The organism is Amphritea sp., assembly GCF_050300915.1.
In the GTDB taxonomy this organism is placed as follows: domain Bacteria; phylum Pseudomonadota; class Gammaproteobacteria; order Pseudomonadales; family Balneatricaceae; genus Amphritea.
Genome location: NZ_JBNKYN010000004.1, coordinates 57,672 through 111,286 on the forward strand (window position 1 = coordinate 57,672; position 53,615 = coordinate 111,286).

A 53,615-nucleotide genomic window follows, 5' to 3' on the forward strand; every position below is an offset into this window, starting at 1 on the left:
AGATCAATACGCTAAACATCGATGCTGGCAGTTCAGTCGAGTGGCTACCGATGGAAACCATTCTCTATCCCGATGCCTGTACCCGACTGGACACCCATGTCAATCTGGCGGATGATGCCCGGTTCATCGGTTGGGAGATCACCAGTCTCGGGATGCCTAACCAGAATCTGCCGTTTGCTATCGGCACCCTTTCCCAGGCGCTGCAGATCAACCGTAATGACCGGGTTTTGCTGCGCGAGCGTCTACAGATTGATGATCAGAATCGAGCGTTACTGCAGGGGCGTGCCGGGTTGCGGGGTAATCCGGTGACCGGGTTGATGGTGGCAGGTCCGTTTACCCTGGCCGATACACAGACATCGGAACCGATGATTGATGCACTGATCAAGCAACTGCGTCAGCTCGCCGACGAGTGCGATGCACTGGCGGCGGTGAGCCTGACCGGTGAGTTTATGACCATCCGTTATCTGGGCAACCGGACCGATCAGGCGATGAAACTGTTTATCCGTTGCTGGCATGAGATCCGGCCGCAACTGCTGGGGCGCGAAGCCTGCGAACCCCGTATCTGGGCGACCTGAAGAGAAAGAATCCTAACAGCGTTCATCCTGTGAACGCTATGAGCGAGATAAGTGAAAGGGATAGATTATGGAACTGCTGCCAAGAGAGAAAGACAAGTTACTGGTGTTTACTGCGGCGCTGCTGGCCGAACGTCGCCTTAATCGGGGGCTGAAACTGAATTATCCCGAAGCGATGGCCTATCTGACCATGGAGATCATGGAGGGGGCCAGGGATGGTAAAACAGTCGCCGAACTGATGGGCTATGGCAAAACCCTGTTGAGTGCTGATCAGGTGATGCCCGGTGTAGTGGAGCTGATCCACGAAGTACAGGTGGAAGCGACCTTCCCCGATGGCACTAAGCTTGTCACTGTACATAACCCGATCTGCTGAGAGGAGAATAGTATGATTCCTGGAGAGATACAGGCCGTCAAAGGCACGATTGAACTGAACGAGGGACGTAAAACGATCTCTCTTCGGGTGGAAAATCGTGGCGATCGTCCGGTGCAGATCGGTTCCCATTACCATTTTTATGAGGTGAATCCGGCCCTCGAGTTCGACCGTGAACTGGCCCGGGGTTTCCGCCTGAATATTATTTCTGGCACGGCGGTGCGTTTTGAGCCGGGCCAGGGACGTGAAGTTGAACTGGTGGAATATGCTGGTAGCCGCACCGTCTATGGTTTTCGTGGTGATGTAATGGGGCAGCTGGATGCCGGGGAGGATGGCGTATGAGTAAGATGGATCGCGCAGCCTATGCACAGATGTTTGGCCCAACGACCGGTGACCGGGTGCGACTCGGTGATACCGAATTGTGGATTGAGGTTGAGAAAGATTTCACCACCTACGGCGATGAAGTGAAGTTTGGCGGTGGCAAGGTTATCCGTGATGGTCAGGGGCAGAGTCAGTGCTGCAATGATATTGCCGTTGATCTGGTGATCACCAACGCGCTGGTGCTGGATCACTGGGGCATCGTTAAGGGGGATGTCGGTATCCGTGAAGGCCGTATTTATAAAGTCGGTAAAGCGGGTAACCCGGACACCCAGGATAACGTCGATATCATTATTGGGCCGGGTACCGAAGTGATCGCCGGGGAGGGCAGTATTCTCACCGCCGGTGGTATTGACGCCCATATCCATTTTATCTGCCCACAGCAGATAGAGGAGGCCTTGATGTCTGGGGTGACTACCATGATCGGTGGTGGAACGGGGCCTGCAACCGGCACCAATGCTACCACCTGTACACCGGGACCCTGGTATATCGGTAAGATGTTACAGTCAACCGACGCTATGGCGATGAACTTTGGCTTTCTGGGTAAGGGTAACGGCAGCCTGCCGAAACCACTGGAAGAGCAGCTGGAAGCTGGAGCCTGTGGCCTGAAACTGCATGAGGACTGGGGTACAACCCCCGCCTCAATTGATAACTGTCTCTCCGTAGCCGATAAATATGATGTGCAGGTGGCGATCCATACCGACACTCTGAACGAATCGGGCTTCGTCGATGACACCCTGGCAGCGTTTAAAGACCGGGTGATTCATACCTATCACACGGAAGGGGCAGGCGGCGGCCATGCGCCGGATATTATCCGTGCCTGTGCTTATCCGAATGTGCTGCCATCATCGACCAACCCGACCCGCCCCTATACCCGTAATACGGTGGATGAGCATCTGGATATGTTGATGGTGTGTCATCACCTGGACAGTAATATTCCCGAAGATGTCGCTTTTGCCGATTCGCGGATTCGTAAAGAGACCANTGCGGCGGAGGATATCTTCCACGACCGTGGTGCCTTCAGCATGATCTCGTCGGACTCGCAGGCAATGGGGCGTGTTGGCGAAGTGGTCACCCGTACCTGGCAGACCGCCCATAAGATGAAAACCCAGTTTGGTTTGCTGCCGGAAGATGAAACCCTGGGTTGTGATAACTTCCGGGCCCGTCGTTATATTGCCAAGTACACCATTAACCCGGCGATTGCCCACGGAATCTCCCATGAAGTCGGTTCGATTGAGCCGGGTAAACTGGCGGATCTGGTGTTGTGGAAACCGGCATTCTTTGGCGTTAAACCCTCGCTGATTATTAAGGGCGGCATGATCGCCGCGGCGCCAATGGGTGACCCGAACGCCTCGATTCCAACCCCGCAACCGGTACACTACCGGCCGATGTTTGGTTCCTTTGGTCAGGCCCCGGCTAAGACCTCGGTGACCTTCGTCTCTGGCGCGGCATTGGAAAAGGATATTGGTGGGCAACTGGGGTTGAACCGTCGCCTGGTGGCCTGTTCCAATACCCGGAATATCGGTAAGAAAGATATGGTGCACAATGACTGGATGCCGGTTATTACGGTTGATCCGCAAACCTATGAGGTGAGAGCGGATGGCGAGCTGCTAACCTGTGAACCGGCAGACGTTTTGCCACTGGCGCAACTGTATAATTTGTTTTGAGCGAAGCCGTTTTTTAACGCCTGTTTTTTTAAGGAAAAGAGATGCTGGAAGTTTATGAGCGCTTAGGCGATCACTGCCACGAAACGGTCTATACCACCGTCGTGTTGAGTCAGGAACAGAGAGACCGTGGCCGGTTAAAACTGACCGGCGAGAATGGTGAAGAGATCCGTCTGTTTCTGGAGCGGGGCAAACCGCTGCTGGTGGGCGAATATCTGAAAACCAGTTGTGGCAAATTTATTAAGGTCGAAGGTGCGGTCGAGCCGGTAACCCACGCCGAATGTGATGACTGGCATACCTTTGCCCGGGCCTGTTATCACCTGGGCAACCGGCACGTAAAACTCCAGGTGGGGGAGCGCTGGTTGCGGATGCAACCGGATCATGTACTGGAGGAGATGCTGGAACTGTTAGGTCTGACCCTCACCCATCTGGATGATGTATTTGTACCGGAATCGGGAGCCTACAGTCATGGCGGCCATCACCACCACTGATAGCGCGCTGTTAAGGCTGATGCAGCTAAGCAGTGTCAGTCTGCCGGTGGGGGGTTATGCCTTCTCTCAGGGGCTGGAGTTTGCTATTGAGCGTGGCTGGGTCAGCAACGCCCAGCAGGTATCTGAGTGGCTGGAACAACAACTGCTGTATTCGGTGGCGCAGACCGATCTGCCGCTACTGAAACTCGCGATGATCGCCGCAGAAGCAGATGATCAGAAAGGGTTACTGCAGTGCAACGATCTGGCGCTGGCCTGCCGTGAAACCCGCGAACTGCGACTGACCGACAGTGCGATGGGGGAGGCGATGAACCGTTTGCTGGTGAGTCTGGGAATTTCTCAGCCGTTACCAACATCGGGTGAACTGAGCTTTGTTGTTTTGTTCGGTATTGCCGCGCAGAACTGGCAGATCGATTATCCGACCAGCGCTCTGGGATTTCTCTGGTCATGGCTGGAAAATCAGGTTGCGGCTGCGACTAAACTGGTACCGCTGGGGCAGACCCAGGCGCAGCAACTGCTGGGTGAGCTGCAACCACTGTTACCCCAGGCGATCAGTCGGGCAGACGCGGTTACAGACGATGAGATTGGCAGTGGTCTGCAGGGGCTGGCTATCGCCAGTGCGGGCCATGAAACACAGTATTCAAGATTATTCCGTTCCTGACAGGATCAGGCGGAACAGTAACATTCAGGAGCGTTATTTTGAGCACACAACAGCCAGGTAAACCAAAACAAACACTGCGTGTCGGCGTAGGTGGTCCGGTCGGATCGGGTAAAACAGCGCTGCTACGCTCACTCTGTTCAGCGATGCGCGAACATTACGATATCGCCGTTGTCACCAACGATATCTATACCCAGGAAGATGCGAAATTCCTCACTCAGCATGAGGCGCTGGATGCCGACCGTATTATCGGCGTAGAGACCGGAGGATGTCCGCATACGGCGATCCGTGAAGATGCCTCGATGAATCTGGCGGCGATAGATCAGCTGCTTGCCCGTCATGGTGCGCTGGATGTGGTGTTTGTCGAAAGCGGTGGCGATAATCTCAGTGCTACTTTCAGCCCGGAACTGTCAGATCTGACTATCTATGTGATCGATGTCTCCGCCGGCGATAAGATTCCCCGTAAGGGTGGGCCGGGCATTACCCGCTCCGATCTGCTGATTATCAATAAGACCGATCTGGCACCATTGGTAGGGGCATCCCTGGAGGTGATGGATGTGGATGCCAAGCGGATGCGTGGCGAGCGCCCCTTTGTCTTTTCAAATCTGAAAAAGGCGGAAGGGCTGCAACAGATTATCGACTTTATCGTATCCGAAGGGATGCTGGAATCGAAGCAACTGCCGCCGGTTAAGGCAGTTGTCTGAAATTTAATAGGATAGTAAGGAGCACAACAATGAATAAACGCAATCAGTTACGTCTGCTGGCCCTGGCCGGTGCAATGGCACCTCTGTCAGCTATGGCACATACCGGTCATGAAGTGGCCGGTTTTGTTCAGGGTATTCTGCATCCACTATCGGGCGCAGATCATCTGCTGGTGATGCTGGCCGTGGGTCTGATGGCGGTTGGTAAGACGCGTGACATCTCCAGCCGCACCCGTATCGCCGTTCCTGCCGCATTCTTGCTGGCGATGGTCGCGGGTACTCTGCTGGCAATGACCGGACTGAGCGTGCCGTTCGTCGAACAGGGGATTGTGGTTTCCGTGATTGCGGCAGGTGTGCTGCTGGCACTGGCGGTGCGTTTCTCTCTGGTGGCGGGGATAGCTGTCGCGTCAGGTTTTGCCCTGTTCCACGGCCTGGCCCATGGCGCTGAACTGCCACTGGCGGTTCATCCACTTGCCTACATCGCCGGATTCCTGATCACTACATCGGTACTGTTGGTGGCAGGCACTCGTCTGGGCCAGCTGGCTGATAGCTACAGTATGGGTATGGTTTCCCGTATTGCCGGTGTTGCGGTGGCGGCGTTTGGTGTGCTGGCGGCGGTTTGATTAGCAGCAGGTATGTACTCTCCCTGTACCTGATGTTACAGGGAGAGCTTTAGGGGGAAAGCAATGATGATGCGCGGGATGCTGATTTCCACGGAGTATATCTTGAGGAACTGATCTGGCTAAGCAGCTAGCTAAATCTGAACTACTAAAACTGTAGAGAAATGTTAAAAAATACCTGATAAAATTCAATAAATTGCGTTGGTTTTTAAGTGGTGTGTACAGCGTTACGTTAATTTGTTGATGTCTAGGTAAAAAATGGCAATTGAAATTATCTCGGGTGAAAGTGCATGGTCAAAGGATAACCAGAGAAACAAAACCAGACGGTGGCCTTCCAGACGAAACCCTGAACGCTTATACCCCATCGCAACCCCCGAAGCAAAAGTAAGCTTTAAGATTAATCCCGATGAGAAGATTTTTTGTATCGGGTCCTGTTTTGCCAATGAGATAAGCCAGGCGCTATATCGACAGAATTATGATGTGCTATCCATTTTTCATGATTTACCAAAATCAGAGGATAGTCCCTTTAATAACGATTCTGTTTTTCATAAATATAATGTTGCTTCTATCTACAATGAATTGGCATGGGCGTTAGATCCCGAGCAACCCTACTGTCATGATCAAGTGCTGATCAATATCGGTGAGGACATTGTTCAGGACTATCAATTGACCGGGAAGCAGCGAAGTTACAGCCGTGAATTTGGTAAAACATTTCGTGATGCGTTTAACCGCGCATTTTCTGCAATCAGAGAAGCCGATGTCGTTATATTGACTCTGGGCGTCAGTGAAGTCTGGTTTGATAAAGACACACAGCGATATTTGAATGTTGCTGTGCCACATAGTTTGATAAAAACGTACCCGGAACGGTTTGAACTGCATGTATTTGACTATGAAACTACCTCGTTTTATCTGAATGCAATCTATCAGTTGCTGTCAACGCATCTTAAGCCTGATTTCAGGTTGTTAGTTACCGTTTCTCCAATACCGCTTACCTATACATTCAGAGAACAGGATGTCTTTATATCTAACAGTTACTCTAAAGCGGTACTTAGGGTTACGGTAGAGGAGCTTGTCGCGAGTAAAGCCAATGTTAACTATTTTCCCAGCTATGAATTTGTCACACTGAGTAATCCGTCAGCAATCTGGCGTCATGATGATTACCGGCATGTTGATTCAAGTTTTGTTGATTACATCATGGGTAATGTCATGGCTCAATTCACTGATGCAACTGACGCGGACCATGAAAAGAACTTGCTACTTAAAGTTAAGTCTTTGTATTACGGTGGTTTCATTAAGGATGCTAAAAAATTATTGTCGCTAATAAGAAAGGATCAGAAAACCTGCTCTACAGAGGTTTTTCTGCTCTGGACCGCGATGAATACAGGTTTGAGTGGGAAGGTTAAACTACTATTTTTTAAATGTTCTTCCTATCTTAAAACCTATCGTCATCTGAGCTTTGTTCAGCATATCGATTCGGTCTTGAGTATATTCAGGAAGCTATCCAAGGACGCCTTAGTTGGCCATGTAGATCATTGGGACGGTCAGTGTCTTAATGGTTGGGCCTGTAATCAGAACAGCGGTAAGTCGGTTCAGATTAAAGTGCTGCTGGGTAAGGCAGTTATAAAAACAGAGATCCCTGCTTTAGCCCGTCCGGATGTTGCCAGGCATCTGGGGCTCAAAAATGAAAACGTTGGCTTCAAAGTGCCTTTAGATTTGAGTCAGGTGGAGGGACAACTGATCAGGGTTGTGTTCGCCGAGAGTGGTGATGATCTGAACTTTAGTCCCATCTATATCGAAGCTAAAAAGTAGAGAGTATCGTTTTAGTATATTCCTTAACTATGATTCTGCTTGTTATTTTATCTTAAACAGATTCTCTGAACTTTCAGAAAGCTCTTTCAGGCGTTTTTTTAACAGTTTACAAAAATCCAGTGCCAATTGTGATACCGGTCGGGTTGCGGGGTAGATCAGGTTGTAATTAAAGCGTATTGAGGGGGCGAAGGGTTTCACTATCAGGCCCTGTTTTATGAAGCCTATAGCGGTAACCGGATCAACCAGGGATACGCCTGAACCTGAAAGCACATAGCTACAGGCAACATGAGATACCTGAGTATCAAATAGCATTTTTCTGTTTACCTCGGCGTGTTCGAAGACATCATCCACTTTGTAGCGAATACTTTGCTCTGTACCCAGTGATATAAACACCTCATTTTCCAGATCTTCTGGTGTGATAGTCGCTTTACTTTGGAGGCAGTGACCGGGCGGCAAAATACAAACCAGTTCACTGTGCGCCAGTGATTCGGTTTTGATTGCTGGATCAGACACCGCGATTGCAGAGAGACCGATGTCGAAATGCTGAGTGGAGATCCAGTCAGCCACCTGCTGAGAGCTGCGTACCTGCAGTGTCATCGAAATACCCTGATTCTGCTCCATAAATTCACTGGAAACTTTAGGGAGTAACGTATGCGCAAGCGCGGGCATACAAGCTATTCGAAGTGTTCCCCGATGAAATGCTCTTAACTCTTCAGCCGTTCTTGCCAGTTTTTCGATGCCGACAAATGAGCGCTCTATCTCTTCAAACAGAATCTGCGCTTCAGGCGTAGGGATCAGTCTTTTCTTCTGTCGCTCAAAAAGGGGGACTTTAACGGAGTCTTCAAAGTCACTGAGCAACCGACTCACAGCAGGTTGTGATATGTAGAGTATTTCAGCTGCGCCAGTGGTGGTGCCCGCGATCATTACCGCTCGAAATGCCTCGACCTGTCTGAAACTTAGTTTAGCCATTTATGCCCCTCCTGATCCGTTATAAATATAACATTATATTATCAACTACGTAATAATTGGTATTTGATATTATTTGTTTGATTTATGATCATGTAACAACACCAACTAGGGTGCTTCTCCGGAAGCGCTGATTTATGGGCTCCAGCATAGAGACAATAATTATGGAGACGCTGTTCAGATACACTCTGGCGATATTGATCAGTACGGTTGCAGGTATGCAATTCGTACAGGTGATAACCCGCTATGTTTTCGAAACGCCTATTATGGGGCTTGAGGAGATAGCGGTTATCCCGACTTTATGGCTCTACATTCTCGGTGCAGTTAATGCATCCCGTGAAGACACTCAGATCCGGGCAAATGTGCTCGAAGTCTTCCTCAGCACAGAACGGGCACGCCATATTCTTTTGGTAGTGTCTGAGTCGATCAGTCTGGTCATCTCCGTCTGGTTAACATACTGGGCCTGGGATTATTTCAAATATGCGGTGCGGGTAGCAAAAGAGACCCCAACCCTTTATCTGCCAACACTTATCTATGAGTCTGCTCTGTTTATTGGTTTGTTACTAATGACGCTTTATGTGCTGCTGCATCTGTCCAGACATATTCGGGTGTTGCTGGCAGGTAGCGTTGCAGCTGATAAGTTGATTGATCATGAGCATCCTCATACGAGTGAGCTTGATGAGTTTGAGCTGCTGTCACCGAAAGAGGATAGTAACAATGGTTGAAGTAGCACTGTTGGCGTTTGCTGTACTGGTTATTCTGTTGAGTCTTGGCGTACCACTGCCGTACTGTTTTGGTGCGGGTCTGATGGTCATGGTGTTGATTGGCGAAGCGACCTTCAAAGGGATGATGTTGTGGGGCTTTAGTCAGTTGACTAACCCCGTACTGCTTGCAATTCCATTGTTTGTGTTTGCCGGCACGATTATGAGTGTCAGTGGTATTGCCGCAAGTTTATTGAAGTTTGTTAATGTCTTTGTCGGGCGTATCCGTGGTGGATTAGGGGTTGTAGCTTCAATTAGCTGCGCCATCATCGGCGCTATTTCTGGTAGTGGTCTTACTGGTATTGCTGCGATCGGTCCTCTGCTGATCCCAGAGATGGAACGTAAGGGCTATCCCCGCGCTTATGCGACTGCACTGATTGCTAACTCTTCAATACTGGGTCTGTTGATTCCGCCTAGCGTCACCATGATCGTTTATGGCTGGGTAACCGAAACATCTATTCTGGCCAGCTTTCTGGCGACATTGGGGCCTGGCCTGCTGATCATGCTCAATTTTGCCATCGTCAACCTGGTTATGGCGCGTAAGTTTCCACTGGTGATGGACGATAAAGTCTCTTTCAGTGAGACCGTTAAGCTGGCGGGAAATAACACGGTTCATGCGATTCCTGCGTTGCTGATGCCGGTGATTATTCTGGGTGGTATCTATGGCGGCATTATGACGCCCACAGAAGCGGCAGCAGTCGCTGTCATCTATGCCCTGCCTGTAGGATTTATGATCTACAAAGGACTGACCTGGAAAGCATTTCTGGAAGCGGGAAAAGAATCTGCTACGGCAGTGGGTGCGATTCTGATCATGATTCTTTTCAGCCTGATGTTGAGCCAGATCTTTGTGATGGAGGATATCCCCCAGGCGCTGGTTGAATCGATCTTTGAAATTACGCAGGACAAAACAACACTGTTGATTCTGATAACGCTGTTTCTGTTTGCCATCGGCATGGTCGTGAACGATATCACCGCGATCATTCTGACCGCACCGTTACTGATGCCGCTGATGAATGCGCTAGGCGTTAGTCCAATTCAGTTTGCTGCGATTATGGGGGTGACTACAGCGATGGGTGGCGTAACTCCTCCGTATGCCAGCATCCTGTATCTGGGTGCCCGCATAGGCAATGTGAAATTTACCGAAGTGATTAAGCCCGCCATGATCCTGTTGCTATTCGGCTATCTGCCGGTGGTGGTATTGGTGTTGGTCTGGCCTGAGCTGTCTGAATATATTCCGGCCATGCTCGGCTACTAAAAATGATGAGTTACTGAAAAAGCTGAAAATTAAGTTGAAAACATCGTCCGCTGGGACAACAACAAAAACGAGGAAAGTTATGTTTACTTCACTGTCTAAAAAGCTGGTTCTGGCGGCTTCTTTATCACTGGCTACACTTGGTGTAGCTGAAGCAGCTACGTTGAAACTATCCCATGTTCGCCCACAGGGTACCGCAATTGATAAAGATGCGGCTCAGTTTGCTGAAGCTGTTAAAGCGGCAACAGATGGAAAATTAAAAATTAAGTTGTATCCGGCAAATGCTCTGGGTGATTACACGGTGGTTCAGGAGCGAGTTGGTCTCGGGGCTGTGGATATGGCAGTTCAACCAATTGCTTCCAGTGTGGATAAGCGCTTCCAGATCGTGTCTCTGCCCTATATGGCCCAGGACTGGGCGGACGCACAAAAGAAATTCGGCCCCGGTTCTGTGATGCGAAATACGGTCTCTGATCTGTATAAACAGCAGGGCATCAAAGTGTTGGCGGCGTGGCCAGTCTATTTTGGCGGTGTTGCGTTAAATAAAGATGTTGAAGGTGCAGCAGACTCCAGTGTGATTAAATCGACGAAAGTTCGTGTACCTCCGATCAAGGTCTTTCAGCTTTTAGCGGATAATTTGGGATATATCGCTTCGCCACTGCCATTTTCTGAAGCTTTTACGGCGGTGCAGACTGGTGTTGTTGATGGAGTGATTGGGTCTGGTGCGGAAGGTTACTATGCCTCTTTCCGTGATGTGACTAAGTACTATGTGCCAATTAATACTCATTTTGAAGTCTGGTATTTGCTGATCAACGAAGAGCGCTTCAATGATCTTAAAGCTGATCAGCAGCAGGCTGTTGCTCAGGCTGCTCTGGAGTTTGAAAACCGTCGTTGGGAAACCGCAGAAAAAGATCAGGCTGCCAACGAACAGCGTCTGGTTGATGCTGGCGCAACGATCGTTAAGGTAACACCGGAACAGTTGGCTGCGACTGCTGCAAAGGTCAAGCAGAACGTATGGCCGGAAATTGTGAACGATATCGGTAAAGAGTGGGCAGACAAGATTCTGAAAGCCGCAATGGCTGAATAAAATAGCACCTTCGGCCAGGTGATCGCCTGGCCGTTTCTACTGATAAATCCCCTTTGTATTGGAGAAGGCATATGACGGAGAGTGTGCGGCTAAACCGTGGCAGCTCTGACGTAGCTGTCATTGGTGGTGGCCTGGTTGGGCTTTGTATTGCATTGGGTATTCAACGCCAGGGGCAGCAAGTCACTGTTTATGATGAAGGCGATATCGCTTTGCGTGCATCACGGGGCAATTTTGGATTGGTTTGGGTGCAGGGGAAAGGAGATAACCTTCCTGCCTATGCCCGGATTACCCGCCTTTCGGCTAAGCTCTGGGGTGGTTTGGCAGAAGATCTGACTCAACATACCGGCATTGATATTCAGCTGCAGCAACGGGGAGGCCTGTTTGTCTGTCTGAGTGAATCTGAATTGAACAGCAGGCAACAGATGTTGGAAAAGATGGCAGCGGAACATCCACAGGGCTACCCCTTCGATGTACTTGATCTGCAGCAGTTGCGGGAACTGATCCCGGAGATCGGACCGGAAGTGGCAGGCGCTACCTGGGGGCCTGAAGATGGTCATGTGAATCCGCTCTATCTATTGCGGGCTCTGGTTGCCCGGTTTGAATCACTGGGTGGCAAGCTGGTTAATGCAGGACAGGTCAGCAATATTATTCCAAAACAAAGTCAGTTTGTACTGCAGTCAGAACAGGGTGAGTTTAGTTGCAATAAAGTCGTGCTAACAGCGGGTTTAGGCAATAAGAGTCTGGGCCCGATGGTGGGTATCGACGCGCCGGTTTTTCCTAATCGTGGGCAGGTGCTGATCGCTGAAAGAGTTAAGCCTTTTTTAAATTATCCTACCGGCCATGTTCGCCAGACGGTTGAAGGGACGGTTCAGTGTGGTGATTCAAAAGAAGATGTTGGCTTCGATACCGGTACCACAACAGATGTACTGGCACAGATCGCTCACCGTGCAACAACGATGTTTCCCCTGTTGAAAGATGTGAACCTTATCCGCTCCTGGGGTGCTTTGCGCATCATGACGCCGGATGGCAATCCTGTCTATCAGCAGTCCGAACAATACCCCGGTGCATATCTTGTTACCTGTCATAGTGGTGTCACTCTGGCGGCTGCGCATGCGGGGCCTATTGCTGACTGGATTGCAACGGGGATTGCCGATCCCGCTATCGATTTGGAGAAGTTTCATGGCAGCAGATTTCAGCTTTAACCGTTTACCCTGCCATGAAAGAGCAGAGGTAGAGATCACGGTAGAGGGACAAAAAATATTCGCTCTGGAAGGTGAGACCGTCGCCGCTGCAGTGATGCATGCCGGCCTCAGGCCAACCCGCACAACGCCGGTTAGCGGTTCGGGTCGGGCGCCTTACTGCATGATGGGAGTCTGCTTTGAATGTCTGATGAATATTGACGGAAAACCTAACACACAAGCCTGTATGACCGAGGTGCGTGAAGGGATGGTCATCACTGTTCAGACAGGGGCTCGAGAAGTTAGCGGAGGCGATGTATGACGGGTTTACAGCAATTTGATCTGGTGATTATTGGGGCCGGACCTGCGGGTATGGCAGCTGCCAGGGAGGCTGGTGAAGCAGGTCTCAATACTCTTATTCTGGATGAACAGCCGCGTGCAGGCGGGCAAATTTACAGAAATATTGGTCGACCTGTGCTGCAGGATCGCTCGATCCTGGGGGCTGACTATTATGCGGGTGAAACGTTATTAGCGGGATTGACTCACGCTTTGGTAACGCATATCACGAATGCAACGGTATGGGATGTGACCACTGATAATACTCTGTGCTTCTCAGTCAAGGGGGCTAGTCGTCAGGTTGGATTTAAAAAGCTTCTGCTGGCAACCGGCGCGCAGGAGCGTCCGGTGCCATTTCCCGGCTGGACACTACCTGGTGTGATGACCTGTGGCGCTGCTCAGATCTTGTTGAAATCATCGGGGCTCACGCCTACAGGGCCGTTAGTGATAGCAGGCAGCGGTCCGTTGCTGCTGTTGATTGCTTGCCAGCTAATCAGAGCCGGTGTCTGCATCGAAGCAATCGTCGATACAACCCCGACCAGTAACTATCGACGGGCATTGAAGGAGATCTACGGTGCAATTAAAGGCTGGCGCTATCTGCTTAAAGGGGCACGGATGCTCAACGAGATCCGCCGCAGTGGAGTCAGATATTATAAAAGCGCAACAGCGCTAACAGCTGAATCGGGCAGTGACGGTAACCTGGCTTCGGTCAGCTTTCACAAGGGGAGTATTCAGCATCAATTTGAGTGCCATAGTTTGCTGGTACATCAGGGCGTTATTCCCAATACTCAGCTGGGCAGAGCGCTTGGATTAGAACATCAGTGGGATGAGGTACAGCAATGCTGGAAACCGACATTATCTGAAAACGGTTGCAGCAGTCATCCGGATATCTTTATTGCCGGGGACTCTGGTGGTATTGGCGGGGCCATCGTTGCAGAGATTCAGGGGCGGATTGTCGCTAAGGAGATCGCGTATCAGTTAAATCAAGAAGGGGCAGATGTTATCGGCATCGATCAGTTACGCAAGACGCTGGACGACCAGCTTGCGATTCGTCCTTTTCTGGATCACCTATACCGACCTCTGGATATGTTCCTCAGACCGCAGGGAGAAACTATCGTTTGCCGCTGTGAGGAGGTGACGGCTGCAGAAATTAGAGGGCTTACTCAACACGGCTGTGTCGGCCCGAACCAGACCAAAGCATTTTGTCGTTCCGGTATGGGTCCATGTCAGGGTCGCCAGTGTGGAGCAACCGTTACAGCTTTGCTGGCAGATGAACTGGGTAAGAGCCCGGCAGAAGTTGGTTATTACCACATCCGTTTTCCCATAAAACCGGTGACATTAGGTGAGTTAGCTGGACTTAGTCAGAGTGACGCCTAATACGCATAAAATTTAATAATTGAGACATAAATCATGACAATTGAACGCCACGAGACAGCGGCTCGGATGAGTAAGATAGTGATTCATAATCACACCGCGTATCTCTGCGGACAGGTCGCTGAAGACCGTAGTGCAAATATTTCGCAACAGACCCGGACCATGCTGGATAAGGTATCTGATCTATTGTTTTCGGTGGGCAGTAGTCCGGAAAAGATTCTTTCAGCGACGATCTATCTTAAGGATATGGCACTGTTCGCAGAGATGAATGCGGTTTGGGATAGCTGGGTTCCTGAGGGTCATGCACCCGCCAGGGCCTGTGTTGAGGCGGCTATGGCAAGCCCTGAGTTGCTGGTGGAGATCTCAGTAATAGCGGCTACAGATTGATGAGTCAGACTATCTGTACCGGTATTAATATGACTGTTTGATCCAGGATGGAGGATCTGCAGAGCGTTACCCTTTGCAGTTTTCCTCTCTACTTTTTTAACGATTATGGAAAATCATTAAACTTCAATAGGCTAGTAGTCGATATGTGAAAGACATGCGAATAACCGGCCTGATATTGACTCAGGTTTAATTAAATTCTGAATCCCACATTCAGCTCCTCGAGCGTTTTGGTCAGCTCTTCAAATACCAGTTGCCGCAACCAGATATGGCCAGGATCCTTCATATGCCGTTCATGCCAGATGATGGAATAGGTGAAGCCTTTCTGTTCCATGGGAAAGGGCAACATTTTCAATTTGTACTGTTCAGCAAAACTGACCGCTAAGCCGTAGGGGACTGTCAGAATCAGATCGGTTTGTGAAATCATCGCCAGCGCGGCGACAAAATGCGGTACCCTTAATGCGATACGCCGGCTCAGCCCCCGTTCTTCTAACAGGTAGTCGATAGCGCCTTTGCGGGCACCGCCCATGGTGATCAGCGCGTGGGGGTAGGTGGCATAGCTTTCCAGACTCAATCCCCGTTCTATCAGCGGGTGATCCTCTCTGACGACACAGATAAACCGGTCAAAGCCCACTCCGCGACCATGGATAGCTGCCGGAGCATCCTCGACGGCACAGATCGACAGATCGATATCCTCATGATCCAGTTGTTGCACCAAATTTTCATGCCAGGGGACAATCTCCAGATTGACACCTGGTGCTTCAGCACGTATCCGCTTCAGAACCGGAGGCAGTAATACCTGGGTACCGTAATCAGTTGTCGCCAGCCTGAAGTTTTGTGTTGCCGTTGCCGGATTGAAGGTGGCAGGGGAGATTAGCTGACTCAGATCCTGTAGCGATTGATGCAACTGCAGTGCCAGCGCTTCAGCGCGGGGAGTGGGTGCTAATCCTTTAGGGGTGCGGGTAAACAGGGGGTCATTAAAGAGCTCTCTGAGACGTGTCAGGTTGCGACTGATGGCCGGTTGCGTCAGGTTCAGTCTGCCTGCCGCCCGGGTGACGCTACGCTCTTCAAGTAACACCTGAAAAACCGGTAGCAGATTGAGGTCGGCCGAGGAGAGATGGCTGATATTCATAATATAATTTTTAATTATGTTGATTATGTATGGTATGCATTGGATGCATGTTATTTGGGAGAATAGACTACTCATCATTCTCAGACAACGAAAATTTAAGGTGTTGAATGTATATTGAATCAAGTCGCGAAATTCATCTGGCAAATCGCCCGCAGGGCATGCCGGTTAAGGCAGATTTTAATCTGGTGAGCAAGCCTGTTCCGGTGTTGGAAGAGGGGCAGGTGTTGATTAAAAATCTGTGGCTCTCGGTTGACCCTTATATGCGTGGCCGGATGATAGAGCGTGCCAGTTATGTTGAGCCATTTGCCCTGAATACGGTGCTCAGTGGCGGGGCGGTGGGTGAAGTAGTTGAATCTCGTCATCCTCAATTCCCGGTGGGGAGTAAAGTTTCCAGCATGAATGGCTGGCGCGAATACTTTACCTCAGAGGGTAACGATCTGCAGTTACTACCGAAAACAGAGATTGCTGATCAGGCCTTTCTCAGTGTCCTGGGCATGACCGGTATGACCGCTTATACCGGCCTGCTTAAAATTGCTGAACTTAAAGAGGGTGACCGGGTGTTCGTGTCTGCCGCATCCGGCGCCGTTGGGGCGATAGTCTGTCAGATCGCAAAACTCAAAGGCTGCTATGTGGCGGGCAGTGTTGGGTCAGATGAGAAAGCCCGTTATCTGCTGGATGAGCTGGGGGTTGATGCGGTGGTTAATTACAAAACCTCAAAGGATCTGCAAACCAGTATTGCGGAGGCATGCCCTGAAGGGATTGATGTGTATTTTGAAAACGTGGGTGGTGATCACCTCGAAGCTGTACTAAACCTGATGAACGATCATGGCCGCATCGCTGTGTGCGGCATGATCGGGCAATACAATGCCACATCGCCGCAGCCGGGGCCGGCTAATCTGGCGCAGATTGTTATTAAAAAGCTGAAAATACAGGGTTTTATCGTCTTTGAACACTGGGATGGCTATGCCGAATTTACTGCACAGATGATGCAGTGGATTGCCGCAGGAAAAATTAGCTGGAAAGAGACCGTTCACAACGGCATTGAACAGACCCCTGATGCCTTTATCGGGCTGTTTAACGGACAAAATCTGGGCAAGATGCTGGTTAAACTTGCCTGATGAGTCACCCATTTTCAGAGCTGGAGGAGGGCGATCAGTTTTTTGAGAAACTGTTCAGGTGATCTCCCTTCGCCAGATCCATTAAGAAAATTATTAGGAAATTAAAATGAATATTTTGTTTGTACTGACCTCCCACGATGCACTGGGTGATACCGGCGAGAAAACCGGATTCTGGATTGAGGAGTTTGCCGCACCTTACTATGTGTTTGCCGATGCCGGAGCGAATATCACTTTAGCATCGCCCGCCGGTGGACAGCCGCCGATCGATCCGAAAAGCGCTCTGGAGGATTTTCAAACCGATGACACCCGTCGTTTCGATCAGGATGCAGCGTTGCAACAAAAACTGGCCAGCACATTAAAACTGGATGAGGTATCTGCAGATCAGTTTGATGCGATTTTCTATCCGGGTGGACACGGGCCGATGTGGGATCTGACCAATGATCCGAAATCCATTGAGCTGATTGAAGCCTTTTCTCACCAGGATAAAGTGGTATCGGCGGTATGTCATGCGCCGAGTGTATTAATCAATGCGAAAAATGCTCAGGGAGAGCCACTGGTTAAAAACCGCAATGTGACTGGTTTTACTAATACAGAAGAGGCGGCAGTGGGCCTGACTGACGTCGTTCCCTTCCTGTTGGAAGATGAGCTGAAAAAGCGGGGTGGTTTATACAGTCAGGGGTCCGACTGGGCGCCCTATCTGGTTGAGGATGGCCTGTTGATTACCGGCCAAAACCCGGCATCGTCATCGTTGGTAGCCCAGGCTGTGCTGGCTCGGTTGAGTCAGTAGATAACTTTAGTGTCGTTGTAAATTAAAACCGGGAGCGTTTGCTCCCGGTTTTGTTTAATGCTGTTGGGTTTCAGTGTGGGCTAATACCCCGGATGGTTTCAGATCTGCGGCGCAGATATTCCACCGTACTCAGTAACAGTATCGACATACATACCAGCAGGGTTGCTACCGCGAGAATCGTTGGACTGATCTGCTCACGAATACCCGCCCACATCTGCATTGGCACAGTACGTTGCTCGGCACCAGCAATAAAGATAGCAACGACCACCTCATCGACCGATGTCATCAGGGCGAACAGACCGCCGGAAATAACGCCGGTTAAAATCAAGGGCACAGTGATTTTGAAAAAAGCATAGGTCGGAGTGGCACCAAGGCTGGCGGCTGCCCTGACTAAGTTGTAGTCAAAACCACTGAGGGTCGCGGTTACAGTGATAACCACGAACGGAGTGCCCAGCGCAGTGTGTGCCAGAATCAACCCCAGATAGCTCTGCGATATTCCCATTGAGGAATAGAAGAAGAACATGCCCGCTGCAGAGATGATCAGCGGAACAATCATTGGGGAGATCAGAAATCCCATAATCATGCCTTTGAACGGCAGCTCTGAGCGGCTCAGGCCGAGTGCAGCAAGGGTGCCGAGTATCATCGACAGAATGGTTGAACAAACCGCCACAATAAAGGTGTTCTGGATCGCGTTCATCCAGCGCTCACTTTCAAAAAACGCCTGATACCAGCGCAGTGAATAAGCATCCGGGTCAAATTCCAGCATGCCCTGAGTAAAACTGAAATAGGGTTCAACATTGAAAGACAATGGAATAATAATGAGCAGGGGTGATATCAGGAAGATAAATACCATGCCGCAAAAAGCACGAAACGCATAGTACCAGAATGTTTCCAAAGGGCCTGCATAAGATGGAAGCGCCATAGTTTTACCTCAAACTCATCTGATTGTTACTGCCCAGCAGGCGGCTGTAAAGGGCGTAGATACCCAACACAAGTGCCAGAAGGATAACGCCTAATGCAGCAGCAAGGCCCCAGTTAAGCGAGCTCTGCATATGATAGGCAATCATATTGCCGATGAACTGACCGGTCTGACCACCCACCAGCGCGGGGGTAATGTAATAACCGATGGCCAGAATAAAGACCAGAATGGCACCGGCAGAGATTCCCGGTACGGACTGTGGCAGATAAACCTTAACGAAGGCGGTGAATGGTGTAGCGCCCAAAGAGCGTGCTGCACGCATGTAGCTAGGGGGTATGGTTTTCATGACCGAGTAGAGCGGTAGAATCATAAACGGTAACAGTATGTGGGTCATGGTGATGACCGTACCTGTGGCGTTATAGATCATGCTCAGGCGGTTATCATCGCTGACCAGGCCGAACCACACCAGGATGTCATTGATCACCCCCTGACCCTGTAGCAGCGCTATCCAGGATGAGGTGCGAACCAGCAGAGATGTCCAGAAAGGCAGTAGCACCAGAATCATCAGCGTGTTGGCGATACCCATTGGCAGAGAGGCCAGCAGATAGGAAACCGGATATCCGAGTAACAGAGTTAATCCGGTGATCAACAGAGACATCCATACGGTGCGCCAGAGCATCTGCAGATAGACCCGTTGTTGTTCCGGGAGCATTCTTATTTCACCGGCAGGGGTCGTTTCCATGTCAAATGCAGCGATGTAATAGGATGCGGTATAGGGTTTTGATTCGCGTTTGATGACGCGCCAGTTATCGATATCGCCCCAGCCTTTATTAATTTTAATCAGTTGTTCTTTGAAAGGAGGCTTAAGTCTGCCAGCTTTACGTGCGGTACCGGTTAACAGGCTGCGCATCTGGCTTTTTTCATAATTAAGTCGGGTGGCTGCTTTACCAATGGTATGGTTTTCACGGCCTATTTTCAGATCGGTTACCAGCGCCGCATAGGTTGCTTCGTCTGGCAGTTCGTTACTATCCGCATCCCAGTTAGATAAGGCTGCAGTAGTATTCGGCATATACTCAGATACTTGCGGGTTATCAATAGAGCGGAACAACATCGTTGCGATTGGCGAAACAAAGGTGACCAGAATAAAGATAAGCAGTGGCGCTACCAGAAGCACTGCCCGGATTTTTTTGCGGCGCAGTGAGCGGTGCATATCGGCGGTTAAGCGTTTCTGCTCGTCCGGGGTTAATTGGCCTTTGGCCTCGACAGTATTTGCCATCATGAGGAATACAAACCCTTTTCTGAAGATGAATAAAATGGCGTTAGCCCACGATGGTGACGCCAGAGGAATGAGCCATCATTCAAACTCAAACCCTAATCCGGTTCTGTCGCGGATAACCCGGAACAGAACCAGTCATATTTCTTATAAAATGGGGGGCTAGTGAGCCCCCCTTTATATTTTATTGTACCAGCCAGGCGTTAAAGCGCTGACGCAGCTCATCACCGTTATCAGCCCAGAACTCCGCATTCTTCTTAATTGGAGTTTTGAAGTTTTCCGGATTAGTTGGCATGTGAGGTGCCATCTCTACACCAGTTTCCAGGTGAGTGGATACCAATGGTGCGGAAGACTTACGTGCAGGACCATAGGAGATATACTTGGTCTGATCTGCCAGACGCTGGGTGTCAGTGGCGAAGCGCAGGTAATCCATCGCCTCTTTCTTATGTGGTGCACCTTTAGGGATGATATAACCATCCAGTTCGTAAACCTGACCGTCCCAGATAATGGTAAACGGCTGGTTTTCTACAACCTGTGCGTTAAAGATACGGCCGTTGTAAGCAGAGGCAATGGCAACTTCACCATCAGCCAGCAGTTGAGGTGGCTGAGCACCGGCATCCCACCAGATGATAGAATCTTTAATTGTATCCAGTTTCGCAAATGCACGATCTACACCCTCAGGGGTTCCCAGTACTTCATACACTTTGTCATAGGGTACGCCGTCAGCGGCCAGAGCCCACTCAAGGTTAGCGTCGGGTTTCTTCTCCAGCGCACGTTTGCCTGGGAATTTCTTAAGATCAAAGACATCAGCAATGGTGCTGGGTTTTTCGCCTGGGAAGGCGTTGTTGTTATAAGAGAACAGGGTGGCATAAACGATGGTTGGAACGTAGCAGCCGGACAGTGAACCCTCAACAAAATCTTCCATTACTGGCGTACCGTCAGCACCTGGGTTCAGATCTTTCTCATAGTCAAGTTGCTGAGCAATACCTTCGTCACACGCCAGAATAGCGTCACCTTCCAGAATATCGAGAACATCCCAGGTTACGTTGCCCGCTTCAACCTGTGCCCGCAGACCTGCCAGACCATTACCTGACTTATCTTCGTCAACAATTTCGATACCGGTTTTAGCGGTGAACGGATTGCTGTAGGCCTCACGCTGAGATTTAGTATAGGCTCCACCCCAGGATACAACGGTCAGTGGTTCCGCTGCTATAGCAGAGCCCATGCAGACCGCAGCACCCAGTGCCAGGACAGATGATAGTTTGGAAAATTTCTTCATTTGATCTTTCCTCTCGGGCTTGATGTCATGACGCCTTCCTCTTGAAGGCGCTGTTTATAAGTCCATCACGCAGTGATTAGACGTTATTATTTTTTTTCTAACTTATAATAGTCTGGGCCAGATCACATCAGATCGGATCAAGAGCCCGGCAATCCTTAGAGGACCAGCCTATTGCAGCGGTTCCTCCCACCTGTAGTCCCTTGTTATCGGTTGAGTTAGGCACCTTGACAATAAACTCATTATGGCCACAGACATTCATGCGTACCCGTTTGTGATCGCCAAGGTAGATAACTTCTTCAACTTTACCCGTGAAAACGTTGTCGCACTGTCCCTCTACCGGATCGAGAAAAACCCGTTCAGGCCGCAGCGACAGCGTACTTTCTTTACCAATATCATCGGTATTGATATCCAGTGCGGTAACCAGCTCACCTGTAGGCAGACGTACTGTGCAGATACCGTCCTGGGTCGACTGTAATGTGCCGGATAGTTTATTGTTTTCGCCAATAAACTGAGCGACAAACGAATTGGTGGGTTTTTCGTAGAGTTCAGTAGGCGGGGCCAGCTGTTGAATAATACCGTCATTGAACACCGCAATACGGTTAGACATTGTCAGTGCTTCTGACTGGTCATGGGTAACATACACCACGGTAACGCCCAGCCGTTCATGAATATGTTTAATCTCATATTGCATCTGTTCACGCAGGTTTTTATCCAGCGCGCCCAGCGGCTCATCCATCAGAATCAGATCGGGTTCGAACACCAGTGCCCGGGCTACGGCAACCCGCTGTTGCTGTCCGCCGGACAGCTGTGCCGGGCGACGGTCACCGAAACTGCCGAGTTCGACCATATCGAGAGCACGTTTAACCCGGGTTTCTATCTCTGATTTACCCATGTTTCTGACTTTGAGAGGGAATGCCAGGTTCTCGGCAACGGTCATATGGGGAAACAGGGCGTAGTTTTGGAATACCATACCTATGCCGCGCTTATGGGGGGCGACATTGTTGATTGATCGGCCATCGAGATAAATCTCGCCGTGGGTTGCGGTTTCAAACCCCGCCAGCATCATCAGAGAGGTAGTTTTACCTGAGCCGGATGGCCCAAGCATCGTAAGAAATTCACCACGAGGAACGTCAATATTCAGATCTTTTACGACGAGAACTTTGCCATCATAACTTTTCTGAACACCCTCGAATCGTACAAAAGCCTCACTGGAAGCTGAATTTTCCATTTGTTCTTATGCCTCGCTACAATTTATTTTTTTGTTGTCTGCAAATTTTAAAATTTGTAGTCGGATACCGTCTCAGTTCTGTTTATACACTACGATATTACGAAGTGTCTGTGCAAACATAACCTTTAAAAACCTATAATTAAGTCTAAATGTTCTGCTTTGGTGTTCAAAAAATACAAAATAAACTACAAATTTTGACCGTTTGCGACATTCGACTATTCGAATTCTGTTGGTGTACGGCAAATAAACATCGAACAGTCGGTGCCTTAGTTTGGTGCGTGGATCGATAAGATCAGCCCTTTTTTCGTCTTCATAATATGTTTTTTTTTAAGGCTGCCCCATTCTGGATGCTAACGCTTAACTATCCGTCTCCGTTGCTGCCCAAGCAGTGAGTCTGGTTGTCTGTCGTATCATCCTACTGCTATTTCTTCAGCATAACAGTGCCATAGCGTTAGCGCGACCTGGCGGATTTATCCGGTTGCTGCTTAAGCGTCAGTGCTGCCAGTGAATTGCAGAAAAAAGGACTTTCGCCTCTACCTGTAACTCATAAAGCATAGATTATGCTTGGCTAATTGCACCTTAATTTTGTGGTTTTTCCGGATTCGGTATGTTTCCTGCTTTACCTTGTATATGGCGGGAGGTATTTGGCGATATCGAGGTTCAGTGCTTCTATTTGGTGCATTTTTATATATTTGCCGATGGAGCGCACAATTATAAGAGAGGGGACGATGACGCAACAGGTTCTGATTTTTACCGACCTTGATGGTTCGCTGTTGGATCACTTCAGTTATAGCTTTCACGAGGCCGAACCTTTATTGGCGCTATTGAGTGAACTGGCGGTTCCAGTGATCCCTGTGACAAGTAAAACCAGAGCTGAGTTAGCGGCTTTGCGCATAGCCTTAAATAACCCTCATCCCTTTATCGTTGAAAACGGAGCGGCTGTTTTTATCCCGGATAATTACTTTATTAACCCTCCTGCTGGCAGCTTCCGGGTTGATGATTACTACTGCTATCAATTTTCTAAACCGCGTGAGCATTGGGTAGCACAGCTGGCTGACTTGCAGCCAGAGTTTGGCGAAGAGTTTGAAACCTTTACCTCCATGGGAGTGACGGGAATTAAAGCGTCAACAGGGCTTTCTGAGCTTGCCGCGCAAATGGCTAATCAGCGTGAATTCAGTGAACCTGTGAGATGGCTCGGTACGGATGAGCGTAAACAGCAGTTCGTTGCGGTGTTGAGACAGCAGGGTGCAACGGTACTTCAGGGCGGGCGTTTTCTCCATATAACCGGGGCTTGCAATAAGGGGAAGGCGTTGCAATGGCTAAACCAGCAATATGCTGATTCGGCCCCGGGCAGTACATTTTTAACCATCGCCGCCGGGGATAGTTTTAACGATGTGGATATGCTTCAGGTTGCGGATTGTGCCGTGGTGATCCGTTCGCCGGTGCATGAACCGCCGCAACTTGTTCATTCTAACCTCTATCTCTCAAGTCAGACAGGCCCTGCAGGTTGGGTCGAGGGCATCAGCCAGTGTCTGGGTGCAACTGACAAGCCTGCAGAGATGAGTTTAACCGAGTTTCTTCGCAACAAGTTAAGGAGTTGAAGTTATGGGTGATTTTCACCAGAACGGCATTATCACTACCCTGCACAACCTGTCGCAAAGACCGATTGATGAGGTAGAAGCGGAGCTGACCCGTTTTGGCAAAAAGCGTCCATTGGCGCTGATTCTGCCTTCACTTTTTTCTGAGCTGGAAGGTCCTGCGCTTGGTCATATTATCGATGAGATCAGTAAAGTCCCTTATCTGTCGGAGATCGTTATCGGGCTGGATCGGGCGAATGAAGAACAGTTTCGCTTCGCACGAACATTTTTCAGCAGGCTACCCCAGCATCACCGGATTCTGTGGAATGATGGCCCGCGGCTGAGGGCTCTTGATGCTGAGCTACAAGCGTTGAAACTGGCTCCTAAAGAGGCGGGAAAAGGGCGTAATGTCTGGTACTGCATGGGCTATATTCTGGCATCCGGCCGCGCTGAATCAGTCGCGCTGCATGACTGTGATGTAGTCACCTACAGTCGAAATATGTTAGCTAAACTAATTTACCCCGTGGCGAATCCACAGTTCAATTATGAGTTTTGCAAAGGATTTTATGCCCGGGTTGCCGATGGCAAGATCAATGGACGTGTGAGTCGTTTACTGGTGACCCCGCTACTGCGAGCGTTGAAAAAGGTATTTGGTGAGATCGAATACCTGCAGTTTCTGGACAGTTTTCGTTATCCATTAGCGGGCGAGTTCTCTTTCCGTCGAGACGTGCTCAGTGATATTCGTATACCCAGCGACTGGGGCCTGGAGATCGGGGTGCTGTCTGAAATGCACCGCAATTATGCCAACAACCGCTTGTGTCAGGTTGATATTGCTGACCAGTATGATCATAAGCATCAGGATCTGTCGCTGGACGATAAAAATGCCGGTTTATCGAAGATGTCGATCGATATCACTAAATCCCTGTTCCGCAAGTTGGCCACACAGGGGCATACCTTTAATACTGAAACCTTTCGCTCCGTTAAGGCTACCTATTTTCGTATCGCCCTGGATTTTGTTGAAACCTATCATAACGATGCGGTGATGAACGGGTTGCAATTGGATATTCATGAAGAGGAGATGGCGGTTGAGATGTTCTCGCGAAATATTATTACCGCTGGCGAGCAGTTTCTCAGTAACCCGATGGAGACCCCCTTTATTCCCAGCTGGAGCCGTGTTTCCAGTGCGATGCCCGATGTCTTTGATCGTTTGATCGAAGCGGTTGAGTTAGACCATCAGGAGTTTATGGCGGAATAGTATGGATAGTGTATTAAGTAGTGCAAGTATGCAGCTTGCCGGACAGATTGAAAATCACCTGCAGACCATTTATCAGATGGCTGATTCTGAGGTTATTACACAGCTGGTATCAGACCTGATTTCGATTATGCGGCTGGGCAGTGTAGAACAGCTTCCCAAACCCTACCAAAATCACTGGAGTCAGCAGGATGTCATTATGATCACCTACGGTGATAGCCTGTATCGTGATGGCGAACGGGCGATGACTACGCTGCACACCTTTCTCAATGAACAGTGTGATGGTGTTATCAGCGGTGTTCATCTGTTGCCTTTCTTTCCTTACAGTTCGGATGATGGTTTTGCGGTGAGTGACTATTACCAGGTGCGGGAGTCGGTTGGGGAGTGGCAGGATATTCAGCGGCTCTCGGCAGAATACCGGTTGATGTCTGATCTGGTGATTAACCATGGCTCCAGCGAAAGTGAATGGTTTCAGAACTTCATTAAAGGAGAGGGGTATGGGCATGACTTCTTTTTTACCGCCAGCTTGGATGATGATCTGTCAGGGGTGGTGCGGCCTCGCACCAGCTCCCTGCTGCGTGAAGTTGAAACATCAGCTGGGTTAAAGCATGTGTGGTGTACATTCAGTCATGATCAGGTTGATTTTGATTTTCGTAATACTGAAGTCCTGAAAGAATTTGTCAGGATTGTGCGCTTCTATCTCGATCAGGGGGTGAATATTTTCCGTCTGGATGCGATTGCGTTTTTGTGGAAAGAGGCGGGCTCCAGCTGTCTCAATCTGGAGCAGACCCATGAAGTGGTCAGACTTTTGCGAACTCTGATTGAGTATGCCTGCCCAACGGCGATGATTATCACTGAAACCAATATTCCCAGCAGAGAAAATCTCTCCTATTTTGGTAACGCCAATGAAGCCCACTGTGTCTATAACTTCTCGTTACCGCCGTTGCTGCTGCATGCGCTGATTACCGGGCAGAATTTTTATCTTAAGCAGTGGATGATGAGTATGCCTCCGGCGCAGGATGGTACGGCTTTCTTTAACTTTATCGCCTCACACGATGGCATCGGTTTACGCCCGGTCGAGGGAATACTACCGGATAGCGAAGTTGACCTGATGATCGCAACGATGCAGGAATTTGGTGGGCATGTTTCGTGGCGGGCGCTGGATAATGGTGAGAAAAAGCCCTATGAGATCAACATTGCTCTGTTTGAAGCCCTGCAGGGAACGGTTGAAGGTAAAGATGCGCTGGGTGAGGCGCGGTTTCTTTGTGCCCATAATATTATGCTGGCTCTGGAGGGGATACCGGGGATCTACCTGCATAGTTTACTCGGTACTCTGAATGATCATGAACGGGTGGAAACCACCGGGCATTTCCGCTCGATCAATCGTCATCAGTGGGATTATAGCGAACTTGAACGGTTGTTAGCTGATGACACGAGCCACTATCACCGGGTGTTCAGTGGCATGAAACGCTTAATCTATATACGTTCCTTACAGAAAGCTTTCCATCCCAATGCGACGCAGTTTACCCTGCACCTGGGTGAACAGATTTTTGGTTTCTGGCGTCAGAGTATTGATAGAACCCAGAATATTTTCTGTCTTAACAATATCAGTGCGCAACCGGCAACCCTGTCGTTATCTGATCTCAATCTGATCAGCACCCAGGACTGGTCCGATCTGCTGAGTGGGGAGCGTTATGATGATCTGCTGGGCAGTATCGAGCTGGCGCCTTATCAGAGTATCTGGTTATCAAACCGATGAGCCGCCAGACGGTATTTGTACACATGCATATTGTCCAACCCTTAAGCGGTTAAGGGCTGGTTATGTTGCCGCTGCAGTCGGCTAATCAGCGGGGGTATTTACCTGCACCTTTGGCACTTTTTCCCCGGCCACCTTTGCGCTTGCGCGGTTTTGGCGCGCTTTGGACTTCATCTTTAACCGCCAGTTCAAACTCAATCTTGCGCTGATCCATATCAACTCTGACAACCCGGATATTGATCTTATCGCCAATGCCGAAGCTGGCGTGGGTGCGTTCCCCAACCAGACGTTGCTGGGCTGCATCGAACTGATAGTAATCGTTGTTCAGTGCGGTTACATGGACCAGACCTTCAACCTGAGTATCATCCAGCTCAATAAACAGACCAAAGTTAGTAACGGTGCTGATCACGCCGCTGAAAACATCACCTACATGATCCTGCATATATTCACATTTGAGCCAGGCTTCAACATCCCAGCCCGCTTTATCTGCCCGACGGGAAACGGTTGAGCAGTGCTCAGCCAGACTTTTCATCGCCGCGAGGTCATAAGGATAGCTTTTCCCCTGTGCCAGCGGTGCGGCACTTTTAATCCGCTGAACCGGATCAGCGCCTACCCCGGTTACTTTTTTCAGTACCCGGCGAATGACACTGCCGCTTTCGCTACGTCGAATCACTGAGCGAATGGCGCGGTGGACGAGAAGGTCAGGGTAACGGCGAATCGGTGAGGTAAAGTGAGCATAGGCTGGATAGGCCAGGCCGAAGTGCCCCTGATTGTCTGAGCGGTACTCAGCCTGACTCAGAGAGCGCAACATCATCATACGGATAATCTGGGCGTCGGGACGCTCGCCAAGCCCTTTTAGCAGACGGTCATAATGTGCCGGTGTAGGCTTTTCTCCACCAGCAAGGTTCAGGCCGCGCTCACTAAGAAATGCGCGCAGATTGGTTAGCTTCTTCTCTACCGGACCCTCATGGACGCGATACAATGCCGGGATCTCCAGTTTTTCCAGAAACTGTGCGGTGGCAACGTTGGCACAGAGCATAAACTCTTCAATCATCTTGTGCGCATCATTACGCACAACCGGGACGATACTTTCAATCTTCCGGTCCGCGGTAAACTTAAACTGGACTTCCTGCTTTTCAAAGTCGATAGAGCCACGTTTGGTACGCGCTTTTCTCAGCACCGCATACAGGTGGTGCAGGGAGTGGATGTGCGGCACAACGTCGGCATGGTTATGGGCAACGGTTTTGCCTAACTCTGATTCAGGGGAGGACAGCAGCGTACCGACCTGGGTATAGGTCAGTCGGGCGTGGGAGTGAATAACGCCTTCGGAAAACTTATAGCTGGTCATCTTGCCGGCGCTGCTGATCGCCATTTCACAGACCATCACCAGTCGGTCGACATGAGGGTTCAGTGAGCAAAGGCCGTTTGACAGTGCTTCCGGTAGCATTGGCACCACATGGCCGGGAAAATAGACGGAGGTGCCCCGTTCTGCAGCTTCGAGATCAAGCGGGCTGCCGGGTGCGACATAGTGAGATACATCAGCGATAGCGACAAACAGACGCCAGCCACCGGATTTACGTTTTTCACAGTAGACGGCGTCATCAAAGTCGCGGGCGTCTTCGCCATCAATGGTGACAAATGGCAGGCCTCTCAGATCAGCACGGTGCTGCTTATCGCTCTCTTGAACTTCCTCGCCCAGGGCTTCAGCCGCTGCAAGCGCATCTTTAGGCCACTTATGGGGGATATCATGGTTGCGGATCGCGACATCAATCTCCATTCCGGGGGCCATTGAGTCACCCAGAATCTCAACCACCCGTCCCTCAGCATTAAACCGGTTACAAGGGTATTCGGTGATCTCAACGGTGACATACTGGCCCGCTTGTGCGCCTTTTAGCTGGTCATCCGGGATATCAATCTCATTGCAGATACGACTATTTTCCGGCTGCAAATAATACTCGCCATCGTCGACTCTGAGGCGGCCAACGAGGGTGGTCATGTTTTTCTCAACCACGTTAACGATCTGTGCTTCCTGGCGTCCGCGACGGTCAGTTCCTGTTATTCGGACTTGTACCCTATCGCCAGGGAAGGCTTTAAGCATCTGACTATCGTGCAGGAACAGGTCATCACCGCCCTGGTCCAGTGACAGAAAGCCAAAGCCATCAGGGTGGCCGATAACTTTACCTTCGAGCAGATCCTCAGAGCGGAGTAAACTATAGCCCTTGCGCGGATCGAAATTCAGTTGTCCATCCCGCTCCATCGCGCGCAAGCGGCGCCGCAACGCTTCTTTCTCTTCCTCTTCAAACAGCTTCAGGGTTTTACCCAGCTGCTCTCGGTTTAAAAACTTTCCTGGCTCATCGAACAGCCCCATGATGTATTCCCGGCCGGGAATAGGGTTGCTGTATTTTTCAAAATCTGCGGCATTGATGGCCGCTTTGGTATCTATACTCATTCTTTTCTCAAATAAACCAGCGTCAGACTGTGGCCCGGTAGTGTGAAGAACTCATTGTTAATGGGCTATAAATACTACGAGGAGGGTGTCGCTGGCATCACTCATCTCTGTGGAGTGAATCAAATTGGGTTGGTTATCAGCGTTACTTTTAGCGGGTATCTAACCCTGTCTGATAACCATAAATTTATGCTGAGATTTTCATATTTTAGCTCAGGCATATGACAAAAATATTTATCGCTGTCAGTGCTTCAGGCACTCTCACACAGCGGATTAAACGCTTTTATTTGCGAACCTTCAGGCCGCTTAACTAAGAACAAACAATACTCATCGAAAGCGTTGTAACAATCACTGACTGAGTATTTAAACCGGCAACGCTGATCTGTTGTTTGAAGTGACTCTTTTTAGTCTGGTCTCAGCACGGCTAATAGCATTGAGGCACTGAGGTTCGAAACACAGAATAGTTTTACCTGATAGCGAAAAAATAAGACTGGAATTTAATGCAGAGGGACGAGAATACTTAAGTAAAACAACAACAGTAATACAACGACAACAAATGGTTAAAAAATAGACTTTTTCTAAGCTAGTGAACACTATATAGAGTTACTGTGCATTGTCAATCAATCCTTTCTGAGGACTGAGTTTTACCGGACTAATAGCCTGGTTTGATTCACTGCCTGATCGCTACCCGGTATAGCTCACTCTTATTGGCTTTTAACAACCCGTAGATCGCCGTATCAATCTTGCCCTCGGCGGCCATTACATCCATGATTTCGATAACCTCATTAATCTGCAGCCGGTGGCGGTATGGGCGCTTTTGGCAGAGTGCCTGAAAAATATCGGCAATGGATAAAATCCGGGTAGGGAAGTCGATCTGATCACCTTTCCAACCGAAAGGATAGCCTGAGCCATCTAATTTTTCATGGTGTTCAGATGCCCATTTGGCGATCTGAGTATTCGGGAACAGCGATTTCAATACCCTTTTACTATCGAGGGGATGGCTACGCATCTGCGCCATCTCGTATTCCGACAGGGTTCCCGGCTTTTCCAATATCTCATCCGGGGTTCTGAGTTTGCCAACATCATGGAGCAATCCCGAAAGCCTTAGAATACGCCGTTGATACTGATCCAGACCGGCCAGACCTGATAGTGTATAAGCAAGGTCAGCTACTCGCAGGCTGTGATAGTGAGTATAGGGACTCTTCGCATCAACGATCTGGGAGATAAGCTCGCCGAGGGATTCAATCTCGTCAAATGACAGCGATATCTCATAATCTTCAGATGACAGGGTCTCCATAATGGCATCATCCAGGTACTCGTCTCTCAATTCCAGCCAGAAACTGTCTTTCAGAATGGTTGATTCTGTCGCTTTGTAAATCTCCGGTGAAAACAGCAGCCCAACATAAGGGGTTAATTCGCCGAGTATCTGCTGCCTGTTTAATAGTGCTTCATGGGGCGGTTTATTAAATATGAAGGATGAATAGGCGACATCTAAACGGTCAGCAAAGAATATTAGGTTTGCATACTCCCGGGTTTCAGTATCCAAACTTTCAGGCAGGTCCTGCCAACGTGTGTGGTGGTATCGGATCGCAGGTGCAAATGCGCTGAAGGGGGGGAAACTACGTAAAAAGTGATCGCCCCTGATACAGTGCTCCTCGGCGCCTTCCCACTCCATCTCATCCACCAGCTTTTGATGGACTGTCGTTGATGAAACACCGCAGTCATGTAGCATTCCAGCGATTAAAATAAAGTGCCTTTTAGATTTTTCCCAGCCAAGCAGGTGAGCGATGCGATGGCAGATCAGGCCTACACGGAGACCATGGCTTTTATCATCGATACCAACATAATCAAGCGCTTTAGTTACTGTAAATGCGGCGCGCCCAACATCAACATTCATACTCAGGATAACCTCAGCTATTCTATCGGCATCTTGTTTCATTGATCATTGTCCGTCAAAGGTATGAATGTTATCTGTTAACTCGGGTGTACATTAATCTGTATCTATTTTACAACAGGTTGGTCAGCTTTCCATGTAAGGTTTCACTGTTATGGTGAGTCTTAAATGTTCGGTAAGTATCGTTGAGGCTCAAGGGGGCTAATGACCAGATGGGTCTGCAGCAAATACTTGCGGCTAAAAATCTGTGAATAAACCCACAGAATGTCCTGTAGGTTTAAGCGAAATTCTGTCCGACTTCTTCAGCGTTCCTTCAGGCAGGGGAATGCTAAAGCCTGCGTTGCCAGTATTGCTTTTAGCTGCTGTTATCAAATCTCCACGGAAAGTATCACAGAGAAACTCTGTTATTAATTTGTCATTTACAAATAACTCGAGTGTGACAGGCTGATCTGAACCACTTTTCAGCATCCACCCAGAGATCAGACTTTCTGAGACATGGTCAATATATCCATCAAATCCCGCTTTATTTAAAGCGATAATCTGGCGGGAGATTTCAACCCACTGAGTGTAACTTCTCGGTGACGCCTCAATTGATTTACAGGCTCTTTCTATCAGATCCTCAGATGCCTCAAGGTGACAAAACGCTGCAAGTTCTTTCAGGTGCCCCTGCTTATCCTGTAACAGTTTCTCGTAAGAGATATGCAGTGCAGGATAGTGGCTCTTATCGACAAATTTGAGAATACGATTGTACGCGCTAAGGCTGGAGCTCATCGCTGCTGAAATATCGGTGTCATGTACGGTTTTCTTGCGTTTAGCGATAGCAAATATATCCCGGTAAACAAAGATAAAGCTGGGATTGGAAAAGAGCTTCGAAACACGGGTTAACTTGCTGTTGCTGTCAGGCAGTTTCCATGCAAAAAGTACATACTTCTGTTCATAAGCCACGATGAGTTTTTGAAGCTTTTTCCAGTTTCCCGCGCGAAAGGCTTCTGCCATTCCTATATCTTCGTAGATGGGTTCATGAAAATTATCACCCAGAGAGACGCCCAGCGCTTTTAGAGAGGCAGCTATGGCGGAGGTGCCGCCTCTCTGCACACCGACGACGATGAACTGCCGGTGTGCCGCGCTTGGGTTACGATTTTTAGTTGCAGAAAAGATCATATATTACCATCAGTCAGGGAGTAGAAATGTTACAGCGGTGGACGCAGGTCATATTTAGCCGACCTGGAATATTATCTATCAGAAACAGAGTTCAAACGATACCGGATTGAGTCCTTGCCGCGTATTTTGGAAATCTAATCCCATCTAAGGGCGAATCGTGGCGCTGTTAAACAGTTGCGGATCAGGCTTGTCCTTCATTCAGGGATGCGATTATTGATCTGTTATTTTGAGTACTAAAGCATTGTTTTTACAATCGGGTTAGTTGACTGAGCTGGATATGGATGCGCTAATCTCTGTATATGTGATCGAGTCTGAGTCCACTTAAGGTAAATGGAATGACAACCAATTTTGAGCGGCGGACGGCCGCTCTTATCAGTCTTGTGAGTCTGATTCTTGTTTCTATCGCCAGCCCGATAGCCTGGTATGTTGCAACAGAGGAGGCTGAGAGTGCGATTGTTTCGCTGGCTAATGAGGAAACTGAGCGTCTATTGGCCTACTACCATGTGCTGGACTTATCGAATGAGATATCCCGGGAGGGCGCTCAGCAGGCTGCCGATATTTTAGCGGGTGGCTTCTTTGATATTACGGAAATATACGGCGCATCTGGTGAAAAATTGGCGGAGGCTGTGACTCTCTCCGGAGCAGAGGTTGAGGAGCAGCTGGCTGGACACGTTATGCCTGCGTACACGAAAAGCTCTTACGAAAGTATGAAGTTGCAAAACGGTGACTGGGTGCTCAGGGTCTTTGTACCACTTCATTTTGTTAAGTCCGGCTCTGAATCGTTGGCAGGTTATTTTGAAGGGGTGCGTATTGTTCCTGATTGGCAGCGTAAACAGATAACCGCGACTGCTTTTACAGCAGCGTTGATGGTTGCCTTGGCGTCATTAATCTGCGGTGCCGTTGTCTATCCAATAGTTGTCTATCTATCCAGGGAAAACCGTCGCAAAGCGAGAGAGGTGCTTGATTCTCATATTTCGATGATGGAGGCTTTGGGCCGATCAATTGCCAAGCGTGATTCTGATACCGGTATTCATAATTACAGGGTTGCCTGGATTGCCACTAAGATTGCTGAAGCAATTGAGATACCGAAAGATAGTATGCAAGCCCTGATTATTGGTAGCTTTCTTCATGATGTTGGAAAAATAGGGATCCCAGATGCTATTTTGCTGAAACCTGGCAGACTGACTGATGATGAGATGGAGTTAATGCGTACTCATGTGGAGCAGGGCGAGTCGATCCTAAAGGGAATCGGCTGGTTGGATGAGGCGAGTATTGTGGTTGCCTACCACCATGAGAAGTGGAACGGAACGGGTTATCCCCGAGGGTTGAAGCAAGAGAATATACCGCTCGCCGCGAGAGTCTTCGCAATCGCAGATGTATTTGATGCTCTGTGCTCAAAGCGCCCATATAAAGCGCCAATGTCTTTTGAGCAAAGCATGTCCATCCTTATCGGAGACAGTGGCAGCCATTTTGACCCTGAGATTGTTCAGGTGTTTAAAAAAATCGCTCTGGGTGTGTATCAGAGGCTGGATGGTATCTCTGAGGGTGAGGCAAAAGCCTTGCTGCAAGAGCGGGTGCACTATTATTTTGGATTATAGTGAAGGTGTTTTTTCTGAGCTATCTGGAGCCATCTGTGTCTGATTGCGACCAAGCCCTTTGGCTTGATACAGTGCTGAATCCGCGGCCTGTAGTAACTCGCCGATATTATTAAAGTTCTGCTCTGATAGTGCGGCAATTCCTGCGCTCAGTGTAAGAACACCCAGCGGGGAGTATTGATGCGGTATCTGGAACCCGGCAATCGAAGCACGTATTTTGTCAGCTATCTGTCGGGCCGTTACCAGGTCGGTATCAGGAAGAATAAGGAGAAACTCTTCACCGCCATATCGTGCAGCAACCTCGCCGGCACGCTGCCCTGATGCTAACAGCACGTGTGCAACTTTCTTCAGACAATCGTCTCCTGCCTGATGACCATAGTGATCGTTGTAATTTTTGAAAAAATCGACATCCAGCATCACCAAAGCCAAAGGTCTGTGGTGGCGATTGGCTCTTGCCCACTCTTTATCGAGAATACGATCCATGCTGCGCCGATTCGCCAGTCCCGTAAGTTGGTCGGTGTTGGATTCTTGCTGTAGTCTGGATTGGGCTTCCTCGGTATAGCTTAATAAAGCGAATACACCACAAATGACACTAAAGGCAGGCCATATGATTTGTGACGAAATAACGGTTGCGCTAAAGAGTTCAGGCGAAAACTTCAATAGCAGAGATCGGCTGGCGACGACTGCTGCCATGATAAAACAGGCGTAAGCCAGGATAATATCAGAAGGGTTTCTGAACTTTTTTATCTTCAGAAACAGATACCCAATGATGCAAAAGGCTGAAGGGACAAACAGCGCGCTGACGTGCAGGGCCTCATATAACTGGCCAGCATAAGTGAAATAGCTTAAAGCGGTGCAATTGACCAGAAAAATGATTGAGATAAATGTCAGCGGTAGTGGGTATTCGCAGCGTTTGTAGCTGAACACAACCATGCCCCAGATGAATACAGAGGATAGAATGACCGATATGATTTTTAGGGTTACACCGATATCAAATACATAGATAAACCAGCTAAGGAAGTTTGCCGCGAATGCCAGAATGAAAAATAGTATGGATCGTTGCTTGCCTTCCGGGTCGTTAATTCTGGTTCCGGAAAACGCTAGCACCAGATTGATTAATGCAACGGTGAGGAAATATGCCTGCTCAGTGGTCATGCTTCTTCTCTGAAACAACGCTGTCGCTTGCTGCAGTTGGATGCGTCAAAACGAAGCGATTCTATGGCGGTATTCGGGCAGCTCTGTTTGGCCTGGTTTGATCGTTGTGTGAGAAGTCGTTCCATCGGTGACCGTGTCCACTTTAGCGCTTTGTTCTAGCGCTATTCTAACTAAGTAAGGTGTATACAAGTATAGGTAATAGGACTAAATATTTTAGTAGAAGAGGTTTTTCAAGGGGTAAAGTTGCTTCTAGCAGACGTATTAAAAATCCGGGGTAGCTGTATACAAGATAAAACAGACGTTAATGTATACCCCGGTGAATAACGAAATAATTTCGTTAAGGTTCAGCGAAGGGGATTTGCTGAAAAACAGGTTTATGAATATATCGTGCAAACAGGACAGAAGGTCTGGGTCGTTAGCTTGCTGAGTAAGTATGGTAAATAATTTACTAAAAAGCTTGTCACTTAGAAAGTGGTTGCGCAGCAGAACTTATGCTTTTTACAGCGGCTTAAAAAGTGGTCGGGGCAGCAGGACTTGGATCTATGACCCTAACCTGGAAAGTTCCCAAACCAGATGCGCTTTTTACAGCAGCTTTTAAAAGTGGTCGGGGCAGCAGGATTCGAACCTACGACCCTCTGGTCCCAAACCAGATGCGCTACCAGACTGCGCTATGCCCCGTTCTGACAGATGGCTCCTCGAGCTGGACTCGAACCAGCGACCAATAGATTAACAGTCTACTGCTCTACCAACTGAGCTATCGAGGAATGACATCTACTATGGTTAGGTTGGCTCCTCGAGCTGGACTCGAACCAGCGACCAATAGATTAACAGTCTACTGCTCTACCAACTGAGCTATCGAGGATCACCTCAACCAAGGCGGCGTATGTTAATGATGAGCGGGGTAGGCGTCAAGCGGAAACGAGAAAATATTTTACTGTTTTATTAAGTGGTTAAATAACGATCTGGTTATTCGCTTCGGGCTGGATTTTGTCGCTCTGGTTCGATATTCGCAAACCAGCATTTCGTTTGCTGAGAGATTTCTGTATAAGGGGCGTTATGCCTGATGGCACTGCTGGTATTAAACCTTTCAGGTTGAGGCCGATGGTGTCCTGGTTTTTACCACAAAAACTGGTACTAAGGATTCCCCTATGACGATGATTCCCGGCAAAGATGCACCACTGGACGATTCCATTTTGAGAATGCGTGCCTGTATCGCGGCATTAGGAATTGAGCTTGAGGAGACCCGATGGTTGAATCCTGTGCCGGGTGTCTGGTCAGTGCATATTTGTGACCGTAACTTTCCGCTGTTTTTTGCTAACGGTAAAGGCGCCAGTCGTAATGCGGCTCTGGCGAGCGCCCTTGGGGATTTCTGCGAGCGGCTGAGCAGTAACTATTTTTTCGCAGATTACTATCTGGGGCAGGCGGTTGCCGATGATGGCTTTGTTCATTACCCGAATGAGCGCTGGTTTCCTGTTACCGATAATGGGTTGCCCGACGGATTGCTGGATGAGCCTACCTTGCTGCACTACAACATGGATGGTGAGCTTAAAGCATCGATGTTAGTGGATAGTAATTCGGGTAATAGGAGGCGAGGCATCTGCGCCATCCCCTTTGTACGACAGAACAACGGTGATCAGGTGTGGATTCCGATTAATATTATCCGCAATTTGTATCTGCATAATGGTATTGCTGCCGGTAATACGGTGAATGAAGCGCGGGTAAAGGCGCTGTCAGAAATTTTCGAGCGACATATAAAAAACACGATTATCTCTTCCGGTATCAGTCTGCCGGATATTCCTCAATGGGTTCAGGAACGCTATCCCGCGACGCTAGGGGTTATTGCAGCGCTGCGCAGTCATGGTTATGTGGTGTTGGTGAAGGATGCTTCGCTGGGCGGTAAGTTTCCTCTGGTGAATGTCTCACTGATCAATCCTGCTGATGGCGGCTGTTTTACCTCTTTCGGCGCCCATCCCAAGTTTGAGGTGGCATTTGAAAGAGCAGTCACTGAACTGCTTCAGGGACGCGAACTGGACAGTCTGGACGGGTTTCCGTTACCCCGCTTCGATATTGCCGAGGTGGCTGATCAGGATAACCTGGAAGCCCATTTTATGGACTCCAGCGGCGCAGTTGCCTGGGATCTGTTTTCCACACAAACCGATTACACCTTTACTGAGTGGAATATCGAAGGTGATACGCAGGCTGAATTCGAAGAGTTGTGCCGTCGGATTCATAAAGTGGATATGGATATCTATATCGCTGATTTTGAACATCTGGGTATGTATAGCTGCAGGATCATCGTGCCTGGTATGTCGGAGGTGTACCCTGTGGATGAGCTGGTATGGAATAACAACAATGCAGGTATCGATCTGCGTGCGCCGTTACTGCGTCTGGCGGAACTGACTGATCCTGAGGTCGAGAGTCTGCTTCTGCATCTTGAAGAAGGCGGCTTTGATGATCAGCAACGGGTGGTAGAGATTATCGGAATTCTGCCTGATGCGGATATGCTCTGGAATACGTTGCGAGTCGGTGAGCTGAAGTGTCTGCTGAATCTTCGGTTGGGTGAGTTGGAGGAGGCGCTGGTCTGGAGTGAATGGATGCAGCAATCTGATACGCAGGCTTTCGGTGAAGAGCGGGCGGTGTTATATCGTTGTTTGCATCAGTGTCTGATGTTTCGCCTGGATGGTGAGCATCGGCTGGGTCATTATCGCGCTCTGCTGGACCAGATCTATGGTTCAGAGCGGGTTGCAGCGGTGCTTGATATGATTGATGGGCAGGGTGTTTTTGCCGGACTGGCCCAATCGACACTGGGATTGGAGGCGTTTGCTCAACACCAGTATCTGCTGTCGGTCTATGCCCGGGTGCAACAGGCAAAAAGAAGCATCTGATTAAACAATGATCAGTGTTTTATCTTTATGATTTAAAATGTTTTTTTAAATATTCTGTCAGAAAAGGGCTGGCATCCATTGGCCGGTCTTTTTTGCCACTTGGTCAGTGTGGCTATTTCCGTTATCATCGTTACCTTCCTTAGATCGCGTGCCCGGAGATTTTAGCTGAGATGCTTTTCAAAAAGCTTCCCGAAACACTCTTTGTCCCATTATCAGGACAGAATAAACATATCTACGAGGCAGTTCTGCTGGATCTGGCGGATCAGTTCTTTGATGAAGATCTGGTTGATCCGTTTGTCCCCAAAGATCTGATTCGCTCCTGTATAGAAGATACCGTGGTTCGCCTGGGGGTGCGCCGCTGGGAACCGGAAGAGGGCGAGTCTGAAGCCGACCGTCAGGAGCTGCCTCGTTCTGCTGCTGAATATACCAGCCGTATCTATCGTCGCCTGGTTGACACCGGCTGGTTGGAAGAGGAGCAACGGATCTACCGCACCTTCGTGCTGCTTTCTCCGGCGATCAGTTATCTGTTACGTACCTTAGTCGGTATCAACGAGCTGGAAAAGCGCAGCTACGGTGGCGCGGTGCTTAACGTGCTCAGCTCTCTGGAATCTGCGATCAGTGATCCGGCTGGCCGGGGTATTACCCTGCAGGAAGCGGCGCAGACCGCGGCGGATTTCAGTGCCCATCTGACCGATATGATGCTCGGCCTGCGCGAGTTGAAGATCAGCATGGCAGCGACATCGAACCCGCAGGAGATTGTCCGCAGCTTTTTTGATCGGTTTGTGGCGCACATTCTGGTGTCCGACTACAAAACCCTGAAAACCAAGAACAACCCGTTCCGCTTCCGGCGACAGATTCTCACCATGCTGCGTGATCTGCAATTTGACCCACTCAAGGTAGAAAAGCTGTCCAAGCACTATCAGGAACAGTTTGAACTCTGTTTTGCCGATGCTGAGGCGATGGTTCACAGTCATATCAACCGTATTATCCGCATCTTTGAGTCGGTGGATCAGCGTCTGGCAACGATTGATGATTTCCGTTACCGGCTGGAGAAGCGGGTGGCGGATACTGTCCGGTATATGGACAAGACCACGCCGGGCATGAGTTCGCGGCTGTCTCGCCTGATCAGTGATGTTGCTAAACTGGACTCCCGCTCAATCCCCCATATCAACACGCTGGATGGAGTTGCATTTATTGCGCCGGGCAGTGTGCGCTCGCCTATCCGGCGTCGGGTTGAAACTAAACCAAGGGTGATTCGCCCGGTTGAAATTGACCCGCGGGTACTGGAGTTACGCCAGCTGTTCAAAGAGTACAAGGCGCGGCGTGAGGTGAAGCCAGAAAACATTGAGTTGTATGTTGAACGCCACCTGATCGATAAGAAGAAGATTACCGCCGTTGATTTCACCATCGAGTGTATCGAAGATTACATCTGCTTCAGTTATCTGCGGCATATGCGCTCGCTGGGTAAGAAGGGTCGTGGAACAGCCAATAAGTATGAGATTAAGTTTGAAGATAAATATGTCAATGTCGCGGATATGGTTGAATGTCGCGATTTCAGTATTCAGAGGAAAGTATAATGCTGGGTGATCTGCAGAAAATCATCGGTCGCAGCGATCAGTATCAGGAAGAAGATTTCGTTCGTGCCGCCAATATGCTGCTGGTGAATCAGTTCCTCTACGCTGAACGTCCTGGACACCGTGACAGTTATTTCCTGGTGGCTTCCCATACGGATTACTTTGTCAATCTGTTTGCGGCCATCGGCTGGTCACTGATCTATCAGCCCGATGAAGCCTATCTGGGGATTTTGCCAAAAGGCGAAGAGCGCTTTATGCGTCTGAAGCTGGATGAGTCGCTGTTTTTGCTCTGCCTGCGTCAGCAATATGAGCAAAAGCTTGAGTCCTTTGACGTCGAAGCGGGACGTGCGTATATCACTACAGACGAGATGCTGACACTTTATGAAAATCTCACCGGGCGGGAGATACCCAACGAGACCCGTCTGAAAGAACTGCTGTCGCTGTTTAGTCGTCACGGCATTATTGAACGGGGCAAGCCCCATGAAACAGATCCTAAAAATATCCCCTTAACCATCAATCCGGCGATCCGTCAGGTTGTGGTCGAAGACTTTATCGGTCAGCTGGAGGCGTTGTGCGAAGAGCGCGATGAGGATGCGCCTGCGAAAGACAAGATTACAGCTAGCGATGATGCGGCAGACGCTGTTGAGGTGCAGTCGGATGAGGCTGGTGAATTGCAGGATACTGCGGAAACAGATACTGCTGAAACAGATACGGCGGCGCTAACTCCTGAAGTGGATACTGAGATCGATCATAATAAAGCGTTCACTGCACCGGAGGAAGCAAACTGATGAAACAGCTTAATCGAATGGTGCTGGTGAACTGGTATGTGCTGGGTGCTGTAGAGATTCCGATCAAAGGCAATGTGGCGGTTATTGGTCCCAACGGTTCCGGTAAGTCATCCCTGCTGGATGCTATCCAGACGGTCCTGATGGGGGGCAACAAAAAATATCTCAGCTTCAACGCCAGTGCCGGCGAGAAGAGTGAGCGTAGCCTGCGCACCTACTGTCTCGGTTTTATGGATGACCTGGGGAAAAAAGAGAACTCCCGGCAGGACTCCGTCAGCTATCTCGCACTGAGTTTCTTTGATACTGAAACGGGAAAAGAGACCTGTGTTGGCCTGGCCATCAGTGCGTCACTGTCTTCCCCTGAGGAGGATGTGCTGGGACGCTTTATCCTGCCAGACTTCTCCGTCTCACTGGAAGACTTTACCGTCAAGCAGGATGGTGGCCGACTGCCGAAAGAGTGGCCGGTAGTGAAAGAGAATCTGCTGAAACAGTGTCCTGAGATGAAGCTGGAGAAGCGGGCTAACCGCTTTATCCGTGAACTGGTGACTGAGCTTAGCTACGATCAGCAGATGCCGAATGATGATGAGAAGTTTGTGAAAAACTTCCGTAACGCGCTGAAATTTGTGCCGATCAACAGTCCGACCCGGTTTATCCGTGAGTTTGTGCTGGATGAAAATATTGTCCATGTGGGAGGTTTCCGTAAGTCGCTGGATGAATACCGGGCGATGGAGCAGAAAACCCGTGAGGTATACAACCGCATTGTTGAGCTGGAAAAGGTTCAGGAGCAGTGCAAAGGGATCGACCGTAATGTTAAAAACTCGGTCGAGTATGAGTGGGTGGTGCATGAAACCCGCTTTGAGCACGCAGATCTGAAGAAAGAGGAAGCGGGCGAGCGTCTCGAACTCAATCGTGAGCGAGAGAGTACGCTTCAGGCAGACCTGGAAGCAAAGAGCGAAGAGCTTAACGAGGTAATGCAGTCGCTGGCGAACACCCGCGCCGAGCTGAATAACACCGACAGTGCCCATAAAGTGAAGGCACTGGAGAACTCAATCAATGCCCGTCAGCATGAGTTGAACGTGGTTAAAGAAAAAATTCAGCATGTCTATTCATTGCTGCGCTCTGCTGTCAGCTTTGCCAATTATCAGCAATATCTCCCGGATAGTTTTATTCCGGTGGTCAAGGAATCGGTCGAGTTGTGGCGTTCCGGTGAGGATATGATGGCGGAAGCCTGGCCACTGGCGCCGGTGGATGTGGATAACAATCTTAACCGTCTGAAAGAGTCAGTTGATACGGTGCGTCGTGAGATCGCTCGTCGGTTTGAATCTTCCGTGATCCGCATGAATGAGTTGCGTAGCGAGATACAGAATCAGAAAAGTGCGGTTGAACAGCTGAAGCAGGGGCACGCCCCGTTGCGTCGTAATACCCGCGAACTGATGCAGCTACTGAAAGATTACGGTATCGACTCTACGCCGATCTGCGAGCTGGTGGATATTAATGATGAGAAGTGGCGCATCGCCATCGAAAGTTTTCTCGGCGCCCGCCGTGAAGCGCTGATTGTTGACCCGGACCGGGTGAAAGAAGCGATCACCCTGTATCGTCGTAAAGGTCGTCATCTGAAAGGGTGTCGGGTGGTCAATACCACCAAATCCCATGAGTGGCTTAACCGTTCTAAACCGGGTTCTCTGGCGCAGTTTGTTGATTGTCAGAGTGACGATGCACTGGCCTACATGAACCGTGCTCTGGGCGGGGTGATGGCGGTTGAAACCGAAAGTGAACTGCTGAAACAGGAACGGGCGCTGACCTACGACTGCATGCTGCAGACCGAAGGTACCACCACCTCGATTCGCGAAGAAGCACCGATGATGGGTAGCGGCGGAGGTCGGCGTGAGCACCAGCTGCATCAGCAGGACCGTCAGGTTGAGCAGATGGTGGCTGAGTTCAGCGCGCTGAATAAAGATCATGAAGCATTGGATAGCCTGCGGGAAAACCTGATCCGCATGACCGCGGCGCTGACCGGTGTCACCGAACGCACTTTCGATCTGGTGAACCAGCGGGAGATGCTGCAAACCGAGGTTGATGGTTATCGTCAGGGGATTACCGATCTGCGTAATCAGGATGATAGTGGCATTCAGAAGCGTATTGCTGACCTGGTTGAAGCGCAGAAAAACACCCAGGATGCGCAGAAAAAGCTGATGGACAAGCTGCAGTCCACCCGCACCAGTCTGATTAAAGACAATGCGTCGCTTGAGGTGCTGGATAATGAGTTGGAAGAGCATGCGGCGGCACGTACCCGCTGTGAAGCCGATGCTAACTTTGACGCTCAGTCCGCTCAGGAAAAGCGCGACTATATGGATGAATCCTGCTCCGGTGATCTGGACCGGATTATCTTTGAGTCGGCTAAAAAAGCGCAGTCAGAGCTGAGTCTGGTAGAGCGGAAGAAGAATATCGTCCGTGATGGTGTGGCTCAGTATAAAGCTCGTTATCACGGTTCAGGTCTGAGCCATCAGGAACTGGATAAAGTGAGTGAAGATTCCACTCATGAGCAGCTGGCGCAGTTTGTCGATGATACGATACAGTCGCTGCGTGATAGTGAGCTGGCGGAATATACCGAAAAAGCCGAGCGTGCCCGGCTGGAAGCAGAGACCTCATTCCGCTCAGATTTCGTGGCGCATCTGAAGGATCAGATCGATAAGATAAAAGAGCTGATTCGGGAGCTGAACGCGCACCTGAAGAACCGTCCGTTCCATCGTGAGATGTATAGCTTTGAGATGATGCCTAACCCGGAACTCAAAGATATCCTTGAGCTGGTGGAAGCCTATACGCGGATGGATCAGGCTAATGTCGGTTCACTGTTTGATTTTAAATATGATGAAAAACGTCCCCATCAGGATGCCCTGACTAAGATTCATGAAGTGCTGAAAGATGAGGGTGAAAGCAGCCTGCTGCAGGATTACCGCAACTTCTATAACTTCGAACTCGTGGTTAAAGATCTGGAGGGTAACCGTAAGACGACTCTGACTCAGCGGATTAAAACCGGTTCCGGTGGTGAGCATCAGGTGCCGTTTTATGTCGCGATAGCTGCCGCGATGGGCGCGACCTACCGACTGCGTGATACCGCCGATGGTGTGACTCTGGGTGGTATCAGCTTGTCGGTGTTCGATGAAGCGTTTAACAAACTGGATGCGGAAAACACTGTGACTTCGCTGGGCTTTATGAGTGATCTGGGTCTGCAAACGCTGATCGCTGCACCGGATGATAAGTACTCTCTCATGGCGACCACTATGGATACCATTATCAACGTCTGCCGTGATGGACGCATCGTGGATATCGATGTGGAGTTCCCGACCCAAAACGGTAAAGAGCTGCTCAACTCAGATAACCCGTATCGTCTGATTGAAAAATCTGACTTTGACGGAGAGTCCAGTGCGGAAGATGTGGAGGGGCTGATGCCCGCCTGATTTCTGCAGTAAAATCAGCTTAGACTGTGCTGGCCCAGCGGACTCCCCGTTGGGCCAGTTTGGGTTTAGGTGGTTTGAAATCCGGCTCAAAGCTGCATAGCGGTGTCTCCTGCCGCAGGATAATCAGCCGGGCAGCGTCATTTGGGTGTGGTCGCACCTGCCACCACTGCGGCTGGTTGATGATCTCAACCAGCATTTCTTGGACCTCAGGTGTCGGTATCCCTTTGAACTCCACCATAAACTGATCATTGTTGGGCAGTGCCAGCTGCTCGGTACGCATATCCCGATATTGATGATTGGCCAGCAGTTGTGACAGATGCAGCAGTTCCCAGCGGGGCGGTGGCTCACTCAGCGGCAGCAGTCTGCCGAGATTTCCCGGCGAGATAATTGAGCGGTCCTTAGAGAAAAACTTGCGTACTGTCAGGTCAGTGTGGGCTTTTAACAGCGAGTTGTCGCGCACATTGCCATCGAAATTAATCTCTGCTAACCCGTCGATCATTATCTGTAAATTGAAATCGCAGGCTTGAATAAATTTCCAGGCGGGCTTTAACGAGCTGCGGGAGCCAAGGCTGTATTTTATTGCCTGCTTGCCGTGCCGGGTATGATTGTCCAGCACAGTAATCATCAGATAGGTAGTCTGCAGATCCACCATCGCTTCAGGACTTAGAGTAAAGCAGGAGGAAACCTCCCGCTGACAGAAATCGAGCCAGGCTTGTTTAGTGTTCAGGTGCGGCAGGCAGCGGATATTCATTCACATCTCTAAGGCTGAGGTTATAATGCTGGCCACTAGTTTAGCTGAAGTCGGGAGAAGCCTCTATGAAACTGATCAACCGTTCCGGATTTGCCGTTCTGCCACGTCAGCCATTTGTTGACTGGGCCAATCAGCAGCAGGATGAACTGAATCAAACGATGACTCTGGCGGAGCATCGCGCTGAGGGTAATGTCTATCTGACAGAGGAGTTTCAGAGTGAGGCGGATCTGTCGCAGCAGTTGTCACAGTACTATGAAAAGATCTTTATCAATGAGCTGGCAGCCTGGGATGAGTTTGGTGATCACTGGCCAGAGGGGAGGTCGCTGGAGCTGTTTCTTGAATGGTTTGAGGTTATGCCGCAAGTGATGGCGGTTGATCTGCTGGATGCACCGCTTTTGTTAGCTCCTTTGGAGGAGTAATGATGGCTTTTGGCATTGGGTATTCAGTACAGTTGCTTTAGCTAATGATAATCGCCAACAATAGTGTTTTGTTAATAGGTAACAGGTAGTTAGATGTCTGCAACGAGTAACCTTCAGCTTGATATGCATCCGTTGAGAGAGGCTTTATACGAAGAGATGCACTCCCGGCCGTTTCAGGTAATTCCCAGCCCAGCAAGAATTACCCATCTTTCTGTCGTCTCCAGTGAACCGCAGAAAGTCGACCAGTTCAGGCACCTGCAGCAGCTTTGTGAAATTCTCGGTGGAGAGGTGCCTGAGTATGATGTCCCTTGTTTTCAACAGCGCTTTGGTAAATTAAAGGTTCGCCGTGAAAAGCATATGGAGTTCGTTTCTTATACTTTCATCTGGCTGGGTGGTGACGATCATCAACCGTTTGCTGAAACGGGTATCAGTCAGTTGCCTGAGGGCTGGTTAGAGGGTATTTGTGGCGAAGTCGTCGCTGCGTTTCACCTGTCGGTAGAAGATGTCAGGGATGTTGATGAGCCGGGTATTCCAGAGGTTAAACGTTATTTTGATGAGATGCGCCTGATCGGTAGTCAGCCCTCCCAGGGGGCCGCTCAGGTGTGGACCAGCTATCGCATGCACAGTGATGGTTTTGGCCGGTTTCTGATCTACAACCGGGAGATGAGTGACAGTCAGCTGGGTCGTTTGATCCAGCGGCTGCTGGAGATAGAATCCTATCGCCTGATGACTCTGATGGGGCTGCCAATGGCGCGCTCAATCAGTCCTGAGTTGCAGCAGATGGATCAGCAGCTGGCGGATCTGACGCAGGTGTTGTCTGCCGAGCAGTATGATGATGTCAATTGTCGCGATGAGCGTCAGTTACTCAGTCGGCTGACGCATCTGGCATCCCGGGTGGAAGCTTATCGGGCCAGTGCAACGTTTCGTTTTAATGCCACCAATGCTTACCAGGATCTGGTTATGTCACGCCTGGCGGATCTGCGCGAAGATGAGGTCTCCGGTCACCTGACCCTGCAAGAGTTTATCACCCGGCGGATGGTGCCGGCGGTGCGCACCTGTAAGGCAACCGCAGAGCGTCTGGAAGATCTGTCCCGGCGGATTGACCGGGTCAGTGATATGCTGCGTACGCAGGTAGAGCTGTCAATTCAGGGGCAGAATCAGGAACTGCTGAGCTCTATGGACCGGCGCTCGCAAATTCAGTTGATGATGCAGCACACCGTCGAGGGGTTATCGGTTGCGGCAATCAGTTATTACACCATCGGTCTGGTGAAAATTTTCATCGGGGTGTTGTATGATCAGGGGCTGCATATCAATAAGAGCCTCTCGCTGGGGATTGCTATGCCGCTGGTGATTATCGCTGTAGCGCTGATTACCCGACGGATACACTCTAAATTTAGTAAGCTGGCTGCCGACCCGGCGGACAATACCCATTAAACATGGTCAGGAATAATATGAGCATTGCAACCGAAATTGAACAACGTCTGACCCAGGCGTTGGCGTTACAGCATCTGGTGATTGAAAATGAAAGCCATATGCATAGTGGTCCGGCAACCGATAGTCATTTCAAACTGGCGGTGGTGGCCGATGATTTTGCCGGTAAACGACCGGTGGCGCGGCATCAGCTGGTCTACGGCGTGCTCTCTGAGCTGATGAACAACCCGATCCATGCGCTGGCGTTGCATCTGTATACGGCGGAAGAGTGGCAGGCACAAAACGGGGAGATCCCCCTGTCACCTAACTGTATGGGTGGCTCTAAGGGCGATCATTGACGTTAGATGCTGTCTTAAGCCTGCAAAGGGTATGGCCCGACCACTAAAAAAACCGCATTAGCGGTTTTTTTGCGCCTGTTAGTGATATTCAGGGTCTGAATGCCGCTAAACTTCGTAAATAAAGGGTTAATCTGGCCGACGATTCATCTGTAAAAGCATCAGGGAGGGCTCTTCTCGTTATGGAACAGCCGCACTACAACTGGCGATATATCTTCAGCGTCGCGCTGGAATACCGGCCTTTATTGATTAAAGCGAATATTATCGCTCTGCTGGCAACCTGTGCCAGTGTACCTCTGCCATTGTTGATGCCGATGCTGGTCGATGAGGTGTTGCTCAATCAGCCGGGTACGCTGGTCAACTGGTGTAACAGTGTTTTTCCACCGCACTGGCAGGGGCCAGTTCTCTATATCACTGCAGTGTTGATTTTCACCATCATTTTGCGAGCGGCAGCGCTGATATTCAATGTCTGGCAGGGGCGGCAGTTTTCGATCATTTCGAAAGAGGTGATCTATCGTATCAGGTCGGGCTTGCTGCAACGGCTGAAACGGATCTCAATGGCGGAGTATGAATCCCTCGGCAGTGGTTCAGTCAGCTCCCATTTTATAACTGACCTGGATACCGTTGACCGCTTTGTCGGTGCGTCAGTCAGCCGTTTACTGATCGCACTGCTGACCATTATCGGCACCGCCATCGTGCTGATCTGGATGAATTGGCAGCTGGCGCTGTTTATTCTGTTGCTCAATCCGCTGGTGGTCTGGTTAACGATGATGATCGGTAAGCAGGTCAAAGAGCTGAAAAAAAATGAAAACAGGGCTTATGAACAGTTTCAGGGTGGGTTGACCGAAGTGCTTGAGGCGATCTATCAGATTCGTGCGGCTAATCGTGAGAATCACTATCTGCAAGGGTTGATAGGTGATGCCCGCTCTCTGAGGGATCACTCCACCCGGTTTGAATGGCGCAGTGAGGCCGCCAACCGTTTTAGCTTTATGGTGTTTCTGGTTGGCTTTGACCTGTTTCGGGCACTGTCGATGGGGATGGTGGTGTTTTCCGATCTCAGTATCGGGCAGATGATGGCGGTCTTTGGTTATCTCTGGTTTATGATGGGGCCGGTTCAGGAGGTGCTGGGGATTCAGTATGCATTCTATGGGGCGAAAGCGGCTCTGCAGCGGATAAATCGTCTGGTTGGATTGGATGAAGAGCCTGACTATCCTCATCTGCATGACCCTTTTGCCGGACGAACCTCGGTATCTATTGAACTTGAGAATATCCACTTCAGCTATAGTGAAGGGCAGGAGATACTCAAAGGCCTGTCGTTGAAAATAGAGGCGGGCCAGAAGATCGCGCTGGTGGGGGCCAGTGGTGGCGGGAAATCTACCCTGGTGCAGGTGTTGTTGGGGTTGTATCAGGCCAGGGAGGGGCGGGTGCTGTTTGATGGTGTGCCGGTTGAACAGATCGGTCTTGATCTGGTGCGGGAGAATGTCGTCACGGTGTTGCAGCATCCGGCACTGTTTAATGATTCTGTCAGGGGCAACCTGACACTGGGACGGAAGTTTAGTGATCAGCAGTTGTGGCAGGCACTCGAAGTGGCGCAGCTGGCGAGCTTTGTGCAGCAGTTGGATGATGGACTCGATACGATGGTAGGGCGGCAAGGGGTGAGATTGTCCGGTGGACAGCGGCAGCGTCTGGCCATTGCCCGAATGGTGCTGGCCGACCCGAAAGTGGTGATTCTGGATGAAGCCACTTCTGCACTGGATGCTGAAACAGAGTTTAACCTGCACCGGGATATGGCCAGTTTTCTGCGCGGACGAACCACCATTATTGTCGCTCATCGTCTTAGTGCCGTTAAACAGGCGGACCATGTCTATGTGTTTGAGGATGGTCAGGTGGCAGAACAGGGTGATCATGAAGAGCTGTTACAGCAGAATGGATTGTATGCGCGTCTGTATGGTCAGCGGCAGCATTGATAACGCTGCTGAATTAAGTGCTGAATTGAGGCCAAAGGGAGCAGGGTATGACAGGCAGATACCGCTGGTCGGGTGGTAATCGGGTTGAGCTGCTGGTGGAGGGGAAACAGTTTATTCCCCGTATGCTGCAGGTGATTGAAGAGGCGCGTGAGACTCTGTTGCTGGAGTTTTACATGGTCAGCTCCGGGGATGTCGCTGATCAGTTTATCAGTGCCTTGATCAGGGCGTCTAAACGGGGTGTTCGGGTATGCTGGCTGATTGATGATTTTGGTGGGCGAAAGTTTCGTACTCAGGACAGCGAAAAGCTGATGCAGGGTGGGGTTCAGGTCAGACGATATAATCCGATCAGTCTGTTTAAGCTGGCCAGCAATCTGGTCAGAGATCACCGCAAGCTGATGATTGCTGATCAGCGCATCGGCTTTATCGGTGGCACCGGTATCAGTGATGAGTATCTGCGCAGTAATTCCGAGGAGGGTGCGCTGGCCTGGCAGGATGTAATGCTCCAGGTTCAGGGAGCGGTCGTTGCCGATATGGTGCAGCTGTTTTCCCGGCAGTGGTTGAATTCTGGCGGTGTGATGCCACCAGTCACTCCGCAGGAAACTGCCCGTCTGGGGGATGCGCTGGCGCGGGTGACTGAAGTCGAGGGGCTGAAATTGCAGCAGATCAAACGCAGTTTTGTCCACCATGTAAAACAAGCGAATGAGCGTGTGTGGCTGGCAACCGCGTATTTTATGCCGGCCTTTTCGGTGCGTCGTAGTCTTCGGCTTGCTGCTCAGCGAGGGGTTGATGTGCGGCTGATCGTTGCCGGGCCTGATACTGATCACCCGTGGGTGTATCACGCGTCAAAGCGTTATTACCGGCGCTTGTTACAGGCCGGCGTGAGGATTTTTGAATATCAGCCCTCTTTTCTGCATACCAAACTCGGGTTGTGTGATAACTGGGTTTCGGTGGGGTCATGTAATCTGGATCACTGGAACCTGCGCTGGAATCTTGAGGCAAATCTGGAAGTGGTGGAACCACAACTGACTCAGGCTGTCGAACAGTTGCTGAACAGTGATATGTCGCGCAGTTATGAGGTGATCTACGCTCATTGGTGTAAGCGTCCCTGGTATCAGAAACTCAGGGAGGTGAGCTGGTCGTTGCTATGCCAGCTGCTGTTAAAGATCCGTTAAGCTGGTGGTTGTTACACTCGGCTTATTTGAGACCGACTGCTCAGATTATGCTTATCAGGTTATACTGGCTGTATAGGCTGAGTTTTTTAAAAAATACAACTGTCTTCAGGACTGATTTATGAATAAAGTGATTATTGTTACCTTTACTGCAGTCGTACTGCTGTTGCAGGGCTGTGCGTCTTCACTCAGTGGTGACACTTATTCCCGCAGCGAGGCCCGCAAGGTTCAGAATGTTGAGTATGCCTGGGTCGATGCCGTGAAGCCGGTTATTATCGAAGGACGTACCGACAGTCCGCTGGGCGCGGGTACCGGTGCCATTGTGGGTGGTATTGCCGGTAGCACTTTAGGTGGCGGAAAGGGCAGCAGTATTACCACGGTTGTGGGCGCGGTGGCCGGTGGCATACTGGGGCAGAAAGTTGAAGAGAACGCGACCCGTAAGCAGGGTCAGGAGGTCACAGTGACTCTGGAGAGCGGCAAGTCGATCTCTATCGTTCAGGAAGTGGGAAGCGATGGTTTCTTCCAGCCAGGTGAGCGTGTTCGCGTGCTGCGTCAGGGATCTACTGCACGAATTGTGCGTTAACGCTGAAGTGAACGGTTTACTGCGCATAAAAAAGCCGGCTTCTGATTAGCGGGCTTTTTTGTGTCTGATCTAATATCTATGGCTTACTTTTTGTCAGCGGGTGCGTGGAACAGCAGGTAAAGATCGACCAGCAGATCCGGAATGGTGTGACACATCTCATCACAGAGCTTAGTGTCAGCGCGCATCTTGACAAACTCTTCGTCATCGAACAGCTCAGATGCAATCATGATAGGCAGCATCAGCTCGGCGACTTCCTCTTCAGCCTGGTGGTTAAACCACTCGTCCTCTTTGAGGAAAACGCCCTCCATGAACGCCTGAGCCCAGGAGGTCAGATAGCTTTGTTCATCGTCCTCTTCCGGTACCAGTGTCAGATCGCACGGCAGCAGCATATCCTGATCGTTGTAAAGATCGCTGCCAATGCTGAAGTAAAAGCGCCGCAGTAAACCTTCAATGCGGGCTTTCTCTGTTTCAGAGGTGTATTCAGGGCTGCCATCAAACAGTTCCTGCAGCCACTGTTTTTCAGAAATCTTCACCGGGCTGATATTCAGGGCACAAAAATAACCATGGGTGCCAACCAGATCCAGCGCATCTTCAGATACTGCATCTGAGAACAGAAATGCTTCAAGCTCATCCAGTTCCTCATCAGTAAGGGGTGTATTCAGCATCGCATTTTGCATAGGTTCCGGTCCGGCTAATAAAGTGTGGGCAGATTCTAACAGCGAAAGGCTTCGGATCGTAGTGTTAATCTGTCCGAAACCGATAAATCTGGATGACAGTCTGCGCTTCATCCCGGATAATGCCGCCCATGATAGAAAAGGCGCGGCACCTCTTAAAACAGATTTTTGGTTACGACCAGTTTCGTGAACCGCAGCAGGACGTGATTGAAACGTTGCTGGGCGGCGGCGATGCTTTGGTGGTGATGCCTACCGGTGGCGGAAAATCACTCTGTTATCAGCTTCCGGCGCTGATTCGTCCGGGGGTTGCGGTGGTGGTTTCGCCACTGATCGCGCTGATGCAGGACCAGGTGCAAGCGCTTTCCCAATGGGGTATAGCGGCGGGATACCTCAACTCGTCGATGGATTATTCCATGGCCCAGGAGGTGGAGCATCAGTTGCGCAGCGGTGAGCTGGATCTGCTCTATGTCGCCCCGGAGCGGTTGCTGCAGCCCCGTACTTTAAAAATGTTGTCAGAGTGTCAGTTGGCGTTGTTTGCCATTGATGAAGCGCACTGTGTGTCCCAGTGGGGACATGACTTCCGTCCAGAGTATCTGCAGCTGAGTTACCTGCAGGACTGCTTTCCGGGCGTCCCCCGCATCGCCTTAACGGCCACCGCTGATGAGCGTACCCGGGATGAGATCTGTGAACGGCTCGGGCTACAGAGCGCGCGCAAATTTATTCAGGGGTTTGATCGTCCCAATATCCGTTACCGTATTGGTCAGAAGCATCGGGCCAAAGAGCAGTTACTGAAGTTTCTCAAGGCCGAGCATGCCAGTGATTCCGGTATTGTTTACTGCCTCTCGCGCAAAAAAGTTGAAGACACCGCCCAATGGCTACAAGAGCAGGGCTTTAATGCACTGCCGTACCATGCCGGGCTGCATGCGGAGCTGCGGCGGCATAACCAGCACCGTTTTCTGACTGAAGAGAATATTCTGATGGTTGCAACGGTTGCCTTCGGTATGGGGATTGATAAACCCAATGTGCGTTTTGTGGCGCACCTCGATCTGCCTAAAAGTGTCGAAGCCTATTATCAGGAAACCGGTCGTGCCGGACGGGATGGTCTGCCCGCTGACGCCTGGATGGTCTATGGGTTGCAGGATGTTATCTTTCTGCGGCAGATGCTGGAGGGGTCGCAGGCGGATGATCTGCACAAAAGTATTGAGCGACAGAAGCTGGAGGCGATGCTGGGGCTGTGTGAGATCACCAGTTGTCGTCGTCAGACGCTGCTCACCTATTTTGGCGAACCGCTGCCTGAACCTTGCGGTAACTGTGATACCTGTCTTGAGCCTGTGCCGGTATGGGATGCAACTGAAGCGGCACGTAAGGCTTTGTCTGCGGTGTATCGGTGCGGTCAGCGGTTTGGTGTGAATCATATTATTGAAGTGCTGTTGGGTAAATCCAGTGAGCGTGTGCTGGAGCTGAAGCATCATCAACTGAGTACCTTTGGTATTGGTAAAGAGCTGGATCGTAATCAGTGGCGCTCGGTGTTTAGGCAGCTGGTGGCCAGAGGGTATCTGAGTGTGGCCGCTAACAGTCATGGGGTGCTCTACCTGACCGATAGTTGCCGGCCGTTGCTAAAAGGCGAGCTGCGGGTAGAGATGCGCCAGGATAAGCGTAAGCAGGAGTCTTTCCGTAAACGTAATGATCCGCAACAGAAGCTGGATGTTGAAGATTATGGTTTGTGGAATGCACTCAAAGCGTTGCGGATGACTCTCTCTAAAGAGCAGGATGTTCCTCCCTATGTGATCTTTCATGATGCCACTCTGATGGAGATGGTGATGTATCGTCCGTTGACTCATCAACAGATGGGGCGTTTGAGTGGTGTGGGTGAACGTAAGCTCGAACTGTATGGTGATGCGTTTCTTGAATTAATCCGTGAATACCAGGCAGAACAGCAAAACCCTCTGAATAAAGATCTGCAGGTACATGAGTCGGTTGCCCTTTATCGTTCGGGAATGACCGTCGCTCAGGTAGCGCGACAGCAACACCTGTCAGAAAACGTCATCTATAACCATCTGGCTGATGGGATTGCGGCAGGCGAACTGCATCTGCATGACGTGATTACGCTGAATGGTAATCAGCTGCAGCAGGTGCAGCAGATTATGTGCGCTTCTATGGCGTCTTCGGGCGTGGCACTAAAGCCAGTTTACGAAGCGCTGGATGGTTTATATGAGTATGGTGTACTGCGCTGTATCCGTGCGGATATGGAGCGCATTGAGCAGGGTAGTTAGCGGTCTTGGCTGAGCTCTGGGGGCTGTTTCTCAACGACAAGCTGGCCGTGCCGGACTATATTGCCTGCTACATTGTGCGGGATTGGGAGTGGGACAATGAGGAAAAGACACCGACCGTTTTTCCGTCTGCGGATGGGGAGATTA

45 protein-coding genes and 3 tRNA genes (1 of these 48 only partly in view) are annotated in these 53,615 nt (G+C 50.0%); 33 read left to right on the forward strand and 15 right to left on the reverse strand.

Features of this window, described 5'->3' with window-relative positions; genetic code table 11:
- The 9 genes from ACQY8X_RS01840 to ACQY8X_RS01880 form a co-directional block, all read left to right on the forward strand.
- On the forward strand, nt 1–575 hold the 3' portion of the coding sequence (locus ACQY8X_RS01840) for an urease accessory protein UreD (protein WP_428033435.1). Its footprint begins 355 nt before the window's first position; only the last 575 of its 930 coding nucleotides appear in the window; its start codon lies off the left edge, out of view; the stop codon is at nt 573–575.
- 67 nt (nt 576–642) lie between these two features.
- Nucleotides 643–945, forward strand: coding sequence for an urease subunit gamma (gene ureA / locus ACQY8X_RS01845; protein ID WP_091356988.1), 303 nt, complete (start codon nt 643–645; stop codon nt 943–945).
- 12 nt (nt 946–957) lie between these two features.
- Nucleotides 958–1,284, forward strand: a complete 327-nt coding sequence (locus tag ACQY8X_RS01850) for an urease subunit beta (RefSeq protein ID WP_428033436.1) — start codon at nt 958–960, stop codon at nt 1,282–1,284.
- Entirely contained in the window at nt 1,281–2,987 is a 1,707-nt protein-coding gene (gene ureC, locus ACQY8X_RS01855) for an urease subunit alpha (RefSeq protein ID WP_428033437.1), read from the forward strand. The genes ACQY8X_RS01850 and ureC overlap by 4 nt, the downstream gene beginning before the upstream one ends.
- 41 nt (nt 2,988–3,028) lie before the next feature.
- Nucleotides 3,029–3,475: an urease accessory protein UreE gene (gene ureE, locus ACQY8X_RS01860; protein WP_428033438.1), complete on the forward strand. Its 447-nt coding sequence runs from the start codon at nt 3,029–3,031 to the stop codon at nt 3,473–3,475.
- The gene (locus tag ACQY8X_RS01865; RefSeq protein WP_428033439.1) at nt 3,453–4,133 is read left to right on the forward strand and encodes an urease accessory protein UreF; all 681 of its coding nucleotides are present in this window, start codon (nt 3,453–3,455) and stop codon (nt 4,131–4,133) included. The genes ureE and ACQY8X_RS01865 overlap by 23 nt, the downstream gene beginning before the upstream one ends.
- A gap of 38 nt (nt 4,134–4,171) precedes the next feature.
- Nucleotides 4,172–4,834, forward strand: coding sequence for an urease accessory protein UreG (ureG, locus tag ACQY8X_RS01870; protein WP_428033440.1), 663 nt, complete (start codon nt 4,172–4,174; stop codon nt 4,832–4,834).
- Nucleotides 4,835–4,863: 29 nt separating this feature from the next.
- On the forward strand, nt 4,864–5,454 hold the full coding sequence (locus tag ACQY8X_RS01875; protein WP_428033441.1) for a HupE/UreJ family protein: 591 nt from the start codon (nt 4,864–4,866) through the stop codon (nt 5,452–5,454).
- A gap of 255 nt (nt 5,455–5,709) precedes the next feature.
- On the forward strand, nt 5,710–7,260 hold the full coding sequence (locus ACQY8X_RS01880) for a GSCFA domain-containing protein (RefSeq protein WP_428033442.1): 1,551 nt from the start codon (nt 5,710–5,712) through the stop codon (nt 7,258–7,260).
- Between the two features lie 42 nt (nt 7,261–7,302).
- On the opposite strand, the gene ACQY8X_RS01885 is transcribed toward ACQY8X_RS01880, so the two are convergent.
- Nucleotides 7,303–8,229: a LysR family transcriptional regulator gene (locus tag ACQY8X_RS01885; RefSeq protein ID WP_428033443.1), complete on the reverse strand. Its 927-nt coding sequence runs from the start codon at nt 8,227–8,229 to the stop codon at nt 7,303–7,305.
- 215 nt (nt 8,230–8,444) lie between these two features.
- Here ACQY8X_RS01885 and ACQY8X_RS01890 point away from each other — a divergent pair, with 215 nt between their 5' ends.
- The 7 genes from ACQY8X_RS01890 (at nt 8,445) to ACQY8X_RS01920 (ending at nt 14,598) form a co-directional block, all read left to right on the forward strand.
- Nucleotides 8,445–8,951, forward strand: a complete 507-nt coding sequence (locus ACQY8X_RS01890; RefSeq protein WP_428033444.1) for a TRAP transporter small permease — start codon at nt 8,445–8,447, stop codon at nt 8,949–8,951.
- Nucleotides 8,944–10,242 (forward strand): TRAP transporter large permease, encoded by a 1,299-nt coding sequence (locus ACQY8X_RS01895; protein ID WP_428033445.1) that lies wholly within the window; start codon nt 8,944–8,946, stop codon nt 10,240–10,242. Before ACQY8X_RS01890 ends, ACQY8X_RS01895 begins: the two co-directional genes overlap by 8 nt.
- A 79-nt stretch (nt 10,243–10,321) precedes the next feature.
- Nucleotides 10,322–11,323, forward strand: coding sequence for a TRAP transporter substrate-binding protein DctP (gene dctP, locus ACQY8X_RS01900; protein ID WP_428033446.1), 1,002 nt, complete (start codon nt 10,322–10,324; stop codon nt 11,321–11,323).
- Between the two features lie 71 nt (nt 11,324–11,394).
- On the forward strand, nt 11,395–12,525 hold the full coding sequence (locus tag ACQY8X_RS01905) for an NAD(P)/FAD-dependent oxidoreductase (RefSeq protein ID WP_428033447.1): 1,131 nt from the start codon (nt 11,395–11,397) through the stop codon (nt 12,523–12,525).
- A complete protein-coding gene (locus ACQY8X_RS01910; protein WP_428033448.1) occupies nt 12,503–12,823 on the forward strand; it encodes a (2Fe-2S)-binding protein in 321 nt (106 codons plus the stop codon). Before ACQY8X_RS01905 ends, ACQY8X_RS01910 begins: the two co-directional genes overlap by 23 nt.
- Complete coding sequence (locus tag ACQY8X_RS01915) at nt 12,820–14,214, forward strand: NAD(P)/FAD-dependent oxidoreductase (RefSeq protein WP_428033449.1); 1,395 nt, start codon at nt 12,820–12,822, stop codon at nt 14,212–14,214. Before ACQY8X_RS01910 ends, ACQY8X_RS01915 begins: the two co-directional genes overlap by 4 nt.
- A 33-nt stretch (nt 14,215–14,247) precedes the next feature.
- The gene (locus ACQY8X_RS01920; RefSeq protein WP_428033450.1) at nt 14,248–14,598 is read left to right on the forward strand and encodes a RidA family protein; all 351 of its coding nucleotides are present in this window, start codon (nt 14,248–14,250) and stop codon (nt 14,596–14,598) included.
- A gap of 190 nt (nt 14,599–14,788) precedes the next feature.
- Here ACQY8X_RS01920 and ACQY8X_RS01925 read toward each other — a convergent pair whose 3' ends face one another.
- Entirely contained in the window at nt 14,789–15,727 is a 939-nt protein-coding gene (locus ACQY8X_RS01925) for a LysR family transcriptional regulator (protein ID WP_428033451.1), read from the reverse strand.
- Nucleotides 15,728–15,834: 107 nt separating this feature from the next.
- On the opposite strand from ACQY8X_RS01925, the gene ACQY8X_RS01930 reads away from it, so the two are divergent.
- Nucleotides 15,835–16,845: an NADP-dependent oxidoreductase gene (locus tag ACQY8X_RS01930; protein ID WP_428033452.1), complete on the forward strand. Its 1,011-nt coding sequence runs from the start codon at nt 15,835–15,837 to the stop codon at nt 16,843–16,845.
- 106 nt (nt 16,846–16,951) lie between these two features.
- On the forward strand, nt 16,952–17,632 hold the full coding sequence (locus ACQY8X_RS01935; protein WP_428033453.1) for a type 1 glutamine amidotransferase domain-containing protein: 681 nt from the start codon (nt 16,952–16,954) through the stop codon (nt 17,630–17,632).
- A gap of 70 nt (nt 17,633–17,702) precedes the next feature.
- Here ACQY8X_RS01935 and ACQY8X_RS01940 read toward each other — a convergent pair whose 3' ends face one another.
- From ACQY8X_RS01940 to ACQY8X_RS01955, 4 genes are all read right to left on the reverse strand, one after another.
- Nucleotides 17,703–18,554, reverse strand: coding sequence for an ABC transporter permease (locus ACQY8X_RS01940; protein WP_428033454.1), 852 nt, complete (start codon nt 18,552–18,554; stop codon nt 17,703–17,705).
- A gap of 4 nt (nt 18,555–18,558) precedes the next feature.
- The gene (locus ACQY8X_RS01945) at nt 18,559–19,830 is read right to left on the reverse strand and encodes an ABC transporter permease (protein WP_428033455.1); all 1,272 of its coding nucleotides are present in this window, start codon (nt 19,828–19,830) and stop codon (nt 18,559–18,561) included.
- A 178-nt stretch (nt 19,831–20,008) separates the two neighbouring features.
- Nucleotides 20,009–21,103 carry an ABC transporter substrate-binding protein gene (locus ACQY8X_RS01950; RefSeq protein WP_428033456.1) on the reverse strand — a complete coding sequence of 365 codons (1,095 nt, stop codon included), beginning with the start codon at nt 21,101–21,103 and terminating at the stop codon, nt 20,009–20,011.
- Between the two features lie 127 nt (nt 21,104–21,230).
- Complete coding sequence (locus ACQY8X_RS01955; RefSeq protein ID WP_428033457.1) at nt 21,231–22,331, reverse strand: ABC transporter ATP-binding protein; 1,101 nt, start codon at nt 22,329–22,331, stop codon at nt 21,231–21,233.
- Between the two features lie 728 nt (nt 22,332–23,059).
- On the opposite strand from ACQY8X_RS01955, the gene ACQY8X_RS01960 reads away from it, so the two are divergent.
- Genes ACQY8X_RS01960 through ACQY8X_RS01970 form a run of 3 tightly spaced genes read left to right on the forward strand, consistent with a single transcriptional unit; the run spans nt 23,060 to nt 26,919 of the window.
- Nucleotides 23,060–23,932: an HAD-IIB family hydrolase gene (locus ACQY8X_RS01960; RefSeq protein ID WP_428033458.1), complete on the forward strand. Its 873-nt coding sequence runs from the start codon at nt 23,060–23,062 to the stop codon at nt 23,930–23,932.
- A gap of 4 nt (nt 23,933–23,936) precedes the next feature.
- Nucleotides 23,937–25,163 carry a glycosyl transferase gene (locus ACQY8X_RS01965; RefSeq protein WP_428033459.1) on the forward strand — a complete coding sequence of 409 codons (1,227 nt, stop codon included), beginning with the start codon at nt 23,937–23,939 and terminating at the stop codon, nt 25,161–25,163.
- A 1-nt stretch (nt 25,164) separates the two neighbouring features.
- Complete coding sequence (locus ACQY8X_RS01970; protein ID WP_428033460.1) at nt 25,165–26,919, forward strand: sugar phosphorylase; 1,755 nt, start codon at nt 25,165–25,167, stop codon at nt 26,917–26,919.
- An 85-nt stretch (nt 26,920–27,004) separates the two neighbouring features.
- Here the strand turns inward: ACQY8X_RS01970 and rnr are convergent, their stop codons facing one another.
- The 3 genes from rnr to ACQY8X_RS01985 all read right to left on the reverse strand — a co-directional run bounded on the left by rnr (nt 27,005) and on the right by ACQY8X_RS01985 (nt 32,417).
- Nucleotides 27,005–29,365, reverse strand: coding sequence for a ribonuclease R (gene rnr, locus ACQY8X_RS01975; RefSeq protein ID WP_428033461.1), 2,361 nt, complete (start codon nt 29,363–29,365; stop codon nt 27,005–27,007).
- A gap of 667 nt (nt 29,366–30,032) precedes the next feature.
- Complete coding sequence (locus ACQY8X_RS01980) at nt 30,033–31,301, reverse strand: HD domain-containing phosphohydrolase (protein WP_428033462.1); 1,269 nt, start codon at nt 31,299–31,301, stop codon at nt 30,033–30,035.
- A 192-nt stretch (nt 31,302–31,493) separates the two neighbouring features.
- Complete coding sequence (locus ACQY8X_RS01985; protein WP_428033463.1) at nt 31,494–32,417, reverse strand: sulfotransferase; 924 nt, start codon at nt 32,415–32,417, stop codon at nt 31,494–31,496.
- Nucleotides 32,418–32,752: 335 nt separating this feature from the next.
- Here ACQY8X_RS01985 and ACQY8X_RS01990 point away from each other — a divergent pair, with 335 nt between their 5' ends.
- Complete coding sequence (locus tag ACQY8X_RS01990; RefSeq protein ID WP_428033464.1) at nt 32,753–34,015, forward strand: HD-GYP domain-containing protein; 1,263 nt, start codon at nt 32,753–32,755, stop codon at nt 34,013–34,015.
- On the opposite strand, the gene ACQY8X_RS01995 is transcribed toward ACQY8X_RS01990, so the two are convergent.
- From ACQY8X_RS01995 to ACQY8X_RS02010, 4 genes are all read right to left on the reverse strand, one after another.
- Nucleotides 34,010–35,167 (reverse strand): GGDEF domain-containing protein, encoded by a 1,158-nt coding sequence (locus ACQY8X_RS01995; RefSeq protein WP_428033465.1) that lies wholly within the window; start codon nt 35,165–35,167, stop codon nt 34,010–34,012. The two genes, ACQY8X_RS01990 and ACQY8X_RS01995, sit on opposite strands and share 6 nt — an antisense overlap.
- Nucleotides 35,168–35,768: 601 nt before the next feature.
- A tRNA-Pro gene (locus ACQY8X_RS02000) sits at nt 35,769–35,845 on the reverse strand.
- A 10-nt stretch (nt 35,846–35,855) separates the two neighbouring features.
- Nucleotides 35,856–35,931, reverse strand: a tRNA-Asn gene (locus tag ACQY8X_RS02005).
- Nucleotides 35,932–35,953: 22 nt separating this feature from the next.
- A tRNA-Asn gene (locus tag ACQY8X_RS02010) sits at nt 35,954–36,029 on the reverse strand.
- Between the two features lie 286 nt (nt 36,030–36,315).
- Here ACQY8X_RS02010 and ycaO point away from each other — a divergent pair.
- From ycaO to ACQY8X_RS02030, 4 genes are all read left to right on the forward strand, one after another.
- Nucleotides 36,316–38,052 (forward strand): 30S ribosomal protein S12 methylthiotransferase accessory factor YcaO, encoded by a 1,737-nt coding sequence (gene ycaO / locus ACQY8X_RS02015; protein WP_428033466.1) that lies wholly within the window; start codon nt 36,316–36,318, stop codon nt 38,050–38,052.
- Nucleotides 38,053–38,222: 170 nt separating this feature from the next.
- On the forward strand, nt 38,223–39,629 hold the full coding sequence (locus ACQY8X_RS02020) for a Wadjet anti-phage system protein JetA family protein (protein ID WP_428033467.1): 1,407 nt from the start codon (nt 38,223–38,225) through the stop codon (nt 39,627–39,629).
- Nucleotides 39,629–40,414: a DUF4194 domain-containing protein gene (locus tag ACQY8X_RS02025; protein WP_428033468.1), complete on the forward strand. Its 786-nt coding sequence runs from the start codon at nt 39,629–39,631 to the stop codon at nt 40,412–40,414. Before ACQY8X_RS02020 ends, ACQY8X_RS02025 begins: the two co-directional genes overlap by 1 nt.
- Nucleotides 40,414–43,869, forward strand: a complete 3,456-nt coding sequence (locus ACQY8X_RS02030) for an SbcC/MukB-like Walker B domain-containing protein (RefSeq protein WP_428033469.1) — start codon at nt 40,414–40,416, stop codon at nt 43,867–43,869. Before ACQY8X_RS02025 ends, ACQY8X_RS02030 begins: the two co-directional genes overlap by 1 nt.
- A gap of 19 nt (nt 43,870–43,888) precedes the next feature.
- On the opposite strand, the gene ACQY8X_RS02035 is transcribed toward ACQY8X_RS02030, so the two are convergent.
- Nucleotides 43,889–44,620, reverse strand: a complete 732-nt coding sequence (locus tag ACQY8X_RS02035) for a hypothetical protein (protein ID WP_428033470.1) — start codon at nt 44,618–44,620, stop codon at nt 43,889–43,891.
- A gap of 65 nt (nt 44,621–44,685) precedes the next feature.
- On the opposite strand from ACQY8X_RS02035, the gene ACQY8X_RS02040 reads away from it, so the two are divergent.
- The 6 genes from ACQY8X_RS02040 to ACQY8X_RS02065 all read left to right on the forward strand — a co-directional run bounded on the left by ACQY8X_RS02040 (nt 44,686) and on the right by ACQY8X_RS02065 (nt 50,524).
- On the forward strand, nt 44,686–45,039 hold the full coding sequence (locus ACQY8X_RS02040; RefSeq protein ID WP_428033471.1) for a hypothetical protein: 354 nt from the start codon (nt 44,686–44,688) through the stop codon (nt 45,037–45,039).
- Between the two features lie 93 nt (nt 45,040–45,132).
- A complete protein-coding gene (locus ACQY8X_RS02045) occupies nt 45,133–46,473 on the forward strand; it encodes a DUF3422 family protein (protein ID WP_428033472.1) in 1,341 nt (446 codons plus the stop codon).
- A gap of 17 nt (nt 46,474–46,490) precedes the next feature.
- Nucleotides 46,491–46,808, forward strand: coding sequence for a BolA family protein (locus ACQY8X_RS02050; RefSeq protein ID WP_428033473.1), 318 nt, complete (start codon nt 46,491–46,493; stop codon nt 46,806–46,808).
- A gap of 179 nt (nt 46,809–46,987) precedes the next feature.
- On the forward strand, nt 46,988–48,772 hold the full coding sequence (locus ACQY8X_RS02055) for an ABC transporter ATP-binding protein (protein ID WP_428033474.1): 1,785 nt from the start codon (nt 46,988–46,990) through the stop codon (nt 48,770–48,772).
- 47 nt (nt 48,773–48,819) lie between these two features.
- Nucleotides 48,820–49,944 carry a phospholipase D-like domain-containing protein gene (locus tag ACQY8X_RS02060; protein ID WP_428033475.1) on the forward strand — a complete coding sequence of 375 codons (1,125 nt, stop codon included), beginning with the start codon at nt 48,820–48,822 and terminating at the stop codon, nt 49,942–49,944.
- Between the two features lie 118 nt (nt 49,945–50,062).
- Nucleotides 50,063–50,524, forward strand: coding sequence for a glycine zipper 2TM domain-containing protein (locus tag ACQY8X_RS02065; protein ID WP_428033476.1), 462 nt, complete (start codon nt 50,063–50,065; stop codon nt 50,522–50,524).
- An 83-nt stretch (nt 50,525–50,607) separates the two neighbouring features.
- Here ACQY8X_RS02065 and ACQY8X_RS02070 read toward each other — a convergent pair whose 3' ends face one another.
- Nucleotides 50,608–51,201: a UPF0149 family protein gene (locus ACQY8X_RS02070; RefSeq protein ID WP_428033477.1), complete on the reverse strand. Its 594-nt coding sequence runs from the start codon at nt 51,199–51,201 to the stop codon at nt 50,608–50,610.
- Nucleotides 51,202–51,329: 128 nt separating this feature from the next.
- On the opposite strand from ACQY8X_RS02070, the gene recQ reads away from it, so the two are divergent.
- Nucleotides 51,330–53,471, forward strand: coding sequence for a DNA helicase RecQ (recQ, locus tag ACQY8X_RS02075; RefSeq protein WP_428033478.1), 2,142 nt, complete (start codon nt 51,330–51,332; stop codon nt 53,469–53,471).
- Nucleotides 53,472–53,615: the final 144 nt, after the last annotated feature.

Coding starts and splice junctions, on each gene's coding strand:
- ACQY8X_RS01925 (WP_428033451.1), bottom strand. CDS start 15,727: ATGAATATCAGCCATCTCTCCTCGGCCGACCTCAATCTGCTACCGGTT.
- ACQY8X_RS01895 (WP_428033445.1), top strand. CDS start 8,944: ATGGTTGAAGTAGCACTGTTGGCGTTTGCTGTACTGGTTATTCTGTTG.
- ACQY8X_RS01940 (WP_428033454.1), bottom strand. CDS start 18,554: ATGGCGCTTCCATCTTATGCAGGCCCTTTGGAAACATTCTGGTACTAT.
- ACQY8X_RS01885 (WP_428033443.1), bottom strand. CDS start 8,229: ATGGCTAAACTAAGTTTCAGACAGGTCGAGGCATTTCGAGCGGTAATG.
- ACQY8X_RS02020 (WP_428033467.1), top strand. CDS start 38,223: ATGCTTTTCAAAAAGCTTCCCGAAACACTCTTTGTCCCATTATCAGGA.
- ycaO (WP_428033466.1), top strand. CDS start 36,316: ATGACGATGATTCCCGGCAAAGATGCACCACTGGACGATTCCATTTTG.
- ACQY8X_RS01945 (WP_428033455.1), bottom strand. CDS start 19,830: ATGATGGCAAATACTGTCGAGGCCAAAGGCCAATTAACCCCGGACGAG.
- dctP (WP_428033446.1), top strand. CDS start 10,322: ATGTTTACTTCACTGTCTAAAAAGCTGGTTCTGGCGGCTTCTTTATCA.
- ACQY8X_RS02070 (WP_428033477.1), bottom strand. CDS start 51,201: ATGCAAAATGCGATGCTGAATACACCCCTTACTGATGAGGAACTGGAT.
- ureA (WP_091356988.1), top strand. CDS start 643: ATGGAACTGCTGCCAAGAGAGAAAGACAAGTTACTGGTGTTTACTGCG.
- ACQY8X_RS01935 (WP_428033453.1), top strand. CDS start 16,952: ATGAATATTTTGTTTGTACTGACCTCCCACGATGCACTGGGTGATACC.
- ACQY8X_RS02050 (WP_428033473.1), top strand. CDS start 46,491: ATGAGCATTGCAACCGAAATTGAACAACGTCTGACCCAGGCGTTGGCG.
- ACQY8X_RS01970 (WP_428033460.1), top strand. CDS start 25,165: ATGGATAGTGTATTAAGTAGTGCAAGTATGCAGCTTGCCGGACAGATT.
- ACQY8X_RS01880 (WP_428033442.1), top strand. CDS start 5,710: ATGGCAATTGAAATTATCTCGGGTGAAAGTGCATGGTCAAAGGATAAC.
- ACQY8X_RS02055 (WP_428033474.1), top strand. CDS start 46,988: ATGGAACAGCCGCACTACAACTGGCGATATATCTTCAGCGTCGCGCTG.
- ACQY8X_RS02060 (WP_428033475.1), top strand. CDS start 48,820: ATGACAGGCAGATACCGCTGGTCGGGTGGTAATCGGGTTGAGCTGCTG.
- ACQY8X_RS01920 (WP_428033450.1), top strand. CDS start 14,248: ATGACAATTGAACGCCACGAGACAGCGGCTCGGATGAGTAAGATAGTG.
- ACQY8X_RS01995 (WP_428033465.1), bottom strand. CDS start 35,167: ATGACCACTGAGCAGGCATATTTCCTCACCGTTGCATTAATCAATCTG.
- ACQY8X_RS01850 (WP_428033436.1), top strand. CDS start 958: ATGATTCCTGGAGAGATACAGGCCGTCAAAGGCACGATTGAACTGAAC.
- ACQY8X_RS01965 (WP_428033459.1), top strand. CDS start 23,937: ATGGGTGATTTTCACCAGAACGGCATTATCACTACCCTGCACAACCTG.
- ACQY8X_RS01960 (WP_428033458.1), top strand. CDS start 23,060: ATGACGCAACAGGTTCTGATTTTTACCGACCTTGATGGTTCGCTGTTG.
- ACQY8X_RS02025 (WP_428033468.1), top strand. CDS start 39,629: ATGCTGGGTGATCTGCAGAAAATCATCGGTCGCAGCGATCAGTATCAG.
- ACQY8X_RS02040 (WP_428033471.1), top strand. CDS start 44,686: ATGAAACTGATCAACCGTTCCGGATTTGCCGTTCTGCCACGTCAGCCA.
- ACQY8X_RS01865 (WP_428033439.1), top strand. CDS start 3,453: ATGGCGGCCATCACCACCACTGATAGCGCGCTGTTAAGGCTGATGCAG.
- ACQY8X_RS01890 (WP_428033444.1), top strand. CDS start 8,445: ATGCAATTCGTACAGGTGATAACCCGCTATGTTTTCGAAACGCCTATT.
- ACQY8X_RS01930 (WP_428033452.1), top strand. CDS start 15,835: ATGTATATTGAATCAAGTCGCGAAATTCATCTGGCAAATCGCCCGCAG.
- ACQY8X_RS02030 (WP_428033469.1), top strand. CDS start 40,414: ATGAAACAGCTTAATCGAATGGTGCTGGTGAACTGGTATGTGCTGGGT.
- ACQY8X_RS02065 (WP_428033476.1), top strand. CDS start 50,063: ATGAATAAAGTGATTATTGTTACCTTTACTGCAGTCGTACTGCTGTTG.
- ACQY8X_RS01910 (WP_428033448.1), top strand. CDS start 12,503: ATGGCAGCAGATTTCAGCTTTAACCGTTTACCCTGCCATGAAAGAGCA.
- ACQY8X_RS02045 (WP_428033472.1), top strand. CDS start 45,133: ATGTCTGCAACGAGTAACCTTCAGCTTGATATGCATCCGTTGAGAGAG.
- ACQY8X_RS01915 (WP_428033449.1), top strand. CDS start 12,820: ATGACGGGTTTACAGCAATTTGATCTGGTGATTATTGGGGCCGGACCT.
- ACQY8X_RS01980 (WP_428033462.1), bottom strand. CDS start 31,301: ATGAAACAAGATGCCGATAGAATAGCTGAGGTTATCCTGAGTATGAAT.
- recQ (WP_428033478.1), top strand. CDS start 51,330: ATGATAGAAAAGGCGCGGCACCTCTTAAAACAGATTTTTGGTTACGAC.
- ACQY8X_RS01950 (WP_428033456.1), bottom strand. CDS start 21,103: ATGAAGAAATTTTCCAAACTATCATCTGTCCTGGCACTGGGTGCTGCG.
- rnr (WP_428033461.1), bottom strand. CDS start 29,365: ATGAGTATAGATACCAAAGCGGCCATCAATGCCGCAGATTTTGAAAAA.
- ureE (WP_428033438.1), top strand. CDS start 3,029: ATGCTGGAAGTTTATGAGCGCTTAGGCGATCACTGCCACGAAACGGTC.
- ACQY8X_RS01985 (WP_428033463.1), bottom strand. CDS start 32,417: ATGATCTTTTCTGCAACTAAAAATCGTAACCCAAGCGCGGCACACCGG.
- ACQY8X_RS01875 (WP_428033441.1), top strand. CDS start 4,864: ATGAATAAACGCAATCAGTTACGTCTGCTGGCCCTGGCCGGTGCAATG.
- ACQY8X_RS01905 (WP_428033447.1), top strand. CDS start 11,395: ATGACGGAGAGTGTGCGGCTAAACCGTGGCAGCTCTGACGTAGCTGTC.
- ACQY8X_RS01990 (WP_428033464.1), top strand. CDS start 32,753: ATGACAACCAATTTTGAGCGGCGGACGGCCGCTCTTATCAGTCTTGTG.
- ACQY8X_RS02035 (WP_428033470.1), bottom strand. CDS start 44,620: ATGAATATCCGCTGCCTGCCGCACCTGAACACTAAACAAGCCTGGCTC.
- ACQY8X_RS01955 (WP_428033457.1), bottom strand. CDS start 22,331: ATGGAAAATTCAGCTTCCAGTGAGGCTTTTGTACGATTCGAGGGTGTT.